The organism is Paenibacillus sp. 01T424 (assembly GCF_056398745.1).
Genome location: NZ_JBFTPZ010000002.1, coordinates 230,686 through 288,356, shown reverse-complemented (window position 1 = coordinate 288,356; position 57,671 = coordinate 230,686). Strand labels below are relative to the sequence as shown.

The window sequence follows — 57,671 nt, the reverse complement described above, 5'->3', positions numbered from 1 at the left end:
ATTTAAGCCTTTGCCTGCAATCGTCAAGCCTCTTTGCTCGCCGTGCACGTCAATGAACGTCTGCATATGCTGAGCATTGCTCGGATTTTGCCATTCCTTTGCAGGAACGTTTTGACGCTCAGCGACCTCGAAGATTGAATCTGCAAAATGTGTGGATGCAGCAACATCCGAAGGTAGAAGCACGCGCAGCCTGTGATCTTGCGATTGATTTTCAATGCGCGCATGGACTTGAACACCTTTGCCCTCACGTTCTAGGCTAACTAGTGTCACAATTTCTAGCGGTACAAGGGAAGTCGATCTGCCAGCCTTCCGCTGCCGGAATTCAACCATTGTGCGGATTTCTTCAGCCAGAAGATCATCTGCCCGCGCAGGGATAGCAAGGCGATGAGTGATTTCAATGGATGCCCGGTAAGGCGAGTCTTCAACTACTCGAATTTCGGCTTTGCTTCCCTTAGTCGTGATGGGCAAGTCGCCGACTGGCTGCTTGAAAATATATTCATTGCCGATATCGCCCACATTCTCGTAATGGCCAAGATCCGAAAACAGCTGCTGGCTTTTCTTATCATAAACCGTAAAACTTCCGTCTTCCCCTATCGTCAATGTAAGACGAGCATTTTCCAATGTTCGTTCACTAGTCACTAATGAATGGCGATTCTCGCTGGAAGTTTTAATCTCATTTTGACATGGTATCCAAGCAAAAGATTCATAACCCATCGAAGGCAATATGCCGGTCTCGAAGGTCAGACGCAGTGCGCGAGCCATATAGGGCTGCCGGAATTTATCATTTGGCAATTCATAGCCGAAGCGAACGCCTAAATCATGAGCAGTAAAGTCGATGCGTTCACCGCTGCCGTTCACCAAGTACCCTTCGGCGTGCGTCCGATCATGAACCTGCTTAGCAATGGCAACAGGATCTTCGCTTTGATCGAAGAAACGGTGCGACCATTCAATCTCGAATTGGTGGACTGACGAGCCTTCATAGCCGCTTGAGTTAAAGACGATGAAGGGAGTAGCTGACTGACTGATATTGGCAAAATGACTTGTATTGACCTTAGCGCTAATAAATTTAACGCTCTCGGTCGTTAATGCTTTGCCAACCTCCATGCTTTTGGCAAAACGAGTTTTCATTTCTTGGTACACCTCATCGACACTGCAGCCGCAAATGCTGTCGTGCGGATGATTTTGCATCAGTGTCTTCCAAGCATATTGGAAGAGACCATGCGGATAAGGCTTGCCGAGCTGATGGGCGATGGCAGAGATCGGCTCGGCCACTTTCTCCAGCAGCGTCTGATTTCGTTGATTAAGCTGTTTGATGTAAACACGAGCAGACGCTGTATTCACTAACGAATACCAGCCGTCCGTTTGCTGGCCGCGCAGCTCTCCGCGCGTTAGGCTCAAGTTCGGAGGCTGCTGCGTTTGAACCGCCTTTACATAATCGTCAAAGTTGGAGTGGATGAACTCGTACGCAGGAAACAGCTCTCTCGCTACGCGGAGCGCTTCGGAGAGATTGGTCTGAATGGGCTGATGATCGCATCCGTTCATAAGCAGCAGCTGCGAGGTTGAAGCATATTGTTCCGCTCGCGCAAGGCGATGCTCCCAGTAAGGCTTTGCTTTAAGGGGATCAACTGGAATCTCCATGCCGTTGTTATACCAATTGGCAAATAGGATGCCTAATACGCTTGAACCGTCGGGTGCCTGCCAGATGAGCTCGGAATAAGGGGATTCAAGGCCGGAGGAATCTTCCACCCGATTGTTGAAGCCAGTTGCTTTTACACCTCTTCCGAACACAGCGGTATCGATGCCTGCTTGTCTTAAAAGCTGAGCAGCTTGACCCATATTGCCAAACGAATCTGGGAAATAACCAAGCTTCGAAATCGGTCCGTATTTTTTGGCATCCCGATGTCCGATTTGCAAGTTTCTTACGTTTGCTTCGCTGCTGGTTAGAAACTCATCCTGCAAAATATACCAAGGACCCAAAGAGAGCTTGCCTTCATCACACAGCTTTTGGATTTGGCTCTGCTTCTCTGGGTACACCTGTAGATAATCATCTAAAATTATCGTTTGACCATCGAGGTAAAAGCTGCGAAAATCAGGATCGGCCTCGAACGTTTCCAGCAGCGTGTCCATTGTCTCAATCAGTTTGACATGATGGGCTTCGTAAGGCATATACCATTCTCGATCCCAATGGGTATGCGAAATGACATGTACCACCCGTTTCGATGCAGTCATCGTTGTTCCTCTTTTCGTTGAAAGGTTAGGTATTACGCCATTAGTCTAAAGAATATGCAAGCTGCTCACAATGAGGGATATGCAAACTTTAAGGGGAATTATTATCGCTTTGCCAGGAATGTGGAATTATGCCTATCGAAATGCTGTAACAAGCTTAAATTACTTATTGCAAAAGTAACTCAATGAAGTATATTATCGAGGACAAGTCTACTCCAGTAATGGGGTTAGCATAGTGGAAGGCAGGTGTATACTTGTGAACAAAGTGTCCTTTCGGCTCGCTTCATCCTTTCGCAATCGGATGATTCTCATATTTTTTATGATCATTATCGTTCCGTTTCTGCTTTTTGCATATTATGCGCATATTAAATCGATCGAGGGCATCTCCAATACGAATACGAAAATGTCCATGAGCTATCTTCTTCAAGCAAGAAAAAACTTCGAGATTTATCTGGGCAACTTAAATGATCAAGTTAACGATGTCATCGGAAATAAGGAACTTCAGGATTTATTGGAAACGGAACCATTAAACAAGGCAGAAGAGGAAGCGTTTACAGTCAATTTATTGACCGTGCTGTATCACGCTACGTCTACGATTGATGCTTTTAGAGTCAAGGTGTACCCAATCAAGCCAACAGATTATCCGTCCTATATGAGAACAATTGATGAATCGGTGCGTATCGGTGACCAGTATTGGTTTCAGCGCTCGAAAGCGACGGTTAGTCCGACGTGGTATCTGACCATGCCCATGCATGGGAAATACGCAAAACCGCTGCTCTCCTATGTGAAGCGATTCTCGGGCTTGTACGATCAAAAATTAAGAGGTATTATTGCGACCGACTTATCCGAGGACTATTTAAGAAGATATTTCTCGCCGTCCGATCAGCTAAAGGATCAGAAGCTGCTGCTCATTAATGAGAAAGGCATCGTGCATTATGATTCTACAGTTAATGAATGGACAGGCAAGGAATTTCCGTCAACAGCCTTAATCTCTTATATGAAGTCGGGTGATGAAGGCTCTACGTCCATTACGATTGAAGGGGAAACCTACCTCGCCACGTATTTGAAGATGGCTAACCATCCATGGACCATCGTGAGCCTGACCCCTCTTCATGAGCTGACGGGTACGATTGATGAAATTAACCGCATGCTCGTTATTTTTTTGATCGGTTATCTTATTTGCTGTATTAGTGTCGTCTTTTATATCACAGCTTACTATACACAGCCTATTGCGCATTTGGTTCGCTTAATGAGGAGGCTGGAGGCGGAAAATCTTCATTACTTGCTGCCTTCGTCGTCTCGCAAGGATGAAGTTGGCTGGCTGTATAGAGGAGTAAGCAATCTTGTTCAGCGCATAGATGGATTGATTAAAGAGGCAGCGCGCTCCGAAAGGAACAAAAAAGCGCTGGAGTTTCAAGTGCTGAGTCACCAGATTAATCCTCATTTTCTATACAACACCTTGGAATCAATTAGGTGGAAGGCGGAAAATCATGGACGCAGCGACATCAGCGAGATGGTATCGGCACTTGGAAATCTGCTGCGGCTCAGTCTAAACCAAGGGAAAGAGATTACGACGCTGCGCCGCGAGATTGAGCAGGTAAAGGCTTATGTATCGATTGAACAAGCAAGAATGGGCAAGGTCGTTCGTATTTTGTATTCCTGTGAGACAGAGACGCTGGATATGCCGTTTCTAAGGCTTTTGCTGCAGCCGCTTGTTGAAAATGCGATTCAGCATAGCGTGCGCGACGATTTTGATAAAGGGAAAATTATGATCGCAGCCAGAAAAATCGGAGAGGATATCGTAATCGATATTGTGGATAATGGTAAAGGCATTCCAGCGTCCGTGCTGGAACTGCTGGAGACGGAAGAAGAGCCTAGCGAAAAGTTCTCACATACGCGCAGAGGCGTAGGGCTTCGCAATGTGAATGATCGTTTGAAGCTTTATTTTGGAGATCGTTACAAGCTTGAAATCAAGACGGGGCCCGAAATGGGAACAACGATAACGTTAAGGCATCCCATTTTGAAGGAAGACCAGAATATCGATTCAATTGGCAATGAGTGAAGCGTGAGTATCAAAGGAGGCATAATCTTGATAAACAAACGTAAACAAACATTTGTTATAAGTATACTCCTGATGTTTATGCTAGTTCTAACCTCTTGCACGTTTAAAGGCTGGGATGGCGAGAATGCGGCAGAGGGATCAAATAGTGGTCAAGAAGGGCAATATTCAGGCAAAACACCAGTTACGCTTAAGCTTCTGACCTGGGGAGGAGAGACGTATAAGGAGCTGTACGATAAATTCAATGCCAAATATCCATGGATTACGATTGAGCCCGTTCAAATCGTGGGCGGCGATGACGAAATCATGAATCAAATTATTGCATTGGAGGCGGCAGGCACACCAGCTGATCTGACTTGGGTTGTTGGTGATTTGCTTCGTTATGAACAAAGCGGCCTGCTCGAAAATTTAAAGCCGTACATGGATGAAGATGCTTCCTTCCAAGGCAAGGTGCTGCCCGATGGATACTTTGATACGATGGCCTTTAACGGCCGCAGGCTTGCTGTGCCGTTCGTCGATGTTCCAATGTGGATTATTGTAAATAAAGATTTATTGGCCAAGCATGGCATAGATATGCCTTCAAATGATTGGAGCTTTGATGATTTGCGTGATATTGCAAAACGTGTCACGGACCCTGCAGCTGGGGAATACGGCCTCACTACGAACAGTGATTTTGTGATGCGCTTGCTGCCGATGAAAGCAGCAGCGGATGGACATGCGCCTAATTTGGCTTACTTAAATGATCGATTGACCCAAAGCTTGCTAAGCACGCCGGATGTGATGGCGGATGTGCGCTGGCTGACTGAATTTGTCACCAAGGATGGGTCTATGCTCTCTTGGGCAGAATCCAAATCACAAGGCGATGTGGTTAAGCAATTCATAAATGGAAAAACAGCGTTTGACATTGCCGGAGATTGGCTACTTCCGACACTGCATAAGGAGGCTGATTTTAACTGGGATATACTTCCCTTTCCGAGAGGGCAGGTCAACCAATACTCCTTCCATATTTATGGTCCGCTTGCGATGCTGAGCGGCTCTAAGCATAAAGAAGAGGCATATAAATGGATTAGTTTTCAATTCGAAATGGAGGCGCAGAAATGGAAAATCGAGAAGGGAGCGAATGCTTCCGTTATTGATCCARAACTGACAGCCTATATTGATGAGGTTCCCTTGTGGCAAGGGAAAAATATCGAAGCCGTGAAAATGACCAAGGATAACAGCCTCGTACTCCCCGGCGCCACAATACCCGGTTTTTCGGAGTACAACTGGATCAATGTTATTAATGATATCGTATTTCAAGGTGCCGACATTAACCGTATCATTCCAGAGACAGAGGCATGGAACAAAAAAACGCTGGAGCTGCGGGAGCATTGGAAGCGGAATCGTGATAAGTGAGAGCAGGCAGCGGAGGGGGTGTTTGATGAGGACGAGATGGAAGGTTATGTTTGTTGTTTTCTCGGTCGTCATAATGATCACGGGTGGCTGTAGTCATTCCATTACGGATACAGCTACAGAGAAGAGAATAGAGTTGATTCAAAACTCGGATTCCTCATTGACGAAGGTAAAAGTAGAAACGGATGGCATGCTGTCAGAGCTCGGTTATACGCATCCCCATCCATTTGCTTTAAACAATGAGGTGTTGGTTGATTTGAATTATTATAAGGAAAATCAAATATCTCGCGGCGATATTGCCTTATTCCAAATTAAAAAAGATAAACAAGCGACGGATATAGCAAGAGTTGTTGGGCTTCCTGGTGAGGCGGTTCAGGTTAAAAAAGGGCAGGTTTATATTAATGGGAATAAACTGGATGCCTTTTACGGGAGCGATCCTTCTTCCGATAAAAATGATTCTATGAATAAGCCATTGCAGCTAAAGGAGAATGAGTATTTTATATTGGCGGATGTACGTTGGCGAGGATTCCATGACAGCCAATCAGCGGGTGCTTTTGCCAAAGAGGAAATAGTAGGTAAAGTAGTCGGCTATGAGAACAAACGTTAAGTAGCAAAGGAGGTTAGGAAAGTAACCAAGAGTAATGGGAGCTATGACGTTCTTGATGAACAAAGCTACATATGGATACAAAGCTTAATTGGTAAAAACGAAGGAAGAAGTCTGTAACTTAGTTATGTGCATGTAGAGATCACCGGTTGTTTAGGTGGTCTTTTTTTGTTTGAACTCGATAAGCACAAATATATGCTTAAAGAGTAGTTGCGGCGTCTCGGCGAGGTGGAAATGGAGCTGTAAGCACGTATGTGTTCTTACAGCTCGAGAAAAGGGTTAGTTTGTTGTTTGTAAGCGCATATGTGCGCTTATTGAGGTAGATGAGGCGTTTGATCGAGGTGGAAGTGAAGTTGTAAGCACGTATGTGTTCTTATAGCGAGAGAATAGTCTTAGTTTGTTGTCTGTAAGCGCATATGTGCGCTTATTGAGTAGAAAAGCCGTCTGGTTGAGGTAGAAATGGAGCTGTAAGCACACATGTGTTCTTACAGCGAGAGAATAGCCTTAGTTTGTTGTCTGTAAGCRCATATGTGCGCTTATTGAGTAGAAAAGCCGTCTGGTTGAGGTGGAAATGAAGCTGTAAGCACGCATGTGTTCTTACAGCGCGAGACAAGCCTTGGTTTGTTGTCGGTAAGCGCAAATATGCGCTTATTGAGTAGAAAAGCCGACTGGTTGAGGCAGAAATGGAGCTGTAAGCACACATGTGTTCTTTCAGCGCGAGACAAGCCTCGGTTTGTTGTCGGTAAGCGCAAATATGCGCTTATTGAGGTAGATGAGGCGTTTGATCGAGGTTGAAATGAAGCTGTAAGAATATTAGCTCTTAAAGAGTAGAGAAGCCATATGGATGAGGTGGAAGTGAAGCTGTAAGAACGCATGTGTTCTTACAGCTTGAGAAAAGGGTTAGTTTGTTGTTTGTAAGCGCAAATATGCGCTTATTGAGTAGAGAAGCTGTGTGGTTGAGGCGGAAATGAAGCTGTAAGCACGTATGTGTTCTTACAACACGAGAATAGCCTTAGTTTGTTGTCTGTAAGCGCAAATATGCGCTTATTGAGGTAGATGAGGCGGTCTGATCGAGGTTGAAATGAAGCTGTAAGAATATATGCGCTTAAAGATTAGAGAAGCCATCTGGTTGAGGTGGAAGTGAAGCTGTAAGCACGCATGTGTTCTTACAGCTCGAGAAAAGCCTTGGTTTGTTGTTTATAAGCGCAAATATGCGCTTATTGAGGTAGATGAGGCGTCTGACCGAGGTGGAAGTGAAGCTGTAAGAACGTATGTGTTCTTAAAGCTTGAGAAAAGGGTTAGTTTGTTGTTTGTAAGCGCATATGTGCGCTTATAGAGTAGTGAAGCCATCTGGTTGAGGTGGAAGTGAAGCTGTAAGCACATATGTGTTCTTACAGCGAGAGAATAGCTTTAGTTTGTTGTCTGTAAGCGCAAATATGCGCTTAAAGAGTAGAGAAGCCATCTGGATGAGGTGGAAGTGAAGCTGTAAGAACGCATGTGTTCTTACAGCTTGAGAAAAGGGTTAGTTTGTTGTTTGTAAGCGCAAATATGCACTTATTGAGTAGAAAAGCTATGTGGTTGAGGCGGAAATGAAGCTGTAAGCACGTATGTGTTCTTACAACACGAGAATAGCCTTAGTTTGTTGTCGATAAGCGCAAATATGTGCTTATTGAGGTAGATGAGGCGTCTGATCGAGGTTGAAATGAAGCAGTAAGAATACATGCGCTTATTGAGTAGTGAAGCCATCTGGTTGGGGTAGAAATGGAGCTGTAAGCACACATGTGTTCTTACAGTTCGAGACAAGCCTTGGTTTGTTGTCTGTAAGCGCAAATATGCGCTTATTGAGTAGAAAAGCCGACTGGTTGAGGTAGAAATGGAGCTGTAAGCACACATGTGTTCTTTCAGCGCGAGACAAGCCTCGGTTTGTTGTCGGTAAGCGCAAATATGCGCTTATTGAGTAGAAAAGCCGTCAGGTTGAGGCGGAAATGAAGCTGTAAGCACACATGTGTTCTTACAGCTCGAGACAAGCCTTAGTTTGTTGTCTGTAAGCGCAAATATGTGCTTATTGAGGTAGATGAGGCGTCTGATCGAGGTTGAAATGAAGCTGTAAGCACGCATGTGTTCTTAAAGCTTGAGGAATGGGTTAGTTTGTTGTTTGTAAGCGCATATGTGCGCTTATTGAGTAGAAAAGGCGTCTGGTTGAGGTACAAATGGAGCTGTAAGCACACATGTGTTCTTACAGCGAGAGAATAGTCTTAGTTTGTTGTCTGTAAGCGCAAATATGCGCTTATTGAGTAGAAAAGCCGACTGGTTGAGGTGGAAATGGAGCTGTAAGCACACATGTGTTCTTACAGCGAGAGAATAGTCTTAGTTGGTTGTCTGTAAGCGCATATGTGCGCTTATTGAGTAGAAAAGCCGTCTGGTTGAGGTAGAAATGGAGCTGTAAGCACACATGTGTTCTTACAGCACGAGACAAGCCTTGGTTTGTTGTTTATAAGCGCAAATATGCGCTTATTGAGTAGAAAATCCGACTGGTTGAGGCGGAAATGAAGCTGTAAGCACGTATGTGTTCTTACAGCACGAGACAAGCCTTGGTTTGTTGTCTATAAGCACATATATGCGCGAATAGAGTAGAGTCGGCGTCTGGGAGATGGGGAAAAGGAGCTTTATGCATAGGAGGATAATCTTAAACCACAAAGTATAAGATTGGCTCATAGTAAGCCCAGGCGGGCTCCTTTAGAATAAAAGTATCACATCAATGGAAGGGAAATCGATTATGAAATCTAATGGAGTCATTCGGGAATTACTTAGAAATCGAACGCTGCTGCTCATGTTCCTGCCCGTCGCGACGCTCCTTTTTCTCTTTAACTACTTGCCGCTTGCAGGTCTAGTCATCGCCTTTAAAGACTTTGACTTTGCTAAAGGAATTTTCGGAAGCGATTGGATGCACCCGCTGCTGAATAACTTTGATTATTTGTTCTCTTCTCCGACCGCTTTTCGGGCGATGAGAAACACGATACTGTTAAACGCATTGTTTATTACAGTCGGGCTCATTTTTGAAGTAGGGTTTGCCTTGCTGCTCAATGAGATTAGAAACAAATATTTTAAGAGAGTTACGCAGTCGTTAACCTTTCTTCCGTTCTTTATTTCGTGGATCGTAGTCGGAGTGTTCGCTTACAACTTAATGAACTTTGAGAGTGGAGCGATTAATCGTGTGCTGGAGACGATAGGCTTGCAGCCGATTGATTTCTACAGCGAAGCCGGCTTATGGCCGCTCATTCTAACGATAGCGGTTCGCTGGAAGGTTACCGGATACGGCACAATCATTTATTTGGCGGCATTAACGTCCATCGACAATTCGTATTATGAAGCAGCGTCCATCGACGGTGCGACAAGATGGCAGCAAATCCGTTTTATCAGCATTCCGATGCTGCGGCCAACGATCATTATCTTAACCTTGCTGGCTGTTGGCAGAATCATGAACGCCGATTTTGGAATGTTTTACGCAATGGTCGGCGATGCTTCTCTCTTATTTCCTACAACTGACGTTATTGATACGTTTGTTTATCGCAGCTTGCGCAAATCAGGAGATATCGGCATGGCATCTGCGGCGGGCTTCCTCCAGTCGTTCATCGCATTCGTGCTTATTATCGGCAGCAATTACGCGGCACGCAAAATAGACAAAGACTCGGCTATTTTCTAAAAACGTCCATTCACATCAAGGGAGGATCATCTGCATGCATCTGAAGAGATTTTCAATTTCACAATTTATTATCATTATAGCGATCTCCTTGTTCAGTCTGTCCTGCTTGTTTCCATTCATTATGGTCATTTCAGGCTCGTTAAGTACGGAGAAGGACATTATGGATTATGGATACACGCTATGGCCAAAGAGCATTACTTTCGATTCTTATCGCATTTTATTTCTAGGCTCTAATCGCATTATTGATGCGTATGGCGTAAGTCTTCTCGTTACGGTGGCAGGAACAATTCTATCCTTGCTCGTAACGAGCATGGGCGCATACGTAATGGCGAGACGGTCATTCAAGTATAGAAACATTTTGTCTATCTACGTCATTATTACAATGCTGTTTAATGGCGGATTAGTACCTTGGTACATCATTTGCGTGAGATATTTGGATCTAAAAGATACACTTTGGGCGCTTATTTTACCGATGCTCGCTAATGCATTCAATATGTTCCTCATTCGCAACTTTATGTTATCCATACCCGAGGATATGAATGAATCGGCCAAAATGGACGGTGCGGGCGACTTTAAAATCTTTTATCGCCTCATTGCACCGCTTTCCTTGCCAGTACTTGCAACCGTCGGTTTATTCGTAGCATTGAGCTACTGGAACGATTGGTTTCTAGGTCTCATGTTTGTCGATAAGCAGGAGCTTCAACCGCTGCAGCTGCTGCTGCGAACGCTCATCTCCAACGTGGAATTTCTGAAGAGCTCGAGCAATGCATCCGCTATGCAGCGAATATCAGCGCAAATTCCTTCGGAATCGATCAAGATGGCGCTTACGGTCGTTACGATTGGCCCTATCATTTTCTTGTATCCGTTCGTTCAACGTTTTTTTGTCAAAGGTTTGATGGTGGGCGCAGTAAAAGGATGACTATCTCGGCTTCAGCCGTGTAGTATATAAAACATAAGCTAAGGGGAGAGGTTCAGATGCAGAAAAGCATAACAAAAATGCCGCTATTTATTGCTGTCATCATGCTGCTAAGCGTTATTCTAGCAGCATGCAGCTCAAGCAACAGCAATACGCCAAGCAATAATGGGAAGGCGACTAATGCGCCAACTGGCGGAACCGAAGAAGTGAAGCAAGAGGATGAAGTTACGCTGAAGTTTTATTTTGGCGGTGATAAAAAAGCGGCTACGGATGAGGTTTGGTCCAAGGTTAGCGAATATGTGAAAGCGAAAGGTCTTAACGTGAAGTTCGATATTAACTTCATTCCGTTTGGCGACTTCAAAGAAAAGATGCTCGTTATGGCCGCATCCGGCGACAACTGGGATATGAACTTTGACGGCGACTGGCTTTCGTACAAGCAGATGGCTGCAAAAGGATCATACATGGCATTAAACGATCTGCTGCCGGAATTTGCTCCTAACTTGCACAAGAAATATGAGGAGCAGGGTACACTTGCTGCTGCAACGGTAAACGGCAACATCGTAGGTCTTCCATGGACGATGAAAATGAATGAGCGTAAATTTACTGGCTGGCGCTCTGATCTTGTCGAGAAAGCGGGACTTGATATTCCAGCAGGCTCAATCAAAACAATTGAGGATGTCGACAGATTGCTGCGTGAATTGAAAAAAGCGTACCCGAACGAAAGAATTTCCCGGACGCCGCCGGTATCCCTCATTATGATTCGTGATGAGTGGGTAGATCTTAACTTCCACGGCCTTGGCTTCTATTTAAGCGATGACAAAATTACGATTAAAGCGGTTGAGCAGCAACCATTCTACCTAGAGGCTGCAAAGCTGGCTAAAGTTTGGTATGACGATAATTTGATTAACCGTGATGCGATGATCGATAAGTCAGACGAAGCAGCAGAGTGGAGAAATGGCAAAAAGCTGTTCACTGTAACATCGCATGAATGGGTAAGTGCTAATCCTGGTTTCTCTGATCCGTCGTTCAAGATGGAATCGGCAGAGCTTTATCCTGACAAAAGATTCGTTAACCGTACGGCTCTTGCCAATGTCGTTGCCATTAACCGCAACTCCAAAAATCCAGAACGAGTGCTTCGTTTCTTGGATATGATGGAAACCGACAAAACGTTGTATGACCTTGTGCAATACGGTATTGAAGGCAAAACCTATGTATTGAACGGGGAAACGGCTGAATATCCGGAAGGCATGGAAACAACGACGAGCAACTATATGGAGTGGGGCGGACAATGGGCATTCTGGAAGCCGCAATTCATGCGTCCGACGATGACATATGGAACGGATTTCTGGCTGAAGGAAGCTGAATTTGCAAGCAAGCCTAATAACGTCAACTCACCTATCGACGGCCTATTTATCGCTGAAGACAATATGAAAAACGAGATTGCAAAACGTGATACAGCAAACGATGAGCTGAACAGACCGATAGAGTTTGGCGTGGTGAAGGATGTCGAGAAGGCCGTTGCTGCTTATATCGAAACGCAAAAGAAAAATGGACTTGATGTCATCATCGCTGAAACTCAAAGACAAATTGATGAGTTTCTTGCGAAGAAAAAATAAAGTGTGACGAATGAGAAGCCGACCTTATGTAGAGGAAGGCTTCTCCTTTGACAACGTTTGAAAGCGGATACATTGGATAAGTATGAAAGAAGCCGCTGCGAAACGGCAGTTCTCTTGTATCGCATTTACAACCAGCAGCCTTAAAACGCGAGCCTGGTCCCCCGGGGGACCAGGCTTTTTTCGATACCCCAGAAGCGGCGAAGGAGGTGGTAGGATCGAATAAATAGGGATTGGAGCATCGCGGTATCATCCATTTTTTGAGGAGGGAATTTATGTTGGTTAAAGGAAGAAGACAGGTTTACGTCATCCTATTGCTTGTTCTGGTTCTTATCTCAACGCAGCTCTCGTTATCACCATCCAAGGTATCGGCAGCTGGCAATTTGGCGCTGAACAAAAGTGTAACGGAAAGCAACCATACTCAGAGCTATATAACTTCAAACGCAACAGATGGCAATCAAGCAAGCTATTGGGAGGGAGCTGCAAGCAGCTATCCGAACTGGATTAGGGTCGATTTGGGCAGCAGCCAAGCCATCAATCAAGTAGTTCTTAAGCTGCCGCTTGCTTGGGGTGACCGTACGCAAACTTTATCTGTGCAGACTAGCAGTGATGATACAAACTACAACACCATTGTTGCTTCTGCGGCCTATACTTATCAATCCGGTACAAATGCGGTCACCATCAACTTTACAAGCACCAATGCGCGTTATGTCAAAATAAATGTGACAGCTAATACTGGAGCAACTGGCGGACAAATATCGGAGCTTGAGGTGTATGGACCGACCGTTGTAGCAACGCCAACGCCTTCACCGAGAGCGACGGCAGTTCCAACAGCTACACCTGCTCCAACAGCTGCGCCAGGCTCGATATCGGCTTTTGTTCAAACGGCAGCTTCCGCCTTTAACAGTCAATTTGGCACGCAATTGGAAAACTCCAGTGAAGGCGGTCAAAATGTCGCCTATGTGGACAACGGGGATTACCTTGTATTTAACAATGTGAACTTCGGGAGCGGAGCCTCATCGGTTGCGCTGCGTGTGGCAAGCCAAACAACCGGCGGCAATGTTGAAATTAGACTGGACAGCTTGAATGGCACGCTGGCAGGTACTTGCGCGGTAACGACTACGGGCGGCTGGCAGTCATGGACAACCAAAAACTGCTCCATTAACACAATAAGCGGAGTCCATAATCTATATTTAAAATTTACTGGAGGAGCAGGTAATCTGTTTAATATCAACTGGTTCAAATTTGCTGCTGCCGCAATTGGCGGCGATGTAGTCGGAAAGGTGTTTGCGGGTTACCAGGGCTGGTTTACCGCTGGGGGTGACGGATCACCTCTAAACAACTGGACACATTGGTCCAAAAACAATAATAATCTGACAGCGAACTCCAACGTAAACTTCGAGATGTATCCAGATTTAAGAGAGTATACGAAGCTGTATCAAACGAACTTAGGCAATTTAGGCAACGGTCAGCCAGCCAAGCTGTTCTCCTCTTATGATCAAGAAACGGTGAACAAGCATTTTGAATGGATGCAGACATACAACATTAGCGGCGCAGCGCTGCAAAGATTTGGGGCGGATGCAAACTATGCGCCGAATAATTGGAATCAGAACCGCGACAGCGTAGCTGTGAAGGTGAAAAATGCTGCTGAAACCTATAACCGCAAATTTTATGTGATGTATGACATTACGGATCTCAATCCAAGCCAGTGGGTCAATGCGGTCAAAAATGATTTTACCAACAATGTTGTTGGCACGATGAATTTAACCTCATCGACTGCCTATGCCAAGCAGGACGGTAAGCTGGTCATCTGTATTTGGGGGATCGGGTTTACCGATCGGCCGGGAACAGCAGCGGAATCCGCAGACTTAATCGCTTGGTTCAAAAACCAAGGCTATTATGTGATCGGCGGCGTTCCTACCCATTGGCGCAATGGGGATAACGATTCGAAGCCTGGTTTCCTCGATGTGTACAAATCGCTTGATATGCTATCGCCTTGGTTTGTCGGTCGGTTTAGCCAGCTAGCGGGCGCTGATCATTACAAGACGAATCAATGGGCGCCGGATTTCGCATTTACTCAGCAGAATGGCATCGTATATCAGCCCGTGATTTGGCCGGGTTTTGCATGGAAAAACATGAAAAACGGTCCCGTCAACGAAATTCCTCGTCTGCATGGCGATTTCATGTGGCGACAGGCTTACAATTTAAAAAGTTTAGGCATCAATACAGGTTATATTGCGATGTTTGATGAATATGACGAGGCGACGGCGATTGCCAAAGCCGCCGAGAACAGCTCGATGATTCCGAACAATCAATATTTCCTTACGCTCGATGCGGATGGCGTAGCCGTATCCTCTGATTTCTATTTGCGGTTGACTGGCGATATTGCACGTCTCTTCAATAATGAAATCCAATTAACCGTAAATCATCCGACTAGTCATCAGTAAACAATCACAGCTTTAAATGAAAAGGCGCTCCCCTAGCGGGATCGCTTTTTTCATGATTATAATAGAGAGATAGTAGGAGAGGAGAGATTGTTTTGAACAACATTAAACATATTATTTTTGACTTTGATGGTACACTGGCTGATACTTGGCCGGTGATGTTTCAAGTGATTTCAGGTGTATTCCAGAGATATGATGGCAGGCAAGTGTTGATTGAGGATATGTACGCATTGGCAGGGCCGACGGAGCTTCAAATTATTGAACAGCATCTAAGCAATCGCGAGCAAGTGGAAGCAGCCATAACCGAATATGTAGCTGAATACGAGCAGCGCCATGAGGAGCTCGTAGAGCGAAATACGGAAATAGCTGATTTGCTAGTCTCATTGCGGCAATCAGACATCGGAATTGCCATGTTCACAGGCAAATCGCGGCGTACGCTCGATATTTCGCTGGACAAGCTGGGCTGGGAGGTTAGCTTCGACAAGATTGTAACGGGCGATGATGTGGAGAAGCGCAAGCCATCAGCGGAAGGGATCCATCTTATATTAAACGAGCTTGGCTGGGCAAAGGAAGAAACTATTTTTGTCGGAGACAGCAACGATGATATGATGGCAGGTCAAGAAGCCGGAATACGTACCTTTGCTGCTCAGTGGATGGCTGTCGTGCAGGATAAAGATTACCGCGTCCTGCCGGAGCGAATTTTTAACGAGGTGGAAGCGTTCAAGCGGTTTGTACTTGAGCAATTAGAGAAAGTCTAATTTTAAACAGGTAAAAAGAGAGTATCCCATATATGGGATGCTCTCTTTTTTTATATTGTAAATACTAAGGCAATAAGCATCATAGGATTAGGAAAGAGGCTAACAATAGGACAGAAAGTTTAAAAATGCCTCATGTGGAATGCCGTGTGTTTGACTTAAACTAAACGAGACACGGAAAGGAAAGGTGAGGGCATGGCGAAAATAACGGGAATCAAATGTATTCGAACGCGTAAGAACGGAACTTGGACGATCGTAAAGGTGATGACCGATCAAGACGGGCTTTATGGACTCGGCTCGGCTTCGGATGTCTACAATCCGGAAGCCGTTGYACAAGTTATTGAGCAGTTGCTGGCGCCGCTTCTGATCGGCAAAGATGCCGCTAACATAGAAGATTTGTGGCAGACAATGTATATGTGCGGCTATTGGAGAAACGGAGCTATTTTGCATACGGCAATCGGCGGTATTGATATGGCATTATGGGATATAAAAGGGAAGGAAGCGGGATTGCCGGTCTATCAATTGCTCGGCGGGGCAAGCCGCGCGGCTGTGCCTTGTTATGGACATGCAGGGGGATCGGATATTTCCGAGCTCAAAGAGGATGTGCAGCGTTTTATGGAGGAGGGCTATACCGTCATCCGCGTGCAGATGGGCGGGTATGGGGGAGGCGGCTTCATTAACGCTGACAAAGCGAACCTGCCCGAGCGAGCTTGGACAAAAGGTCCTGTGTTTGACGAGCAGGCTTATTTGAATGCTATTCCGAACATGTTCGAGCAATTGCGGTCAGCGTTTGGCATGGGTATCCAGTTTACGCATGATGTACATGAGCATTTGTCTCCTATCAATGCGATTCAGCTGGCGAAGCGGGTTGAGCCCTATGGTCTGTTCTTTCTTGAAGATGCGCTCGCACCGGAGCAAATTGGCTGGTATCGCCATCTTCGTCAGCAGAGCGCAACGCCGCAGGCGGTTGGCGAGCTGTTCGTGAATCCGCAGGAGTGGACGGAGCTAGTCAAGGAGAGGCTGATCGATTTCATTCGCGTTCGCGTCTCGAAAGCTGGGGGCATAACGCCATGCCGCAAAATAGCAGCGCTGTGCGAAGCGTTTGGCGTGCGTACCGCGTGGCAGGAAGGCGGAGAGAATGATCCCGTTAACCAAGCGGCAGCGGTACATCTTGATATGGCGATATGGAATTTCGGCATTCAGGAAGTGAACCATTTTAGAGCGGAAGAGCTTGATGCCTTTGACGGGCATATCGTTAGAAAGGGCGGTTATCTTTACCCTTCGAACAAGCCGGGTCTTGGCATTGAGCTGGATGAGTTAAAGGCGCAGCTGCTCGTTGGGGACAACTGGAATCGCTCCGCATATCACAATCCTTATCACCTGGATCGAAAGGCTGACGGTACGCTTGTGCGGCCATAATACAAAGTTGAAAATTGGAGGTGCTTCTTCTATGAAAACAATCGCAGTAACTGGCGGGAGCGGCAAGCTCGGAACACAGCTCATTGGGGCGCTTCAGCAGGATGGCTATCAGGTTGTTTCCTTGGACAACGAGCGGTCAAATCAGCTGCATTGCAAGCAAATTAAAGTAGATTTAAATGATTTCGGGCAGGTCGTTTCAGCGCTTCACGGTGCGGATGCCATCATACATATGGCTGCTATTCCTGCACCGCTTGGCCATTCGTACCCGTATATATTCGCGAACAATACGGTTGCAGCGTATCATATTTTGGAAGCCGCCTCGATTCTTGGTATTCGGAAGGTTGTTATGGGCTCAAGCGAGTCTTCTTACGGCTTTGCATGGGCACCGACGCCATTTGCACCGGATTATTTGCCTCTGGACGAGGACCATCCGCAGCAGCCGCAAGAGTGCTACGGTCTATCGAAGGTAGTGAATGAAGTGACAGCTGCGATGTTCGATCGAAGGAATGGCATGCAGGTCATTTCACTCCGTTTCTCCATGATTACTAAACCTGAGGATTACAAGCATCTTGCGGTTGATAAGCCGGAGTCCTTTAAACATATTTTATGGAGCTATATTGATATACGAGATGCAGTCAGTGCATGTATCGCGTCGCTTCATGTGGAGGACCGCGAAGCGATTTGTCTCAATATTACGAGCAACGATACGCTTAGCGAATGGTCAACCGAGCGTTTGCTGCAGCAATTTTATCCGGGAGTCATCGATCTGCGCGCGCCTTTAACRGGGCGGACAGCCGTAGTCAGCAATCAAATGGCGAAGGATACGCTGGATTGGAGCCCTAAGTATTCTTGGGCAGACCATCGGTAAACAGCTGAATAAGTACAAATGGAAGAGGCCGACTCAACAGGTGCAAACCTAGCGAGGCGGCTTCTTTTTTTTATTGGCAGCAGAAGAGGCTGATTGTGGATTTGTTTCCATTATAGAAAGCGCTTTCTAGTATTGGAGGGAAAATAGTGATTTTCAGCTGATAGAGGCTAATTTTTGACAACAAAAGAAAATATCACCTCATATTTGCCGGCGAATGTATGCGTTAACATTAACAGTAGCAAGAGGAAGACAATACGTCATGAGAGGTGAGCAAGGGTGGGAAGCATTACGTTTAGCCATGTATATAAGCACTATAAAGGGGAGTCGCGTCCGGCGGTCAACGATTTCCACCTTTCCATTGAGGAGGGGGAATTCCTGGTGCTCGTCGGTCCTTCCGGCTGCGGCAAATCAACAACGCTCCGGATGCTGGCTGGCCTAGAGGAAATCACCGAAGGAGATCTGTACATCGATGAGAAGTTCGTAAATTATGTCTCGCCCAAGGACAGAGATATTGCGATGGTATTTCAGAACTACGCCCTATACCCGAATCTAACCGTTTACGAAAATATCGCGCTAGGACTCAAGCTTCGCAAGACAGCAAAGCACGATATCGAGCTAAGGGTCAACCGTGTGGCGAAAATTTTGGAAATATCGCATCTGCTGGAGCGCAAGCCAAGCCAGCTGTCAGGCGGTCAGAAGCAGCGTGTCGCACTTGGCCGAGCGATAGCAAGGGAGCCGCAAGTGTTCCTCATGGATGAACCGCTGTCGAATCTTGATGCGAAGCTGCGTGCTCAAACAAGGGCGGAAATCATTAAGCTTCAGAGCGACCTCAAGCGGACAATGGTCTATGTGACGCATGATCAAGTCGAAGCGATGACGATGGGAACACGGATTGTCGTTATGAAGGATGGCGTTATTCAGCAGGTTGCCCCGCCTCGCCAGCTTTATGATGAACCGACGAATTTGTTTGTCGCCGGATTTATCGGCTCGCCCCAAATGAATTTTATGGAGGGGAGCCTAGTCTTGGAGGATGGTCTTTATTATTTCGTTAATAAGCGAATAAAGCTGCTCGTTCCAGAACGTCATTATGCGCATTTTGCGGTAAAAAGCGGATCGCTTCGCAACTGTGTGATGGGCATTCGCCCAGAGCATGTGTGGCTGAAGCGGGAAGAAACAAATGCGGAGGAGAATGACTTCTTTCGATGCGTAGTAGAGATGACGGAAGTAACGGGAGCCGATTCGTACGTGTATGTGAAGGTAGGAGAGAAAACGCTCATTGGCAGAACGGAGCCGGAGATCGTTTATCACAAAGAGGAGAAGCTTGTCGTTGGTTTCAACATGAGCAAGGTTCATTTCTTTGATGAGGAAACCGGCGTATCTTTGGCAGCTGGAGGAGAAGACAGATGAGGAGAATGAGGATGCTGGGCATCGCTCTTCGTCTCATTCTGGTTCTGGCGCTGGTGTTCGGAGTCATCCGCTGGATTACGGCCAGCGAACCCGTTCTTCATGCAACCTCGGTGAGCACGGAGCAGCTGCTGTCCTATAAAAGCAAAACAGAGGAGCTGCCATACGCGAAGCTGATGTACCAATATCCGGAGGCGGCCAAAACCGACGAGAGTCTTCCGTCCATTCTGATTTCACCAACCGCATATCAAGCTGCTGCTGAAGAATCGGCGGTCAGGATTGATAAGGAGCAAGGTGAAGCTGCGCTTTATTGGGAAAACGAAAAGGGCTGGGTGGAATGGACGTTCGACGTGCCGAAGGGCGGCTGGTATGAGCTTCATTTTGATTACAAGCCTTTAGAAGGCGGGAACGCCTCCGTCGTACGCGGCGTTCAAATTGATGGTCGATATCCGTTTACGGAGTCGGAACGCATTGAACTGGAGCGACTTTGGAAGGATTCCAAATTTCCATATGATCGCAACGAGATCGGACAGCAAATTCGTCCTCCGCAAACCGAGCTAGCCGGTTGGAGCGCAAAAGCGGCAACGATATTCTCTGCTTCATCTGAGCCAGTACTCTACCGGTTGGAACAAGGCCAGCATAAGCTGCGGTTGGTTGGGGTGAGAGAGTCCGTCGCGCTCCGAGAAATTGCATTCAAGCCAAAGGAAGAAATTCCAGCTTACGAGTATTACAAAAACATGCATCCGCCGGAAGAGGAGAAGCAGAGCTGGTTCAGCATGATCGAAGCGGAGCAGTTTCAGCGGAAATCAAGTCTCGCGATTCAGACCGATTTTTGGTCAGAGCCTTATATTTCACCTGACCCGAAAGGGCGAATTACTTATAACGTCTTAGGCGGTCAGCGCTGGCGATTGCCGGGCGAGTGGGTGGAATGGGAGCTTTCTGTGCCAGAGTCCGGCTGGTATGAAATCGACCTGAAAACATTTCAAAACTATCGAAATGGCTTTGAGGCATATCGCACCATCTCGATTGATGGAAAAACACCATTTCAGGAGCTGCTTCATTACGGTATTCCGACGAAGAAGGAATTCGACATTGGCACGCTTGCTGATGCAGAAGGGAAACCTTTCCTCTTTTATTTGGAGAAGGGCGCACATGTCCTGCGCATGACCGCTGACTCCTCACTCGTTCAGCCCGTTTATCTGGCTTTGAAGGAGACGCTGGATCAGCTCGCAATATTCGACCGACATATACGATTGCTTACAGGAAACTATAGCAAATCGGCTTTTGACGCCAACATCGATTCAACGCGAACGTGGAATATGAAGAAGCTTGATCCTGATGTCGAGCAGAAGATGACGGAATTTGTCGCCCAGTTAACGAATATTCGGAACTATATCAATGGTCTCAATAAAAAGGATTCTGATTTATCTGAAGCGATCAAAGGTTCCGTAGCGATACTCGAGAAGATGCTGGTGGATGTGAACGTGATACCGAATAAAATCAATGATTTCTCGACGATTCAGAACAATATTGGAACGTGGATGGCAACGCTGACTCAGCAGCCTCTACTTATGGATTATATCGTCGTACGGACGCCAAATACGGTTACGGATCTGAAAGTGCCGACGACGCTTTCAAGAGTGCCTTACTCGATTGCTGATTTTGGCCGCTCCTTCTATTTGGACTACGACACGCGCAAGCATAACAAGAAGGAAGCACTGACCATTTGGGTGCAGCGCGGTCGGGATTACGTCGAGCTGCTGCGTGAGATGGTGGATAATGATTTCACGCCACGGACGGGAATTGAAGTCAATATCAATCTGATGACTAACCCGAACATGCTCATACTTGGAAATGCAGCAGGAGACGTGCCTGATATTGCGCTTGGCGTTGGGGAGTCTACGCCAGCTGACYTCGCAATGCGGGATGCGGCTGCGGAGCTGTCTGACTTTCCAGGCATCAAGGATGTGCTTGACCGATTTATTCCCGGAGTCAGCCGTTCGCTTAGCTACGACGGAAAAATGTATGGACTGCCAGAGGTGCAGAACTTCCAGATGATGTTCTATAGAACCGACATTCTAGAAGGCTTGAACCTGAAGGTTCCGGATACATGGGATGAAGTGTTCGACATTTTACCAACGCTTCAGGAAAACGGAATGACGATGAATTATCCGAAAAGCGATTTCACTACACTTTTCTTCCAAAATGGTGCAGAGGTGTATTCGCAAGACGGTTTGAAGGGTGCGCTCTCGAGCGATGCCGGCCAGCAGGCATTCAAGCGCTGGACAGAGCTCTACAAGAAATACAATCTGCCGATTGACATACCAGCATTTTTCCAGCATTTCCGCGATGGAGATATTCCTATAGGTGTGGCCGATTTTAACACTTATGTGCAGCTGCTCGTTGCTGCTCCGGAAATAACCGGACACTGGAAAATCGCACCGCTGCCGGGCATCGAGCAAGAGAACGGCGAGGTAGCAAGATGGTCGCCGCAGGCTATATCTGCCGCGATGATCATGAAGAAAAGTGAACGGAAAGACGATGCTTGGAAGTTTCTAGAGTGGTGGACCTCGGAGGACGTGCAATCGCAATACGCCAAAGACGTCGAGTCCTTTTATGGCATTGAGTTCAGATGGAATACGGCGAATGTCAATGCGATGAAATCACTTACTTGGCCGAGCGATGACCTGAAGGCGCTTCAAGAGCAGGCGCGCTGGGCGAAAAACATGCCTTATGTACCGGGTTATTATTTCTTGAACAGAGAGATGGAATTTGCGTGGAATCGGACGGTTCTTGAAGGCATACCTGCGCAGGAATCGCTTGAGGCTGCTCAGCTTTCCTTGCAGCGGGAAATGAATCGCAGACAAAATGACTTTGGCATATCGGCTAATGAGGATTTGAAAATTCCGCAAATTAAACAACCTTACGAATGGGAGGAACCGCAGAAATGAATACGCAGCTTTCTCCCAGCATAGCTAAGCCGAAGCAGAAATCTGCTTTGCGTGTGAAATGGAATCGCTTTTGGCGGGAAATGAGACGTGATGCTTTTTGTTATCTGTTTCTTGCGCCGTTTCTCATTTGCTTCCTAATGTTTATCGTCATTCCGGTTGTTATGGCAGCGACACTTGGATTTACGTCCTATGACGGCTTTGGATCGCTTCATTTTATCGGGGTACGAAATTACATCAGCTTGTTCACACAGGACATCATTTTTCTAACTAAAGCGATTCCGAATACGTTTTTGTTCGCGTTAATCGTAGGGCCGGGAGGTTATATTTTAGCTTTCCTGTTCGCTTGGCTCATTCATCAGCTGCCCATTCGCATTCGCGATTACTACACGCTTGCGTTTTATGCACCGTCTATGGCTGGCGGCGTCGCTTTATCCGTCGTTTGGATTGCGACGTTCAGCGGTGACCGCGTCGGTTATTTTAACAATTTTTTGCTTAAGATGGGCTGGATCGACAGTCCGACGATTTGGCTGCAGGACCCTAAATATTTGCTCAATATTATGATCATCGTATCGCTCTGGGTTAGCTTTAGCGTTGGTTTTCTCGCTATGCTGGCTGGTCTTCAGACGGTAAATCGGGAGCTGTACGAGGCTGGCCGCATAGACGGGATTTCCAGCCGCCTGCAGGAGGTTTTCTACATTACAATTCCTTCGATGAAGCCGCAAATGCTGTTCAGCGCGGTCATGTCGATCGTAGGTACGCTGAAGGCAGGAGGCATATCCACCCAGTTGACGGGGATGGCGATTACTCCTTCCTATTCAGGGCATTTGATTATTAATCATATTGACGATTACGCTTTTATCCGTTTCGAGCTCGGTTATGCATCCTCGGTCTCAGTCATGCTGCTGATCATCAGTTATTTTGCAATGAGATTTGCTTATCGGCTGTTCGGATCAAAGGAGGAGCTGTAAAACCATGATTCGAAAACTTCGCAGAGTGACGCCGTTTCAGATCATCCTTGTCACTGTTTTTACCGCGCTGGCCGCATTCATGTCGCTGCCGATCGTGTTTATTTTGAACCATGCCTTCAAGCCGCAAAATGAGCTGTTTCTTTTCCCGCCGCGATTTTTGGTGCAAAATCCAACGCTGCGCAATTTTGAATCGCTTATATTACATGCATCAAACGCGACGGTTCCGTTTACCCGTTATTTGTTCAACAGTTTAATTGTAGCGGGACTTACGTTGTTTACGGTCATCATCGTCAGCACTATGGCAGGTTATGTGCTTGCGAAATACCAGTTTCATTTCAAGCAGCTGATCTTGTCTCTTATTACTTTATCGTTGATGTTCGCACCCGAGACCGTTGGGATTCCGAGGTACTTGATCATCAGCGGAATCGGCATCAACAACACGTATTTCGGACATATTTTGCCGGCATTAGCTTCTCCGATCGCCGTATTCATGCTGGTTGGCTTTATTTCGCAAATTCCGGGAGAACTGTTGGAAGCAGCCAAGATCGACGGGGCCAGCCACTTCGGTATTTTTACCAAAATGGTGCTTCCGCTCTCCGTTCCCGCCATTGCGACCATATCCATCTTCACATTCCAAGGCGTGTGGGGCGATGTGGAGACGTCAACCTTATTCATGCAAGAGGAAACGATGAGAACGTTAGCCTTCTATGTCAATAGTCTGCTTAGCGGACTGCAAAACAGCGTATCGGGACAAAACATGGCCGCCGCTGCCGGCTTGCTCATGTTCGTACCGAACCTAATTATCTTCTTGCTCTTCCAGCGAAGAGTGCTTGAGAYGATGGTCCATTCCGGAATTAAGTAATTCAAACCAGCAAAGGAAGTCGTGACGATGAAGAGATTTCTAATATTCCTGCTTCTTGCGGCGACCTCCATGCTTGTCGCACCAGAAGCGATACACGCGGAGCTTCCCTATCGAACGGCCTACTATGACAGCAATCAATCGACTTGGCTGCGTATACAGCCGGTTTATACTCCAGCTGAAACGAAGGGAATTCGCTTTGTAGAGCCGATCGATCTGCAGGTGGGCGCAGACGATAAGGTTTATGTGGCTGACAAAGGAGCAAACCGAGTTATTGTGCTTGATAATGACGGAGCGCTGCTGCAGACGATTGGCGAAGAAGAGGGAGCCGGCATGCTCAGTGCGCCTGAAGGCTTATTCGTTACGCCGGAAGGGGTCGTTTATGTAGCCGATTCGGGCAATCAGCGCATTGCTGTCTTTCGTGCCGACGGTACGTTCGACCGTGAGTACAAGAAGCCCGCATCAACTTTTCTGGAGCAGGAGCATTTTGTTCCCGTAAAGCTTGTCGTTGATCGGCGCGGCGTTATGTATGTCAGCTTGAATTCCTCCTATCAGGGCTTGCTGCGCATGAATGACAAAGGGGAATTCATGGGTTTCTTTGGTGCCAATAAAGCGCAGCAAACGGTACTCAACTGGCTGAAGAAGCTCGTTCTCAACAAGGAGCAGCTGGATAAGGAGACGGCGAGCCTTCCCCGTCCAATCTCCAATGTTGCCATTGATAAAGATGGATTTATCTTTACAGCTACGGCAGCGGGATTTGGGCAGGGCGCTATTCGCAAGCTAAATGCGGGCGGTGTCGATGCTTTTAAGAATAAGACGCTCGTGAACGGCCATGGCATCGTTGATGTAGCAAGCGACTCAAAGGGCTTCTTATACAACATTGATATGGAATCGGCAAACATTAATATTTATGACCAAAATGGTGAAGCATTGTTTGCTTTCGGATTCATTGATAACGCAACACAGCAATATGGTGTTCTTGGATTTCCGACGAGCATTGGCGTAGATTCCAAATTCGGCGTCTGGATTTCTGACAGCCGAACAGGTACGATTCACAAATTTGTTCGCACGGAATTCGGAAGCGACGTTATGAATGCGTTAGGGCTCTATTTGGAAGGCAAATATGAGGAGAGCAAGCCTTATTGGGATCGCGTTTATGCCCGCAATGATATGTACAATGGAACTTTTCAAGGGCTCGGCAAGGTATATCTGCATGAGAATAACAACGAGGATGCGCTGACCTTCTTGAAAACAGCGTTTGATACGAAGGGCTATTCCAAAGCGTTCTGGCAAATCCGACTAGAGTTTTTGCAGCAGCATTTCATATGGATCGTTTTAGGTTTGGCAGCTTTGTTTCTCTTGCTTAGGTATAGCCGAATGCTACTAAAAAAGCAGCTTCAGCGCCGCCCTTTGCCTGAATCATGGCAGCGCCCGCTTGGCGATTTGCGCAACCTTTGGTACGTCATGCTCCATCCTTATCATGGATTTTACAAGCTGAAGGAAGCTAGAGTTGCACCTTGGATTATTATTTTTATTTTAGTTTCGGTTGTAGCGGTGAAGATCGTAACGATTTATTACACCGGGTTTTTGTTCCATCCCGTGGAGCTCTCGCAGGTCAATCTATTTGGAAGTTTGGGATTATTCGTAGTTCCTTGGGTAACGTGGATCATCGCGAATTATCTCGTATGCAGCGTGAAGGACGGGGAAGGGAAATTCAGAGAGGTCATTCAAGGCAGCACCTATGCGCTTGCACCGTATCTGTTCTTTTCCATTCCAACATTACTGTTGTCCAATATCGTGACGCTTGATGAGCGAGTGATCGTGGACTCATTAAACACGGTTATGTTCCTGTGGATGGGTGTCATGCTGATCGTTATGACGCAGGTCATTCACAATTTCGATTTTGTGGAGACGCTCAAAAATATCGCCATCACGATATTTACCATTGGCACGATTTGGCTGTTTGCCTTTCTCGTCTTCGGATTGTCCTACAATTTATACGATTTCTTCTATCAGCTTTACAAGGAGGTGACCTTCTATGGTTGAGTTCATCAAGCGTACTTCCCTTCGAGTAAAGCTTGCAGCAATCGCATTTTGCGCGTTACTTATTATCATTTTGGTTGTTATCATGCAAGGAGATGAGCTCTCGCCGGCACAGGCTCTTGCCTACACAGGGATTAAGGAGAGAGTAGTGAGCAAGGCTCCTCTCTATGAAGGCGAGGCTTGGAAACCGCAAGCGGGAGCTGATGGTTTCTCAGAAGCACTAGCAAGCGAGAACTTCGCGCTTTATATTCAGCCCGCAAGCACACAGATTGCTTTGGTTGATAAACGTACTGGCTATAGGTGGAGCAGCAATCCTTCAGAAGCTCAGCTAAGCAGCGAAACGGTTAAAGGTGTGCTGCTTGCCAATTTGAAATCGCCTTTTGTTCTCACTTATGTCAGGACACAAGGGAAGGATCAGACGATCAGGGAAGTGCTGAACGCGAATGATCCGAAAGTGCAAACAACGCTGATCAAAACGACAGAGGGGCTTCAGGTTTCCTATGTTTTCCCGGAAAAACAGCTGGGCTTTACGATCCAATACGAGCTTACGTCAAAGGGGCTTAAGGTACGGATTCCAACGGAGGGAATTAAGGAGGACGGAGAATATGCCGTCTTTACGGTAGACTTGCTTCCCTACTTTGGGGCGGCTTCCTCAGAAGAGGATGGATATATTTTTGTTCCAGATGGACCAGGCGGCTTGATCCGATTTGACAGCGAGCGGGCTGGCGTGTCTAGAGGTTATATCCATCAGGTATACGGCCTTGAACTAACCAATACCGGAAATTGGACGCGTTCAGGTGAGAGACGTGAGAATATTGCTTACCCGGTGTTCGGCATGAAACGAGGCAGCAATGCCTTTATGGCGGTGCTTACGGAGGGCGGTGATTCGGCGAATATTGCTGCGATGCCGCCAGGTCTTAAATCCAATTTGTATAACGTATTTTCCAATCAGATTTACCGTGAGGAATATTTGTACAGAATGAGCCGGCTTGCCGCACCGCTTAAAGCAGTACAGAAACAGCGATTGGATACGGATAGAGAGGTTGAATATCGCTTTCTTAATGGAGATGACGCTGGTTATGTCGGAATGGCGAGGGCTTATCGAGATTATATGAAGGAAACCGGTAAGCTGAACGAGCCGTTAAAGCCTGTTGAGCACACCCCTCTGTATTTGAAAATTATGGGGGGCAACTATACGGAAGCCTTCAGCAAAATCAAATATATTACGGCAACGACCTTTCCGCAGGCAACGAATATCGTAAATGGGCTGCTAGAGAAGGGTGTCGCTAATCTGAAGGTCATTTATTACGGCTGGCAAAATCAAGGCGACTATGACCTTTATGACCGTTTTCCAATTGAGGAGTCGCTAGGCGGCGAGACGGCTGCCAAGGCTTTTGTTTCCAATATGACAAAGCATGGCATTGACGTCATGTTCGAGGATGATTTTGTCTGGATCGATTCGGACAATTCCGATTTATCTGGCAAAACGAACGGTATTCGCGGCATTGATGAAACGGTATTTGTTGATGAGGGATGGTTTATCAGCAAGCCGTCACGCACCGTTGCCATGGCCTATCAAACGATTGAGAAGCTGAAGGAGATTGGCATATCCGGCATTTTGTACAACTGGATGGGTGAAATGGTGTTCCATGACTATGATCCGTCAGGCATAGAAACTCGTTCGGACACGATTGCTGTATACGATGGCTTACTCGAATACACGCAGAAGACGCTTGGCACGGCTGGCGTATATCGCGGGAATGACTACGCAGTTGGCCAAAGCGATTTTATCGCTAATTTGCCGCATGAATCCAGCTATGATTTCATGGTCGACGAGACGGTTCCTTTTTATCCCATCGCGCTTCATGGTTATGTATCGTATTCGTTTGGAGATGGCAATCTTCGTAATGATGTAGAAACTGAGTTTTTAAAAGCCATTGAATACGGAGCTGTTCCTTCTTTCTTCCTCACACATGAGGATTCACGGAAGCTCAAGTACACGGCTGCGAGTTTCTTATTCAGCAGTCAATATGAGAAGTGGACAGACCGCATTTTAAAGGAATACGAGGCTTTTGATTCCCTAGCAGGTTTGTATTCCCAAACGATTGAAAACCACGAAAAGCTGTCTGAAAATCGGTTTGCTACCGTTTATGAGGACGGCACACGGGTAATCGTCGATTATAACAGCAAGACGTTCGTCGTAGAGAAGGGAGTGGGCGCCTAATGCAAGCAAAAGCTAGAGTCCGTGCAGCGCGCCTTCATCTCTGGAAGCGCTACGGAATGGGACTGCTGTTCATGCTGCCATGGATTATTGGGTTTGCGATGTTCGTCATTATCCCGATTAGCTGGTCGTTATTTATGTCCTTTAACAAGGTGCAAGTAGCGGTCGGAGGATTTAAATATGAATGGGTTGGATTGCGCAATTTTCGGGATGCTTTTTTGAAAGATAACATTTTCCCAATTGAACTTATCACTTATTTCCAAGAAATGCTGCTGATGGTTCCGATCATCGTTATTTTTGCCCTGCTGATCTCATTAATGCTGAATCAGAAATTTCCTGGACGATTTATTTTCCGCGCGTTGTTTTTTCTTCCAGTTATTTTTGCAACAGGGCAAGTGCTCTCAGAGCTGTTCTTGCAAGGAGCGGGAGATATTCCATTCCTGGAGCAGTACAATTTGCTTCCGATAGTTGAGGAATATGTTGGAAAGCAATTTGCAGAGACCGTAATGGCAGTTTTGGGCAAAGCGATTCTAATTTTATGGTATTCCGGTGTGCAGATTCTTATCTTTATTGCGGGTTTCCAGACGATTTCACCGACGATTTATGAGGCTGTGCGGATCGATGGCGCCTCCCCTTGGGACAGCTTCTGGAAAATAACGCTGCCAGCCTGTGTGCCATTCATCAGCTTGAATGTGCTCTACACGATTATCGACCTGTTCACATTCCCGCTTAATCCTGTGCTGAAGCATATCAAAGACAACATGTTTAAGGTCGATACCGGTTACGGCTACGCCAGTGCGCTCGCTTGGATTTATTTTGGACTCATCTTCGCGCTGATCGCCCTCGTATTATGGCTGTTTAACCGGAGCCTCAAGACAAGGAGGGTACATTCATGATTACTGCGATGAAGTCTGAGTTCGAGAAGGTTAGCCGCAGCGTAAGGGGAGTTCTATGGGGCCGCAAAGCCCAGAAAACAAAAATGCTTGTGCTCGGACGAAGCTTGTCTGACGGTTTGCTGGCGAAGCTCATCATTTATTTGCTGCTCTCGATTGTCGCTTACCTTTATTTACAGCCGATTCTTTATATGGTCAGCACGATGTTTAAGAACATGAGTGATCTCCTTGATCCGACGGTAAAGTGGATTCCGCGCGAGATTACTTGGGAAAATGTGACGAAAGCGCTGAAAGGTCTGCAATACCCGGAAGCACTCAGAAACACTGCCCTTATATCGGTGACATGCTCGCTCGTACAGGTCATTATTTGTGCGATGACCGGCTATGCGCTTGCTAGGCTGGAGCTGCCATTCAAGGGACTTTTTACGGCGCTAATCATATTGACCTTCTTGATTCCGCCGCAGGTTATCATCATTCCGCTTTACGTTATATTCAGCAAGCTCGGCTTGTTGAATTCGATTTTTGTGTTTCTCATACCGGCTATATTCGGGCAAGGCCTTAAGGGAGCATTATTTATTCTCATTTTCCGGCAGTTTTTCAAAGCGCAGCCGCCAAGCTTGGAGGAGGCAGCGAAGCTGGATGGAGCTTCTACAGCGAGGCTGTTTTTCGGAATTATGCTGCCTCTTGCAAGGTCAGCGTGCTTAGTCGTGTTTCTCTTCTCATTTATTTGGTACTGGAACATGTATTATGAGCCATCGATGTTTCTTACCAAAGGTTTCACGCCGCTGTCGATCCGCCTAGATATGCTGGAGGATGTGCTGAATCCGTCCTTGCTCGGTAATACTCGAACCATCGTTAATCCGATTACGGAGAGCACCAAAATGGCCGCAGCCTTCCTTATCATTTTACCGCCAATCATCGTGTTTATGTTCCTTCAGCGCTGGTTCGTTAGCGGTATTGAAAGAACGGGAATTGTTGAATAGTTCGCTTTCTGCGCTAAGGCGCAGCAGCTCTTTGGGGGGGTGGTGTTTCGGCAAACAGCTGCTGGAACGGTTTCAACGTTATAAAGAATGCTAAACCGCAAAAAACGAGGGGAAGGCTTACGAAACTAAGCTTATGCTTACGAAGCTAGTTTTGCTCTACAAAACTTAAAGCTTAAGCTTACGAAGCCAGTTTTGCTTCACAAAACTTAAAGCTTATGCTTACGAAGCCAGTTTTGCTTCACAAAACTAAGCTTATGCTTACGAAGCCAGTTTTGCTCTACAAAACTTAAAGCTTATGCTTACGAAGCTAGTTTTGCTTCACAAAACTTTTAGGAGGCCAAAAAATGAAAAACAAAAGCGCTTTGACATGGATGTTGTGTATGGTCTTGTTATTTTCAGTCGTTCTCTCGGCTTGCTCCGGCAATGGAGAAAAGAATAAAACGACTAACACTCCTTCTAATAATACAGCGACAGATGCACCTACCGATGATGCAGCCAAACCGGCTACAGAAGAGAAGCATGAGCCTGTTACGATTAAACTCATTTCATGGTCCGATTCCTACACGGAATTATACAAAATGTTTAACGAAAAATATCCATGGATTACAATTGAACAGGTTCCTGTAAACGGCAAACCAATTATGGAGATCATCGCTACTTTGGAAGCGGCAGGAACACCAGCCGATTTAACTTGGATCGACAGTGATTTGATCTCGTTTGACCAAGCTGGCTTGGTTGAGGATTTGACTCCTTATATCGAGAAGGATATGACATTCCAAGATGTTCAGCTGCCTCAAGGATTTTTTGATACGATGACGTATAAAGACAAAAAATTGGCTGTGCCATTCGTTGACGTACCGATGTGGATTCTCGTCAATAAAGATTTGCTTGCTAAGCATGGTGTTGAAATGCCAGCAAATGATTGGACTTACGATGATTTCCGCGATGTAGCCAAAAAAATTACCGATCCAGAAGCAGGGGAATATGGCTTAACGACACAGCCAGAATTTCAAATGCGCGTTCTTAGCACAAAAGCAATTGCTGACGGACATGCTGCAAACATTCATTACTTAAATGAAGATTTGACACAAAGCTTGCTCAATACGCCAGATGTAATGAACGATGTTAGATGGCTTTCAGATTTTGTGTGGAAAGACGGCTCCATGCAGAGCAATGCGAAAGCTAAGGAACAAGGCGATGTATCGAGAGAATTTATTAACGGTAAAACGGGCTTTGCGATCGGCGGAGACTGGGTGCTTCCAGGCCTCAAAAAGGATGCAAAATTTGAATGGGATGTTTTGCCTTTCCCAAGAGGAAAAGTAAGCCAACCAGGTTATAGTATTTATGGTCCGCTTTCACTGCTCAGCGGTTCCAAGCATAAAGAAGAAGCTTTCCTATGGATTAGCTTCCAATTCTCCAAAGAAGCGCAAAAATGGAAGATTGACCAAGGAGCAAATGCTTCGGTCATCGATCCTGAATTGACCGCTTATTATGATGAAACGCCAATGTGGGAAGGCAAAAACAAGGAAGCTGTTAAAATTGCAAAGGAAAATGCAAAAATACAGCCGGGCGTAACCGTTCCTGCTTGGTCTGAATACAACTGGAACAATATTTTGAATGAAATTATTTTTGATGGAGCAGATATTAATAAACTGATTCCAGAAACGGAAAAATGGAATAAGCGGACGCTAGAGGTTCGTGAATCATTGAAATAATCGGAGTCTACCTTTAGTAGGCTAATCTCGAAATCACCCTATGTCGCTTAGTTTGCGGCAATAGGGTGATTTTTTTGTATTAATAAGGTATGTGGATAGCCTAAGCTTAGTAATTCATAAACTTAGTCATATAAAATAATTAATAATTTCAATATAAATATGTATTATTTAAGAAGTTTCAATCTAATTGGTTTAATTTACATAACATTTTAGTTAAACTGGTTTAATATAGATAAATTAACAGTGGGGGTTATCAAAAATGAAGATGGGATTACGCTCGTTGACGAATAAATTTATGCTAGTCATGGCCGCCGCATTAGTCATAATCGTTAGTGTGATTCTCATGTATGAATGGAAATCCACTCGTATAGCTGTCGAGCAGCAGCTTCTGGACAAGGGTCGCACGATGGTTTTATCGCTAGCTCGCACACTTGAGAATATTACGGAGCAGGATTTTAAAACAGGTGTTGTGCTGGAGGATGGAACGAAATGGGACGGAAATAAGCTAAAGGAGGATTTTTTCAACGATACATTGACTGTAAATCCCGAAAGTGAGAAAGTGGCTGAAAAAAGGCTAAAGGACTCATCCTATGCGGGGAAAGAATCGATTTTGTACAATGGAGAGTCCATTCCGCTATCTCAATATGAACTGAAATATGATAGTGCCTATGACCGTTATACGGATTACCGCTGGCAAGGCATAATGGATAGTTTTCTGACGGAGGAAAATGTTATTTTTGCTATTGCAGGCGCTTATTCAGAAAATCCGAATTTTGCGGGCTATATCCCAACACATAATAGCATTTACAGCCCTATGGGAGAAGAATCAAAAGATGCTTGGGGCGACGAGGGACTTCTTAGTCAAAACTACCGGGCCAATCGGATTTTTAACGATAAAACAGGCTACAATGCCGCTACGAATACGAAGACGGATGATGTCCTCCTGCAAAAATATAATAGACTAATAGACGGGAAAACGGTAGAAACGTGGGATATTTCCTACCCATTAATTATCGATGGCAAACATTGGGGGGGCGTACGTGTTGCATTGTCTAAAGAAAAGGCAGATGCGCTCATCGCTTCAGAAAGAACGATGGTTGTCATGCAATTTGGTGGCCTGATGGCTGTTGTATTGGTCGTTTTGTTTCTTCTATCACAATTTATGGTAGGACGTAAGCTTCGTAATATTGTTCATGCTGCAATTAATCTTAATTCTAGCGAAGCGGATCTTACCTATCGTATAGAAAATAAAGGAAATGATGAAATTGCTCGCCTAGGCGAAGAAATCAATCATTTCATTGCCCATATGCAAGGCTTAATGCGGACGATTCGGAACAATGCCGCATCCGTATCGGATTTTGCAGGCCGATTGGGTGTAGGCTCGCAGCAAAGCCGAGAGCTCTCCTCGCAGCTTGCTTCCTCTGTGAATGAGATGGCAATTGGCGCGGAAAATCAAGCGGACGGAGCAGTTGAGGCAGCAAGGTCTATGGAGGAAATGGCGACGAGCGTAGGAAGGATTGCTCACTCCTCGAGCCAAATGTCTGAAGCGTCGAACGATATGCTGCAAGCAGCGGAGCTGGGCCATGAAAAATCGGATCATGCGGTTGGTCAAATGGAGCGGCTTGGCGCGGCAACGGCTTCGATATCACGAGTGATTGGAGAGCTTAATGAGCGCTCATCCGAAATCCAAGAGATGGCAGGCACGATTGCTGCCATTGCAAATCAGACGAATTTACTCGCTCTAAACGCTGCTATAGAAGCGGCACATGCAGGGGAGTATGGCCGTGGATTTGCAGTAGTATCAAGTGAAGTGAGAAAGCTGGCGGAACAGGCTTCGGCACATGCGGGCCATATCGAAGAAACGATTAATGAGGTGCTAGCCTTGACTGCCGATGCTGTTGGCGCGGTCACTGCAGGAGAGCAAGAAATGGAACAAGGATTACTCATCGTTCAGGAGCTGAAGGTATCTTTTGACACGATATGGAAGGAATCCCGCCTTGTTGCCTCACAAATTGAAGACGTATCTGCTTCAACGGAGGAGATGGCAGCAGGCAGCGAGGAAGTGAGCGCTTCCGTTGAATCGATGGCGCAGGTCGCCAAGGATACTTCAACTCATGCTGCGCAATCGGCAGCAGACACTGAGCGGCAAAATCAGCTCGCAGCTGAAACGCAGCAGCTTGCTTCATCTGTAAATGAGCTTTCGGAGGAGCTTCAGCGCTCGATTACGAGATTTAAAATTGAGTAATTTGTAGCTGAAGTAGATTTATGATGAAATACGAGTCATAGTCACAATAAATTGAATAGAGAATTGTACAAGTTGAAAAAAAACGGTCAGAACCTTTGTCTAATCCTTTCAAATTTGATACAATTCACAAAACAAGCACTTACAATTTCATAGAATAGCTAATATGGTGCTGCCGTGAATCTATCATTCACAAGCAGCTTAATAGGGAAGTTCGGTCAAAATCCGACGCGGTCCCGCCACTGTATCGCGGAGCAGACGATCATGTTGTCCACTGTCATATCACGACGGGAAGGAGATCGTCTAAGCAATGAAGCGAAGCCAGGAGACCTGCCATAGGAGCGCTCTATATTTCTCACGAGGATGGGAGGGAGATGTTTATTCGTGCTTTTGCAATAGGTGGATTCCTATGCTTCCATGCGCACGTGTTTATCCAAACATCTTTCCACAAACGGAAAGATGTTTTTTTGTTGCCAAAAATGATTAAAGGGAGAGAAAACATTGCTTAATTTAAAAAGATTTATGAAAAAGAGTTTGCCTGCAATTTTAAGTTTTGTATTGGTGTTTACTTTATTTGCACCACAAGTAGGTAAAGCGGCAGATCATTCTGCGAATACGTCATTGAATGAGATGATTGATAAGACGGTTGAGTATTATAAAAATAGAAATACAACATTGAATTCTTGGTGGGAAATTGTTGCCCTTTGGGGTGCTGGAGAAAACCTGCAGGATGGCAGTTGGAAGCTGCCTAGTTGGAAGACCGTGGATCCGGGGTTGAAGCCTAATGATAGTGATACAACTCATATCCGCTATATTTATTCATTACTCGCGATGGGTGAAGATCCTGCGCATGCGTGGGAAACGGATCGAAATCTGTATGCGGAGTTAGCTGCACAACTAAATAAGGATACAGGGTCATTCGCCGGTTCAACAAACAGGCATATGTGGGCGATGCATGCACTTGACACGGGTGCAAAGCTTGGGAGTGACGTTGGTAGCTGGGATGATACCTCAAAGAATAAGGCATTAAAATATCTATTAAGTAAACAGTTGAATGACGGTGGATTTGCATTTTTTGGAAAAGATTCTGATCCTGATATGACTGGTATGGGGCTGCTTGCACTCGGCAATTATCAGAATGATAGTGCTGTTCAAGCTGCGATTGTAAGAGTGAAAAATTATTTGCAAACTATAAAGTTAAACCAAGAAAATGTCATGTATGGAAAAAACTCGAGCAGCACTTCTGCCGTAGTAAGCGGATTAACAGCCGTTGGCGAGGATATGTTGTCTGATGTCTGGATGGCTAATGACAAATCAGTACTTGATACTTATTCATTGTTCCAGCTCCAGAATGGAGCATTTAAGAACGATTTAGATAAAGGTTCTAATTCAATCGCTACAGAGCAAGCACTTGTTGCACTTGCTGATATTAAAAATCAGAAAACGGTATGGCAACGTTTAGGTGAAATAAAACTTCCTGTCTTTGTTAACACAAAGGTTAAAGTTGATGGTATTTCTCAAAGTATTTATGATCAGAAAACGGTTAGTTTAAAACAGAATGAAAAGCCAGTTACAGCACTCGATGCTCTAAAAAAGGCACTTAATACAGCAAATCCACCTATCACTTTCAATATTGTAAATAGTAGTATTGGTTCATATGTTCAAGGAATTGCTGGACAAGAAGCTGGTTCATTTGGCGGCTGGGATGGATGGATGTACGAGGTCAATGGCATTGCGCCAGATGTAGGTGCAGATGCATACCAGCTTAAAGAAAATGATGAGGTCCGATTCTATTACAGTCGTTACCCTGCGCTCTCTACAACAACARAGCTGAACACCGGCTCAGTTGATCCTATTGTCGACGTTAAGCTTGTGGGTGATCATTTCAGCAGCGAAGCGACTATTGCAAGCAACTGGGCTATTGATTCGGATGCGTCAGGACTGACGATTAAATCAATCGAGAAGACGAACGATCAGCACATTAAGATTAGTCTTTTGGGCAAAGCAAAAGACAAGCCATTTACACTACAAGCATTAGCAGCAGCTTCAGAGAGTAAGAAGGAGAGCGAACCGTTTCCGGTTTTAGTTTCTGATTCTGTGACTGTAAATTTTCAGGTTGATGGCATTTCATCACCAATTTATACGAAGCAAACGGTGACACTTAAGAATACAGAAAACCCAGTAATGGTTTTAGATGTATTTAAAAATGCCCTTGATCGAGCAGAGCCAAAGATTGGTTATAAAATAACGGAAAGCAACTTCGGCCCTTATGTATCAGAAATAGCTGGGGAAGCAGCCGGCAGTCTTGGCGGCTGGGACGGCTGGATGTATGAAGTAAATGGGATTGCTCCAGAAGTTGGCGCAGACGCATATGAGCTTAAGGAAAAAGATGTCGTTCGCTTCTATTACAGCAGATATGCTGAACTTTCTACACAATCAACGATTACAAGTGGTGCTGATAATCCGTCGATTGACGTAAAGCTTGCTGGTGACGAGTTCACTAGCGTTGCGGCCAATATCGAAAATTGGACTATTGATACTGGAAATACAGATCTAAAAGTAAAATCACTTGTTCAAGATGGCAAGAACATAAATATTTCTTTTGAAGGTACAGCAAAAGGCGGAACAATAACGGTTAAAGCATTAGCTGCTGCGTTAGTTGGCAAAAAAGAATCCGATCCAATTGTAATCGCTATACCTCGTGAAGTGAGTGAAACAACGGATCAAAATTTTGCAATTCATGAGAATGAGAAGGTTGTCACTCTTGGTACAGCAAGCAATTCGCATGTAACTAACAATATCAGTCTTACATTTACATCGGCTGCATTGCCACAGGTAACAGCTATTCGTGGTACGACAACGTTGGAGATTCCAGCTAATACAAAGGTTACATCAACATGGGATCAAAAGCTGCTGCTTCCTAAAAATTTGAGCATAGATGATAGCGGTCTAACGACTAAGTTGAATAGTGTTTTGTCTGCTGACAATAAAAAAGTCGATGGAATTTCAATTCGCATACAAGCGGGCGGAAATGAAAAAATACAATTTAATCAACATGTTACCCTTACTATTAAAGGTCAAGGCGATAAAGAAGTTGGATTTGTAGATCAAGCAGGTGTGTTCACGCAAATTAAGAAATATGCTGATTCATCAGCTCGTACGGATGAGGTCTATGCTTATAATCAGAACGGCGATCTTATTATTAAAACAAAGCATTTTACAGAGTTCTTAGCTTATACAACAACGACAGCTTCGACAGGTGGAGATGGTGGTACTCTTCCGGTAGCGGAGACCATTACTCTATCAGTTGAAAAGAAAACTGTCAGCACCGGTGATTTGGTTGCTCCATTCACTGTAACTCTTAAACAAGGTGATACTGCCTTTACTGCACTTAAACGAGTACTTGAAGAGAAGGGTGTTTCTTTAAAATATATAGGTTCGGATTCAAGTATTTATGTACAAGCTATTGGTGGTCTTGCCGAATTTGATCATGGTGAGAAAAGCGGTTGGATGTACTCTGTTAACGGAACCTTCCCGCAAATAAGTGCAGGTTCGTATGTGCTAAAAAAAGGAGATAATGTTCGCTGGCAATATACGAAGGATCTAGGTGCGGATATTGGAGCAATTATTCCGGGCGACACTGGCGGACAGGTTCCTGGAACAGACCCAGAAGTGAAACCAGATCCATCTGCAACGAAATACTCAGATGAATCAAAAATTGCAAGCTGGGCTTTGGAAGCAGTAAACAAAGCAACGGCACTAGGCTTCATGCAAGGCACAAGCACGAGCAATGCAACATTCGAGCCTAAACGTAATTTGACACGTGCTGAATTTGCAGCGCTAATGGTTAAGTACTCCGGAGCAGACCCTATTATGGAGGATTCCGGCTTTAAGGATGTTAACAGTGGGGCATGGTATTATGGTTATGTTAAAGCAGCCAAAGAAAAAGGATTGATGTCAGGTGTAACTGAAACTTCTTTTGCACCGAACCAACCGATTACAAGACAAGAAATGGCTGCCGTTTTAGTTAGACTTAAAGGTCTAGCTGATGAGAATGCACCACAAGCAGCAATTAAGGATCGTGACGCTGTTGCAGCGTGGGCTGTTCCTTATGTAAATGTAGCTTACCAAAAAGGTCTGATGACAGGAGATAACGGCAAGTTTAATCCACAAGCTCTTGTTACACGTGAGATGGCAGCTGTTACGATCATCCGACTTCATGAATTGAAATCATAATATACTAAGCTGTCTCGTAGGCTATTGCAATAGCTGCGGGACAGCTATTTTCTTGAAAGGAGAGTGTGGATTCAGGATGAACAAAAAATATGTATCGCATAAACCATTATTATTGCTGGTTATATACGCATTAATGCTTTCTTGCGTCAGTTCGGCTCTGCTGCCTATGCAGCGCGCAGCAGCGGCAGAAACGATGGCGGTAGAGAATGAAATGACATCAGCCGCGAAACAAATCTTAAGCAGCGGCACGATTAGCGATTGGGAAGCGATTGCCTTATATCGGTCTGGTCATGCGGTGCCAGCAAGCTATTTGAGCGGGCTGACTTCTTATTTAAAAGAGAACAAAGGTGAATTCCGCAAAGTAACCGACCTTGAACGAATGGCTATTGCGATTAGAGCGGCAGGTGAAGATGCAACCTCCTTCGCAGGCTACAATCTCATTCAAAGCATCTACAATCATTCGAGAATGACGAATCAAGGCACAAATGGCGTGATTTTTGCATTGATTGCTTTGGATAGCGGTATCTACGAGGTGCCTACAAACGCTTTATGGACACGTGCGAAGTTAATAGACTGGCTGCTCAGCCAGCAAAATACGAGTGGAGCATTCCCGCTGTCGGAAAAATCCGAGGATAATTTAGATATAACCGCCATGGCGATAAGCGCACTCGCTCCTTACCAAGAACAAGCAAAAGTGAAAAGTGCAATCGACAAAGCTGTAAAATGGCTGTCTTCTGAACAGCAAGTAAATGGCGGCTTTAACGCGTTTGGTGACGACAACAGTGAGAGCGTAGCTCAAGCTATTATTGCTTTGTCAGCTGTGGGAGTTAGTCCAATGGAATCCAGCTTTATGAAAAAGAACGGGAATCTCCTAACGAGCTTATTAAGATTCCAGCTTGCGGATGGCAGTTTTGCACATGCACTTGGTCAGCCATCAAATGAGATGGCAACGGAGCAAGCGTTGATGGCGTTAGCCGCGTACGACCGCTATAGCAAGCAAAAGCCGGCGCTGTTCAACATTTCGGCGGATACAGAATTGACGGGCAGCAAGTCGCAATTTGTAGACAATAACCTCATTTCCGTATGGGCCTATGATGCTGTTTATAGCGTGTTCGAAGCCAAAGTTATGGTTGGGGTAAGCAGTTCGGAGCTTCGCTTTGATCCGAAGAAGCAGATGACAAGAGCCGAATTTGCAACCTTGCTCATCAATCTATTGGAGGAAGCCCCTGCTAATGAGGCAGCAAAAGTGTTCAAGGATGTTCAGCCTGGCGCATGGCATTACGGAGCCATTATGCGTGCCAAGGAACTGGGCATCATTCAAGGGATTACAATAGATTCGTTCAAACCGAACCAAGCGGTAACAAGACAAGAAATGGCGATCATGATTGCCAAGGCTTTCAAGCTTAAGGGCAGCACAGATTCGCTTCCTTTCAAAGACGAGAGCAGCATTCATGAAAGTGCAAAAGCATACGTCAATGCCGTATATGTAAACGGCTTGATGCAGGGCTCGAACGGAAGCTTTAATCCGAAAGCGGTCGTTACGAGAGAAATGGCAGCCGTGGTGGCAGATAAACTGCTGGAATTGCCGGCAGCCTAAATTCAGAAGAAGCGAAATGAAAGAGCAAGCTGCTCTTTTGTTTCGCTTCTTTTTTTGCATCTTAATACATAGGAAGGAAGCCCCTTTTTTCACTAAACGAACCAAATTCAGGATTTTGTTCTTTATAAAGAATATTGGTAGTGGTATATTTAAGAGGTTGAAAGGAGGAGCACTTATTTCTTGCAATCAGATGATTTGAACCGCAAATAGGAGGCTTAAAGTGAATATATTAAAGCTAGTCATGTCACTAATGCTTGGATTACAGTTATTGCTAATACCTAATCAGGCTTCGGCAGAAGCGTCTGATTCCAAAGACTATTATCTAATTGAGCTTTCTAAATTTGGCATTTATAACGATGGCACACATCCTGTTGAGACAACAAAGGGCATTAACAATGCACTGCAATGGGCAGTTAAAAATGGGAAAACAACGACGTCACTGCCGCCGGGTACCTATTTAATCGATAAAGCTAACCGGATTAATATGGTCAGCAATATGGTGTTTGATCTCCCGATGGATGCGGTGCTCAAGAAGGAAACAAATGATAAAGAGTCGTATCAACTCATGTATTTGGGTTATGGCGTTCATAACGTCACGCTGAGAGGCGGGACCTATGCAGGTGACAGGGAAACACATAACTATTCTAAAAAAGACAATAAGCACAGCTCAGGCACACATGAAGCTGGTTATGGCATTTTTACGCAAGGAGCTTATGATATTACCATTGACGGTGTGAAATCGATTAATTTTACAGGCGATGGTCTCATACTAGGCGGTTACGGCACGATGGCAAAGGATTTGTATGAAGATCATTTTGTATTAGGCGCATTCGATGATAAAGGAAAAAATGTCGCGAATGCCAAAAAGCTTCGAACGAAGCAGCCGCTTAATTTTACGAACACGATTTTTAAAACAGAAAAACAATTTGAATTGTCGAATGCGATTAAACTGCCATATAAATTTGATATCTTCTTCTATAAAGCAAACGGAGCTTTTATTAAGAAGCTGGCAAATGTGAAGGTGCGCGAGCTCATCGACATACCTGAAGGAGCGACGCAGTTCCATCTTGTATTCGAGCAAGCGACCAAAAAAGGCGCCTATGTGGAATTTTGGAACAAGAGTGTAACGAAAAACGTGGTTGTGAAAAATTCTGAATTTGCTTATAACCGTAGGCAAGGAATTACGGTCGGCGGTGCTGATCAAGTACTTATTGAGAACAACGTTCTTCATCATATCAAGGGGACGATGCCGCAGTCGGGAATAGATGTGGAGGGCGGTTTCGGCGAGAACGGACACCGCAACAGCAATATAACGATCAAAAGCAATAAATTTCACGATAATGCTTCGTACGATGTCATTCTTTATGATGGAAAAGACGCAATCGTAGAAGACAATCATTTGGCATCAAAAGGTGCGATTGGGCTAGCCATCTCCGATCCATTTAAAGGGGCCATGATTAAAGGCAATCACTTTGACGGCTCGCGTATTGCCGCGGCTCACGATGCCACATTTATCGATAACAAGATGAATGATTCCTATACGTCGTTTACGGGTCCTAATATCAAAATAGATGGAATGACCTTTACGGACTCTATGTTTTTAATTAGTGCGAAGGATGCTTTTGGAGTGAGTGCATCGAACATCGTTATGAATAACAACAAAAAGAGTGATTCTGGTCTATCGCTTTGGGGAAAACCGATTCGATTGAAAAACATAACGATTAACGGCGAGGGCAAGCTTAGGGTTGTAACGGGCGGTATAACCGAGGGCTCGATCATCGATAACTTAAAGGTAACCGGCTTTAATACCGATTCCGGGTTAACGCTGCCTCCTGCCACATACAACAACTGCGAATTTATCGGAGCCGCGGGAACGGGTAAATTCGGATCGATTGCGGTTGCACAAGCCGGCAAATATGTGTTCGATGGCTGTTCCTTTCAATCACCGCCAGCGCTTAGCACATTAATGATCGCTGAACATCCAAAGCTTGATTTGACGATCAAAAATTCGACATTTGAGCTATTAGGCAACTCCCAAGCCATTAGCGTTCAAGCGGCGAAAAACCTGCTGCTGGAGAATAATACGATTACAGCGGAAAAACTAACCTCCGATAAAACAGAGATTGTGCGCATCAACGATTATTGGAAAAGGAATAATCCGCATGACGTTCTGAAGGCCGTAATTAGAGGAAATACGATTACAACCAATTTAGCTGCGATCGGCATCACCACATTATATGCGGGAACAGGAGCACCAGCCTATCTCATTGAGAACAACACCTTATACACAGCTAAGCTGGTTCAAAAGAAAAATGATATTTTGAAAAACAATTCGATTAAGAAACAATAGGCTGGCAGACGTTAGCTTTTATAAAAATGAGCATCCGTTTTCTTCAATTGAAGAGAACGGATTTTTTATTGTATTTTTCCGATTCGACGCGGGGGTAGGTAAATAGCTATAATAAGGAAATGAAGTTGCTTAGCAATTCCATTTCTTGCTTTATTGATTACCATACAATGAATAGGATGAATGTTCATGCTCAAGCGGCTTGGTAGAAGTATCCGTGACTTTCGTGAAACGTACAAGCAACATTTGTTGTTTGAATATTTATTTATGCTCCTAACGAGCTTTGTCATTATTCCGATTATTTCTTTTATATTTAACCGTATGCTTCGTGTACTTGGATCGGGCTCTGTATTGAATGGCGATGTTTACAAAATTGGTCTGAGCTACACGGGCGTTGCTGGATTAATCGCGATTTGTTTAGTAGCTGTACTTGTGCTTTTTATCGAGTTTGGCGTGGTCATTACGATTTCTCAGCAGCATTATTTTGGCAAACAGGTATTGATCTCTGATGCCGTGCTGACGACGCTGAGACAGACGCCTAAACTATTTGGATTTGGCTTGATTCAGCTGTTGTTTTTCCTATTGTTTCTCGTGCCATTTATTGAATCGCCGCTGTCAACTTCCCTTTTTGCACAATTTAACGTCCCGATATTTTTTAACAGCCGCGTCTTGAGCTCGTCTATGATGATGCTTTCTTTATACGGCTTGTTGCTTTTGGCGGGCGTGTACACCATCTTGAGATGGATTTTTGTTTTGCATTTCATTATGATCGAAGACAAATCCATTCGAGTAGCAATTAGAAGCAGTCTCTTATTGACGAAGGGAAAGCGGTTATCGATCTTTGTTAATCTGTTTTTGCTAAATGTGTTCGTATTCGCGCTTGGTTTTGTCGTCATCTCGTCTGTTGCATATTTGCCAGCGTGGCTGGACATCAATGTGCTTAAAGCGGTGTCCAATCATTATTCATTAACGCTAACAACGGTGCTAACCTACATGTTCACTTTGCTGCTCGTACCGATTAATATCATCTTTTTGACAAGGCTCTTCTATCACTTTAAACGTACACGAGGCGTGATGCCGCGAGATCAGCTCCGTTTATTCAAAAATGGCTGGGTTGGCCCGCTTGAGCAGCGTCTTATGACTTTTCTAAAAGGCAGAACGAGGAAACGAGTGCTCTACAGCTCTATATTGGCTGCTTATTTAGCGCTTGCGCTGTTTGTCAGCTATGCTGCTAATGATCAATTGGTTTATGTAAAATGGAGCGTGCTCTTGTCTGCTCATCGCGGCGATACGCTCGTTGCGCCGGAAAACTCGCTGGAGGCGATTCGCAGCTCAGTGGCGCAAAGCATTGATGCCGTTGAAATTGATGTACAGATGACAAAGGATGGCGTAGTTGTCCTGAACCATGACTATAATTTACAGCGTATGGCAGGTGTGCCGAAGCGGGTGAGCGAGCTGGATTATGAGGAAATTGCGAGGCTGAACATTGCCAAGGCTGGCGGTGAACCCGATGAGATTGTGCGAATCCCCATGTTATCCGAGGTGCTTGGAGAAGTGCTGGGGAAGTCGAAGCTGATCATTGATCTTAAGCCATACGGTTCAGGCGAACAAATGGCTGAGCATGTTGTTGCATTAATTGAACAATTCGATATGGTGCAGGACTGTTATATTCAATCATTCGATCGGTCTACGCTTCAACATATTCGGTCGCTTAACCCCGATATTAAAATTGGGCAAATTTTATATTTTGCACTCGGTGATCTTTCGCTTCTTGATGTTGATTTCTATACCATTGAACAGATTATGTTGACAGAGCAGCTCGTGGAGCGTGCGCATAAAAAAGGCCGTGAGGTATGGGTGTGGACAGTTAACAGCGAGCGAAATTTAAAAGAGGTGCTTAAATTCGAAATCGACGGGATCATTACCGACTATCCTGCACGCGCGCACAATATGGTTGAGCTGAAGTAAGAACATACAGATTGAGCGGAGGGGCGGTTAACGGTGACACAAATTGAAAAATATAAACCTTTTATTGAGTCGCTCCCGCCCGGCAGCTTGTCCAAGGAGCAGCTGTTCGTGAAACAATTGCTTCTTCACGAAGAGCAGGACATGTCGATTTATTACGTGCCTTACGAATATGTGAATACCTCTGCTAAAGTGATGATTATCGGCATTACGCCAGGCTTTACCCAAATGGAGGTAGCCATACGCAGCGCGCGGGAGGATCTTGTAAATGGGGTGTCTTATGACCTCATTGATCAACGCGCGAAGAAGCTTGCCAGCTTTGCAGGCTCTATGAGAAAAAATTTGATCGACATGCTCGATCAAATTGGATTGCCAGCAGCACTTGGCATAAAGAACAGCGAGTTATTATTTTATGAGCTTAGAGATTTACTGCATACAACTTCAGCAATAAGGTATCCCGTGTTCATAAAGGGCAAAAATTACACCGGGCACAGCCCTGTTATTTTGAAATCAGAGACGCTTTATCACTATGCAGAGAGTATCTTTCTTCCAGAATTGCTGGCGGTAAAAGATGCGCTTGTCATCCCGCTTGGCAAGTCGGTATCCGATGTAGTCAAGCATTTTGCTGACAAGGGATGGATAGATAAAGAAAGATGCTTGTTCGAAATGCCGCATCCCTCAGGAGCAAATGGTCACAGAAAAAGCCAGTTTGAGCAGAATAAAGCACAGATGCAGCAGCAAGTGATTACATGGTTCAGCTAATCATATAACAGCTACAGAAATAGAAAGGCGTGACGGGGATGCATAGTAAAAAAGTTCGTATGATTACCTCTTTTGCGTTTCTAGCGAGTCTCTTATGGATATTTGCCTTAGGCTGGTCGATAAAAGATTATTTATTCGGAACAGCGAGCCAATCATCTGTATCACAAGATACGGAACAACCAGCAGAATCATCAAGCGGATTAAAGATTATTGCACTAGGGGATTCGTTAACGAGAGGAACAGGCGACATCGAAGGAAAAGGGTATGTAGGTTATGTCAGCGATCAACTGAAGCAGTCCGGTAAAGATGTTTCCTTAATTAACTTAGGTATTAAGGGGCTTACCTCTTCAGAGCTAGTGGAGCAGATGAAACAAAAGGAAATCGAGCGGCAAATTGGACAAGCAGACATTATTCTGATGACCATTGGCGGCAACGACTTATTTCTCGGTGGTCAATCGCTTACGGATCTGTCTGAGGCAAGCATTTCGGGATTAGAAGAAGCGTTTTTGAATCATCTAAAAACGATTTTGACGACCATTCGTGCCGTTAATACAGAAGCAACCGTTTATTTGCTTGGATTGTATAATCCGTTCAGCGAGTTCCAAAATGGTGAGTTGATGTCGACTGTGGTTAGGAACTGGAATAGTAAAACTGCGGAGACTCTGGCGCAGCATTCGAAAGCCGTTCTGGTTCCTACCTATGATTTGTTTCAGCTGAATGCAGAGAAACTGTTATTTACGGATCATTTCCACCCGAATGAGATAGGGTATCGCTTAATGGCTGAGCGGGTAGCCGCGTTAATTGCTGATGCAGGAGGACAATCATGAGCGACATTACATTAGCAGTGCAGGGTTTACGGAAGGTGATAGGCAAGCGGACGATCATCAAGGATTTAAGCTTTGAGCTGAAGCGCGGCGAAGTATTTGGTTTTCTAGGCCCTAACGGAGCAGGGAAAACGACGACGATTCGCATGCTGGTCGGCTTAATTAAGCCAACCTCCGGTACCATCCATATATGCGGCTTGGATATTGCGAAACATTTTACAAAAGCGATGCGGCATTTAGGATGTATTGTAGAAAACCCAGAGCTGTACCCGTTCCTCAGCGGAATGGACAATCTTCGCCACTTTGCCGTTATGATTAAGGGAATAACGCAGAAGCGGATCAATGAGGTTGTCGCGCTTGTTGGCATGCAGGATCGAGTGAATGATAAGGTAAGCACCTACTCACTTGGGATGAGGCAGCGGCTTGGGATCGCTCAAGCACTGCTTGGCAAGCCTGATGTCCTCATATTGGATGAGCCAACGAATGGGCTTGATCCATCGGGCATTAGAGAAATGCGGGCTTTTATTAGGTTTCTAGCAGAGGAAGAAGGATTGACCGTGCTCGTATCGAGCCATTTGCTGCATGAAATTCAATTGATGTGTGACCGGGTTGCGATTATTTCCAAAGGCGAGATCATTCGAGTGGATTCGGTTAAGCAGCTGCTGTCCAGCGAAGAACGTCTAGTATGGCGGCTGCAGCCGCAAGCGCTGGGACGATCGATACTTGGCGATGTTACGGCTGTCTTGGGTGAGTCGACGGATACGGTTACGACAGCTTACGTTGAACATGCAGTTGGAGAGTGGAACCGCAAGCTTGTTGAGGCTGGGGTAAGTGTGCTGGAGATGAATCGGAAGCTTCCCGCGCTTGAAGATCTATTTCTTGAGCTGACAGGAGGCGAATCGATTGATTAATCTCGTTCAAAATGAAATGACGAAGCTGGTTGGCAAACGACGTTTTATCGTCATCTCGATCATTATTATCGTTCTTCTCTCGATGTTTACTTATGCGCAGGCGAAACAGGCAGAATCCATAAAGGAGCGGCTGGGTGACGTGGATTGGCGCACCGAATTGCAGCAGCAAATTGTGGATATGCAAAATCGGTTGAGCAGCGCAGGACAGTGGCGAGAGCAAATTCAAATTCAAATCAAACAATCCGAATATTACTTGAACAATAATGTGAATCCCTCCGAGCCGGGAGCGCCAACCTTTATCAGAGGTTTTGTTCAAAACTCGGCGGAGCTGTTTCTCCCTTTGCTCATTATGATAATTGCGGTTGATATCGTCTCCTCAGAGCGAAGCATGGGAACGATTAAGTTGCTGCTCACCCGCCCGGTGAGCAGGTTTAAAATATTGCTCAGCAAATATATCGCGCTGATATTGTCCGTTTCCTTAGTTATTTTCATATTCGGCTTGTTGTCTTACCTTATCTCAGCCGTTATGTTTGGCAATCAAGGCTGGTCGGCTCCCGTATTGACTGGCTTCTCAACACAAGGAGGCGAGCTCGACATATCAGGCGTCCGCCTGGTGTCACAATGGCAGTTTATCATTCAGCAATTTGGACTAGCATGGTTTATCTCGCTTGTAGTGGGAACGTTATCGTTCATGCTGTCCATTCTAATGAGAAGCAGCGCAGCCGGTATGGGAACGATGCTCGCATGCTTAATTGCAGGCGCTATTCTAAGCAACATGGTATCCTCATGGGATTCGGCCAAATATTTGTTCATGGTCAATCTTGGTTTGATGGACTATGTCAGTGGATCTGCTCCACCTATCGAGGGCATGACGCTTGGATTCTCGCTTGCCGTGCTTGCCGCTTGGATGGTCGGTTCGCTGCTCGTTTCGTTTACGGTGTTTATGAGAAAAGACATTTATTGATCGTGCTGTAGGTTGTCTAACTCATCCTAAAATGCTTCTTCTATGCATAAGCATGTAATAGAGAGGAGCGTGATAAGGTTGGACAAAACGGTACGCAGATATTACCAGCAAAAACAAAAGCAAAAAGAAATAGAGCAGGAGCTGACAGAACTCAGGCAGACCATTATGAGCTACTTGGCTGAGCAGGAAGCAAATGAGCTGGAGATTGGGAGCCATAAAGTAAAAGTGGTTGTGCAGGAGCGTAAGGAATACGACGACAACAAGCTTTATGAGGCGCTGCCAGATCCGGAGCTATGGCGAATGTTATCGAAGCCGGATGGCTCAAAAATTGCAAGCTTGGTCAAGCTGAACGTCATTAATGAGGAAAAGCTGAAGGATACTTTTTCCACAAAGACGGTTAAGTTGCTTCAGGTGGATAAGAAGTAAATTTATGAAAGGACGATTCGGTCAAACGAATCGTTCTTTTTTTTGTGCGTGGCATTTGAAGCTCGCTGGGGAAACGGTTTGTTAACATTGACGAGGGTCATCCCGCCGAAGCAGCTTTGCGGCGCGAGTTATGCGGAAATAGATCTAGAAATTAGCTCTATTTCACTCATACTGACCAAAACCGCTCAAATAGATCTAGAAATTAGTCTTATTAATGCGTGCATAAAGCAACTCAATCGCCATCCTGCTAGGTCAAGAAGGAGGTAATGCAACAACAAGCATCTAAAGTTTTCACTAATCGACGTTTCTCAGTGAATCAGAGAGCTGATACTTCAAATAGACTCTCAAAAAAGTCGTACCAATTCTTAAATGGTCTGAACTCTCTGAATCAAATTATAGACAACATGTAACTGTCATCCTAAACGCAACTTTTTCAGCACTCTAGTCGTCATACTTACCAAATAAAGCCAAACTACGGGCGCATTAGATTTTTAGTGTGCAATGGAGGCCTTGTATTTATGATTATCAAAAAATATCAAACGACAGCAATCGTTGTACTGCTCGCCTTGCTTGTTGGATGTGAGGGCAATGCCATTAACGACATGCCATCAAATCAAGTATCCGCTAAGGAAACACCCGCGAATGCTGTGCAGCTCGTCGAAAAAGAAGAAGCCGCAACTCTTATACCGATTACGATCGATACGATTAAGAGTGGAATAAAAGATGATCTGACCCAAGATCAGGTTCATACGCTTTTTGGAATACCAGCATCATCTGAAGAGAGTTACATCATGATGAACGGTAAAATGAGTGTCATTGATCAATACATATATGAAGAGGGCCAATCAAAACTTGTCATTCAATGGTCCAAGGAAGGGCAGCTGCTATACGTTGTGTTCTACGATACGGATGCTTCAGGGAAACGCAGGAGCTTCCTGCCTTCTATTAAGGGGCTGTCGTCATCCTCATCAGAAAATAATCTTGTAGCTAGAGAGCATGCGATAGAGCTGGATAAGCCAGTTACATTATATATGAACACGAATGCCTATGAGTGGTGRGGAGGAACACGTGCTGTTAAGTTCATCTCTGTAGATGCACGGGCAAAATATAAAGTCGTTACATTGTCGGATGATTTTGCCGAAATTCAGGACGAATCGGGATACGGTGGGTTTGTACCCGTGTGGTATTTAACAAAAGAAGCCGCTCAAACGAAAGATATAGCACCTCTATCGTTAAAAGCAAAAGAAAGTGCTAAAGCGAAGTGGTATCCGAATTCACAAGGTGATGCCACAACTATGAAAGAGGGAGATACCCTCTATGCTTACAAGCAATATGAGGATTGGTATGGAGCTGCCGTACCGGATAGTGCCGAAGGTGATAAATCCTATGGCCTTCTATGGATTCGTAAGGATCAAGTAACGTCAGCTGGTGGTGCTGCGCCTTTGTTTGAGATTGAAAATAGCAAACAAGCGGTAGCTGCTGCTGTGCGGAGTGTACTTGTGCCTGGTCTTGAGAAAGCTCGCGCGAAGGCGATCTTTGGTGAACCTTCGTTCGAAGAGTCTTCCGAAAATGTAGCACCATTAGAAGAAAAAGCTCGCACCCTTCCATTATGGCGTTATGAGGGAGAGCAAAATGAGCTTATCGTTGCTTGGTCAGAAGCGGGGACACTTCGGTATTCGATATACCGAGACTCCCCCGAACTAATTGCGCCACAATATGGTGTTAGTGCTCAGGGGCCTCTTGCACCTTCGCTGCATATGCAGTGGGATTGGCGCTTCAAGTCCGATCTCGGATTCAATTTTCTACTTGAGAAGGTTGGTAATGTTCTGATCATCGCAGGCGAGGATGGCGGTTTCAGCGGTATGCACAATAATTCGAATATATATGCGCTTGACTCAGCTACGGGTCGCAAGAAATGGCAGTTTGATTTTGGCTTTGGAAGACATGACTACGGTTTATCGCAGGATAAAGAACGAATAGCGTTTCTTAAGAGCTCTATGCAAGAAGACCGTCCAGTTCATACGCTTCTGGCATTAAAGACAGCTACCGGACAAAAAATGTGGCAAAAGAAGCTGGACAATGGTAAGGATGTAACCTCATTTGCTGTATCCAAAAACGTGATTTCAGCCGTACAATCAAAGCGAATCAGCACAACGGAAGAAAAGTTTACTTATGATCTCATCGGGTGGAGTATGGGAACAGGCAAGCAGCTTTGGAATATTGAGCTAGCTCAAGAATCAGAATTGGTTCGTGATGTCGGCAATCAAGACGTACTGCTTGTACAGGTTGGTGAGGACATGAGCCCTGTCATTTTGAATGAGCTGCAAGCATACGATCCGTTGACTGGAAAGGTGCTCTGGAAGAAGCCGGAGCGTAAAGCGGCCTCAGATCAAGAAGTGACGGATAGTGTTCGTTATGCGGAGCGTTCGAAAGCTTTTTGGACGAGGACGGTGGATGAATTAGTGTTAGTAGATGCCAAGACAGGCAAGGATGGGCTTCGCCTGCCTCTTGCCGGTTATAGCCGTTACGATATTATTGATGAAAATTATATCTTTCTACAGCAGTCATCTGATAATAACTTGTATAGTGAAAACGTGAAAAGCTCCTTAATCGAAGTTAAGTCAGGCAGGCCGTTATTTACACTAGAAGGAAGAGCTGAATTCGGGAAAATAGAAGGAAGCTTGTTATATTATCGCCTGAATGGTAAAGCGATGTCTTTTGATTTGAAAAAGGAAGAGCAGCGCTGGACAACATCGGGTGTTCCTGGCAAGCAAACGGATGGGGCTTCAGTTGTTCATTATGGCGGCAAGCTGATCGGCGTCTTTCCGGGTCTCGGTAATATGTATGTGTTAGACGAATCGACTGGAGAAGCAGTGAATAGACTCTCAGACGTTCGAGTTGGGTATTACGATTTTACGCCAAATCAACTGCTGAGTGGTTATTTATCGGTTATTGATGAGCAGCTTTATGTAGGCTCCTCGAATGGGTATTTTAGCAAGATAAAATAGAAGGAAGTGTGTTATGCCAATCGATGCCGTATTATTTGATTTTGATGGGACTTTAGCAGATACTTTGCCATTATCGTTTAAAGCTTTTAACACCGTGTTCAAAACATATGACAATCGAGATGTTACGAATGAAGAGCTCATAGCGATGTTTGGTCCAACAGAAGAGGAGATCATTGCAAATAATTTCAGGAATGAAGAATTCATTTTACAAGCGATTATGGACTATTATGCGATTTACAAGCAGGGGCATTTTGATACCATCGAAAAGGATCAGGCTATTATTGATTTGCTAGAACATTTGAAGGGAAAGGGGATCAAAATCGGAGTCATCACAGGAAAAAGTAGGCGAGCGTTCCAGATTTCATCTGAAGCGCTGAATTTAATAAGTTACTTTGATGTGGTGATTACTGGTGATGATGTTGTAAAGCCCAAACCTGAACCCGAAGGTATATATAAGGCGTTAGAAATCCTTGGCGTTAATAAATCCAAAACCGTATTTATTGGCGACAGCAATGCAGATATTGTGGCAGGTAAATCTGCTGGTTTACGGACCTATGGCGTGCAATGGCTGTCAACGTTCCAAAGCAGCGTGTTTGATATACCGCCTGATGCTATTTTCAGAAGCGTATCTGAATTTCTTGACATCATGAAGGAAGAGKGATAGACAGATGGAATTGAAGTGGTTGGAGTGGGCGAAACAGATGCAGGCGATTGCTCAAACGGGACTTACGTACACGAAGGATGTTTATGATATAGAACGTTATGAACAGTTGCGGCAGATGAGTATAGAAATTATGATGAACTATACTTTGGTCAGTGAGGAGAAAATTGCTCTAACTTTCGCAAGTGATTCTGGTTATGCGACGCCAAAAGTTGATATTCGTGGTGTGATTTTTAATGGAAATAAAATATTGCTTGTTCGCGAGAAGCTAGATGGCGCATGGGCATTGCCGGGAGGCTGGGCGGATATCGGTTATTCGCCTTCGGAGATTGCAGTGAAAGAGGTCAAAGAAGAATCAGGGTTTGATGTTGCGCCCGTTCGTTTACTCGCTGTATTGGATAAAAAATTCCATGATCATCCGCCTGAGCCTTACCATGTATATAAGTTTTTTATACTTTGTAAAATCGTTGGTGGAGAGGCCGCTGGCGGAGTAGAAACAAGCGCGGTTGATTTTTTTGAGATAGATCAATTGCCAGAGCTGTCTGCGGAGAGAAACACCAAAAAACAGATTCAAACGTTGTTTGAGTTTCTGGAAAATCCAAATAAAGAGATTATTCTGGATTGACCTGTTGCAATAATCGGGATCGTAATATTTTATATACCTTGAGATGAAGCAGGGTTATTTTCAATTGTCGAAACACCGTACATGCACTTCTAGGCGGCTACCCACATATAATGGAGAACAGACTTCAGTGTTCATCTGTAATACATCGTGGGGGTGACTGAGCATGCCAGGATTGTTTTCGGCAATAGCACTATTTATTAAACAGCTTTCGCTACTTGTCTCTTATGTCAAAAATAATGCTTTTCCCCAGCCTCTTCAAGAGGAGGAGGAAACTAAACATCTGCAACTGATGGCGGAAGGTAATCAACGTTCACGAAATCTTTTGATCGAACATAACCTTCGACTTGTCGCTCACATAGTGAAAAAATTCGACAATACTGGGGAGGATCTCGAGGACTTAATTAGCATTGGGACAATCGGCTTGATTAAGGCGATCGAGAGCTTTCAAACTGGTAAAGGCACGAAGCTGGCGACGTTCGCGGCTCGCTGTATCGAAAATGAAATACTTATGCATTTGCGGTCTTTGAAGAAGACTAGGAAAGACGTATCACTTCATGATCCAATTGGAACGGATAAGGAAGGCAATGAAATTACGCTGATCGATATCCTCGGTACTGAAGCGGATGATATCGTCGATAAGGTGCAGTTGAAAATTGAAAAGTCGAAGATATATAAGAATTTGGATATACTTGATGACCGCGAGAAGGAAGTAGTCATCGGGCGCTTCGGGCTGGAGCATGGCGGGGATGAGCGGACGCAGCGGGAGATTGCGAAGGAACTTGGGATTAGTCGGAGCTATGTATCGCGGATAGAGAAAAGGGCGCTTATGAAGCTTTATCATGAGTTTTATAAGGCGAAGCGGTAAGAATGGCCTGAGCTCTTATAGTACATCTGACATTATCGTATGTAGCGATAAAGTTAGGGTTTGATTACATGAAGTTATATCAATAAATGAAACCAAATGGCTGAGATGCCGTTTGGTTTTTTCTGTCTGTATACACACTCCACACATGTGGAGTGTACAGTGTTGCTAAAATGGCGGGGGCAGGATTGAATCCTATGCCCCCATCTTGGTACTTGGATTTAAGAAATTGAAGTGTATCTTAATGTTATTACCATCGAACACTTCAATTTTGTGGATGAGCTTATGGATGACTTGCTTTAATATCTTCTCATCCTTAATGTTAAGCTGTACTAATTTAGATATTTGCTTTTCGAAGGCATGGATTTGGCTCTCCATGTCTTTTTCTTTTTCGACGTTTGAGTGAAGCTGTTGTTTTCGAGTGTGCAGAAGCGTTACTTCATTCCGTATACCTTCATTTTGCGTTCTCCACTCGTCTTTAGTTATGTCGCCTTCATTCAATAAGTCTAAGAGGGTACTCTGCTTCTTAGTTAGCTGTTGAATCCGTTTTTCGATACCCTTCATTTCTTTATCAAAGCTAACTACGTGTTGCCCTGCTTCTTTTTTTGCGACATCGATAAGTTTTGACTTATTGATACCTTCCTCGGTTAGTTCCTTAAGAACCATAAGGACAATAGATAGCAGTTTATCAGCTTTTATGAAGTGATGGCTGCAAAATTCCCTTCCATACTTACCGTATTTACCACATTGATAGGACTTCCTATCATCTTTGTAATGCATTCCTGTTCCACAGTCAGCGCATACGGCAATATGAGCAAACAGACTTTCCTGACCGTTGCTTCTTTGTTTGCCTTTTAGCACCAGTTTTACTTGTACCTCTTCGAACTCTTCCTGTGTTACGAGGGCGGGGTGAGTATTGAGGACAATTGTTTGTTGTTCTCGGGATACTGTTTTCCGATTTTTTGTTCGGATACTCGTTACTTCACTGCGATTCTGAATCATATTCCCGATATACGCAGGATTAGTAAGAATGATCTTCACACTGCTTTGTTGCCATAAAGAGCCCGCATTCTTAGCTTTTGAGACTGATCTTGGTGTAGGTACACCGTGCTTCGTAAGGTGTTTAGCAATCTTCTGTAGCCCCCAATCGTTATGAAGGTACAGGTGAAATATTTCTTTGACCAAGGGGGCATATAGTGGGTCAAGTTCAAGGCGATCCCCATTTTTTTTATATCCGAAGGGCGGGAGGGAACCATTATACCTGCCTTTCGCAGCTTTTTCACGCTTTCCAAACTTCACTTTCTTTGATGTCTGTTCGCTTTCTTGTTGAGCAACAGAAAGATGAATTGAGAACATCAATTCTCCATCTGATGTTTTTGTATCAATGTTCTGCTCAATAAAAATCATCCCAATGCCAAGGGAATCCAATTCTCGTTTCATGTTTATGCCATCTTGGATATCGCGGGCGAAGCGGGAGATGGATTTGAACAGAACATAATCGAACTTCCTTCCCCTCGCATCTCTCATAAGACGTTGAATTTCAGCGCGTCCCTTGATATTGGTTCCACTAACTCCCTCGTCTTTATAAATATCATAGATAGTCCACTCTTTTTCCTCAACAAATCGGTTAAAGAATGAAATCTGATGACTGACACTGTCTTTTTGACTATCCAGTTCGGTGCTAACACGAGCGTATATTGCACAGCGCATAGCTGATTACCTCCTAAGTAGGGTATCTAAATTCGCTATACGATGTGCCCTCACCAAAGTTTAGAGCTAAACTCTCCTTCTTCTCTGTCGTATAGGTTTACTGAAGGAGAATGAAACCAAATGAACACACAATCAGAGTATGTCGGCAATCAATCTTTGCAAGAAGCTTTTGAAGCTGTTTTAACGGCTCTACTTCGCTCTGAAGTAATTCAAGTAGACATTGATAAATGCAACGCTTCACCTCCCAACTTGGAGGATAGTGTCACAAAGAATGATTGACTGGTCAAGTTTTTATTTGGTCATTCATTTTAATTATTTTCCGTTCCTTTATCCCCCCCTATAGCTAGGAGTTTCCTTTATTTCTAGCTATGGAATGCGGGGATAGTGATTTCTTTACGACATTCCCCTGAATCGATGTTGCGGGGATAAAGTCTGTAACACTAAAGAAAACTTATTCAATATTGAAAAGATAGGATAGGATACTATGATCGACACTGTAAAGATGACAGGTGACTATCAAATAGTATATGAGCTATTAGATAGAGCACCTTGGACAAATAACTATGTCTATGAGAATAGAACTGATAATGGCATGATTGGAGAGATATATGAATACAAGAAGAAGGGTGAAACGGTCAGACTTAAGTACAATCAAAATACGGAGAAAATGACCGTAGAAGTATCTATTCCTAAGTTTCTATTTGGTCATAATGTACGCATGGTCAGTGACATGGATATTAGTCGCTTCTTCCAACGCTTGAATGATTACCTTAGGAATAAATTCTACGCTTACCCTAAGCACGAGTCGTATTATTGGAAGATTCAACGAATGGACGTGTGCTGGAACTTTCAAGTAGGCGAGGCGGTTAGGGATTACATACAGGCGTTCTCTCATATCCATATTCCCAGATATTCTACTTGCGTATATGGCGACGGGGAAACGGTCGTATGGCAGAACAGAAGTAAACGTATGAGTTTCTATGATAAGCAACAAGAAATTAAAGCTCATAAAGGGTCACCTGAAGTCATTGAGCAGTCGCTTGGAATACTTCGGTTCGAAGCAAATATTACTGATAAGAACTTAGTGAGGTATTCGCAGAACCGATGGGCGGGGGAACTCATTAAGGAGTCTGTCGCTAAAGATATGATATTCAAGCACTTGCATCGATTGGGAATAGATAATCACTTAACTGTATCCAATCGTAGAGAAGTTGCGACTCGACTAATTAGTGAATATGGAGAGAGTAAAGCGTGGCAGCTTCTGGGGTTTATAGAATACAAAATGTTATTCGGTGATCAAAGTATAAATCAACCGTCTAAAACTACCTATGATAGGCGTATTAATAAATTGGTAAGACTAGGTATAGCTTCTATATATTCAGATAAGGAATTGCCCCCATTAAATCTCAATGAAATAATATGAGCCGCTTGCCATTCAATAATGGAAGTGGCTTCTTTTATTGTTGAGTGTCCCAGAAAGCTGAATTTCCTTAGTCTTGCTTTCTCTCTATGGGATCAGAATTGGTGCATGGTGCGCACACAAAATAGAAAAACGAGTGTGCACCATGATGCAACAAAACACGGATTTTCAGGGCTTTCTTAAATGTAAGGAAACATTTGGTAGCAGCAACAAGGTGTTTTAACTTACAATATAAGTATGGTGAATCTGTAGGGGTGATAGAGTGAAGCTTTTTAATTTTTCGGAGCCGATTGAATTCGAGGATTTAATTCCTGGTACACATAATAGATGGGGGAATGATGCCCTTCTATTTAGGATAAATAAAGGGACAGGGAAATTGTCCACTAAGTACGGGACGGATAAAAGTGGCGAGACATACGGATTTTTGTTACTAGATAATAAACCATTGATAAACAGCTACGGAGAAGAACTGTACTGTCCGACATGCGCTAAGATTTTAAGTATTGGGCTAGGTAGAGAGAAAGTTGATCCGAGCATTGTTGATACAATTAAATACTCACAAGAACTAAAAAATGATTTAGCTTATACTTTTGAAAATGTTAAACCTATGCTTTCCATTTTAGAAGATGGATATTACTTGCTTACACGTATAGAGATGATTCCAACTGATGGTGATGGTAATTTTTTTTGGAATTTACCCGAATCTAAGAAACTTTATAAAGCAACTGCGGACGTATATTATAAATTTCATGTTAGCTCGGGCACTCCAAAGTTCATACTTCCTTCTCAGAGTGTTAATTGTTTGAATGAGGAAAGGGTTAATTATTACTTAGATCAGATAAAGTACGGTAAAACCATGACAGGACTTGCTTATTATTATGAGGGGTTCATGAGCACATTATTAGATGGACACCATAGAGCAACCGCAGCTTATATAGAAAATAAAAGTATCGATTGTTTAACAATAATAAAAGTTACAGGATTCGGATTCAATCAAGACAAAAAGCCAGATAAAATTTATGCTGGCGGTGAAATATATGATCTTAATTTATTTAGTAAACCCGAGAGAATTCAT

The 57,671-nt window shown here is 44.7% G+C and carries 38 protein-coding genes and 1 riboswitch (2 of these 39 only partly in view); of the genes, 36 read left to right on the top strand and 2 right to left on the bottom strand.

Annotated features, from left to right (window positions below; genetic code table 11):
• Positions 1–2,229, bottom strand: partial view of an alpha-mannosidase gene (locus AC1DPK_RS03185; protein ID WP_477509283.1) — the 5' portion only. The gene continues 507 nt to the left of window position 1, outside the view; 2,229 of the gene's 2,736 nt are visible here — the first part of the coding sequence; the start codon lies at positions 2,227–2,229; its stop codon lies off the left edge, out of view.
• 253 nt (positions 2,230–2,482) lie between these two features.
• Between AC1DPK_RS03185 and AC1DPK_RS03180 the strand changes: the two genes are divergently transcribed.
• The 33 genes from AC1DPK_RS03180 to sigK all read left to right on the top strand — a co-directional run bounded on the left by AC1DPK_RS03180 (position 2,483) and on the right by sigK (position 53,469).
• Positions 2,483–4,288: a cache domain-containing sensor histidine kinase gene (locus tag AC1DPK_RS03180; RefSeq protein ID WP_441876105.1), complete on the top strand. Its 1,806-nt coding sequence runs from the start codon at positions 2,483–2,485 to the stop codon at positions 4,286–4,288.
• Positions 4,289–4,315: 27 nt separating this feature from the next.
• On the top strand, positions 4,316–5,680 hold the full coding sequence (locus tag AC1DPK_RS03175; RefSeq protein ID WP_477509282.1) for an ABC transporter substrate-binding protein: 1,365 nt from the start codon (positions 4,316–4,318) through the stop codon (positions 5,678–5,680).
• Between the two features lie 25 nt (positions 5,681–5,705).
• On the top strand, positions 5,706–6,284 hold the full coding sequence (lepB, locus tag AC1DPK_RS03170; RefSeq protein WP_477509281.1) for a signal peptidase I: 579 nt from the start codon (positions 5,706–5,708) through the stop codon (positions 6,282–6,284).
• A gap of 2,773 nt (positions 6,285–9,057) precedes the next feature.
• Complete coding sequence (locus AC1DPK_RS03165; protein WP_076269604.1) at positions 9,058–9,984, top strand: ABC transporter permease; 927 nt, start codon at positions 9,058–9,060, stop codon at positions 9,982–9,984.
• Positions 9,985–10,018: 34 nt separating this feature from the next.
• A complete protein-coding gene (locus tag AC1DPK_RS03160; protein ID WP_076269437.1) occupies positions 10,019–10,903 on the top strand; it encodes a carbohydrate ABC transporter permease in 885 nt (294 codons plus the stop codon).
• A 56-nt stretch (positions 10,904–10,959) separates the two neighbouring features.
• Positions 10,960–12,516, top strand: a complete 1,557-nt coding sequence (locus AC1DPK_RS03155; protein WP_076269438.1) for an extracellular solute-binding protein — start codon at positions 10,960–10,962, stop codon at positions 12,514–12,516.
• Positions 12,517–12,788: 272 nt separating this feature from the next.
• Positions 12,789–14,960: a carbohydrate-binding protein gene (locus AC1DPK_RS03150; protein WP_477509280.1), complete on the top strand. Its 2,172-nt coding sequence runs from the start codon at positions 12,789–12,791 to the stop codon at positions 14,958–14,960.
• 92 nt (positions 14,961–15,052) lie between these two features.
• Complete coding sequence (locus tag AC1DPK_RS03145) at positions 15,053–15,715, top strand: HAD family hydrolase (protein WP_477509279.1); 663 nt, start codon at positions 15,053–15,055, stop codon at positions 15,713–15,715.
• Between the two features lie 192 nt (positions 15,716–15,907).
• A complete protein-coding gene (locus tag AC1DPK_RS03140) occupies positions 15,908–17,131 on the top strand; it encodes an enolase C-terminal domain-like protein (RefSeq protein ID WP_477509278.1) in 1,224 nt (407 codons plus the stop codon).
• 31 nt (positions 17,132–17,162) lie between these two features.
• Positions 17,163–17,999: an NAD-dependent epimerase/dehydratase family protein gene (locus AC1DPK_RS03135; RefSeq protein ID WP_477509277.1), complete on the top strand. Its 837-nt coding sequence runs from the start codon at positions 17,163–17,165 to the stop codon at positions 17,997–17,999.
• A gap of 276 nt (positions 18,000–18,275) precedes the next feature.
• Positions 18,276–19,406 (top strand): ABC transporter ATP-binding protein, encoded by a 1,131-nt coding sequence (locus tag AC1DPK_RS03130; protein WP_477509276.1) that lies wholly within the window; start codon positions 18,276–18,278, stop codon positions 19,404–19,406.
• Complete coding sequence (locus AC1DPK_RS03125; protein ID WP_477509275.1) at positions 19,403–22,354, top strand: extracellular solute-binding protein; 2,952 nt, start codon at positions 19,403–19,405, stop codon at positions 22,352–22,354. Before AC1DPK_RS03130 ends, AC1DPK_RS03125 begins: the two co-directional genes overlap by 4 nt.
• Positions 22,351–23,322 carry a carbohydrate ABC transporter permease gene (locus AC1DPK_RS03120; protein WP_076269448.1) on the top strand — a complete coding sequence of 324 codons (972 nt, stop codon included), beginning with the start codon at positions 22,351–22,353 and terminating at the stop codon, positions 23,320–23,322. The genes AC1DPK_RS03125 and AC1DPK_RS03120 overlap by 4 nt, the downstream gene beginning before the upstream one ends.
• A gap of 4 nt (positions 23,323–23,326) precedes the next feature.
• Positions 23,327–24,184: a carbohydrate ABC transporter permease gene (locus tag AC1DPK_RS03115; protein WP_477509274.1), complete on the top strand. Its 858-nt coding sequence runs from the start codon at positions 23,327–23,329 to the stop codon at positions 24,182–24,184.
• A 27-nt stretch (positions 24,185–24,211) separates the two neighbouring features.
• Complete coding sequence (locus AC1DPK_RS03110) at positions 24,212–26,227, top strand: YIP1 family protein (RefSeq protein ID WP_477509273.1); 2,016 nt, start codon at positions 24,212–24,214, stop codon at positions 26,225–26,227.
• Positions 26,220–28,448, top strand: coding sequence for a DUF5696 domain-containing protein (locus tag AC1DPK_RS03105; RefSeq protein ID WP_477509272.1), 2,229 nt, complete (start codon positions 26,220–26,222; stop codon positions 28,446–28,448). Before AC1DPK_RS03110 ends, AC1DPK_RS03105 begins: the two co-directional genes overlap by 8 nt.
• A complete protein-coding gene (locus tag AC1DPK_RS03100) occupies positions 28,448–29,341 on the top strand; it encodes a carbohydrate ABC transporter permease (RefSeq protein ID WP_076269451.1) in 894 nt (297 codons plus the stop codon). The genes AC1DPK_RS03105 and AC1DPK_RS03100 overlap by 1 nt, the downstream gene beginning before the upstream one ends.
• Positions 29,338–30,321 (top strand): carbohydrate ABC transporter permease, encoded by a 984-nt coding sequence (locus AC1DPK_RS03095; protein WP_076269452.1) that lies wholly within the window; start codon positions 29,338–29,340, stop codon positions 30,319–30,321. The genes AC1DPK_RS03100 and AC1DPK_RS03095 overlap by 4 nt, the downstream gene beginning before the upstream one ends.
• A gap of 344 nt (positions 30,322–30,665) precedes the next feature.
• Positions 30,666–32,036, top strand: coding sequence for an ABC transporter substrate-binding protein (locus AC1DPK_RS03090; RefSeq protein WP_477509271.1), 1,371 nt, complete (start codon positions 30,666–30,668; stop codon positions 32,034–32,036).
• Between the two features lie 259 nt (positions 32,037–32,295).
• Complete coding sequence (locus tag AC1DPK_RS03085) at positions 32,296–34,281, top strand: methyl-accepting chemotaxis protein (RefSeq protein WP_477509270.1); 1,986 nt, start codon at positions 32,296–32,298, stop codon at positions 34,279–34,281.
• Between the two features lie 147 nt (positions 34,282–34,428).
• Positions 34,429–34,630: riboswitch (cobalamin riboswitch) on the top strand.
• Between the two features lie 149 nt (positions 34,631–34,779).
• Positions 34,780–38,514, top strand: a complete 3,735-nt coding sequence (locus AC1DPK_RS03080) for a DUF4430 domain-containing protein (protein WP_477509269.1) — start codon at positions 34,780–34,782, stop codon at positions 38,512–38,514.
• A 76-nt stretch (positions 38,515–38,590) separates the two neighbouring features.
• Entirely contained in the window at positions 38,591–40,111 is a 1,521-nt protein-coding gene (locus AC1DPK_RS03075) for an S-layer homology domain-containing protein (RefSeq protein WP_477509268.1), read from the top strand.
• Between the two features lie 220 nt (positions 40,112–40,331).
• On the top strand, positions 40,332–42,461 hold the full coding sequence (locus AC1DPK_RS03070; protein WP_477509267.1) for a right-handed parallel beta-helix repeat-containing protein: 2,130 nt from the start codon (positions 40,332–40,334) through the stop codon (positions 42,459–42,461).
• A 186-nt stretch (positions 42,462–42,647) separates the two neighbouring features.
• The gene (locus AC1DPK_RS03065; RefSeq protein WP_477509266.1) at positions 42,648–44,426 is read left to right on the top strand and encodes a glycerophosphoryl diester phosphodiesterase membrane domain-containing protein; all 1,779 of its coding nucleotides are present in this window, start codon (positions 42,648–42,650) and stop codon (positions 44,424–44,426) included.
• Between the two features lie 33 nt (positions 44,427–44,459).
• Positions 44,460–45,185 (top strand): uracil-DNA glycosylase family protein, encoded by a 726-nt coding sequence (locus tag AC1DPK_RS03060; RefSeq protein WP_477509265.1) that lies wholly within the window; start codon positions 44,460–44,462, stop codon positions 45,183–45,185.
• Between the two features lie 38 nt (positions 45,186–45,223).
• A complete protein-coding gene (locus tag AC1DPK_RS03055; protein WP_477509264.1) occupies positions 45,224–46,012 on the top strand; it encodes an SGNH/GDSL hydrolase family protein in 789 nt (262 codons plus the stop codon).
• Positions 46,009–46,920, top strand: coding sequence for an ABC transporter ATP-binding protein (locus AC1DPK_RS03050; RefSeq protein WP_477509263.1), 912 nt, complete (start codon positions 46,009–46,011; stop codon positions 46,918–46,920). Before AC1DPK_RS03055 ends, AC1DPK_RS03050 begins: the two co-directional genes overlap by 4 nt.
• Complete coding sequence (locus tag AC1DPK_RS03045) at positions 46,913–47,884, top strand: ABC transporter permease (RefSeq protein WP_339208052.1); 972 nt, start codon at positions 46,913–46,915, stop codon at positions 47,882–47,884. Before AC1DPK_RS03050 ends, AC1DPK_RS03045 begins: the two co-directional genes overlap by 8 nt.
• Before the next feature lie 42 nt (positions 47,885–47,926).
• Positions 47,927–48,310, top strand: a complete 384-nt coding sequence (locus tag AC1DPK_RS03040; protein ID WP_430063071.1) for a hypothetical protein — start codon at positions 47,927–47,929, stop codon at positions 48,308–48,310.
• Positions 48,311–48,828: 518 nt separating this feature from the next.
• Complete coding sequence (locus AC1DPK_RS03035) at positions 48,829–51,318, top strand: outer membrane protein assembly factor BamB family protein (RefSeq protein ID WP_477509262.1); 2,490 nt, start codon at positions 48,829–48,831, stop codon at positions 51,316–51,318.
• Between the two features lie 13 nt (positions 51,319–51,331).
• Complete coding sequence (locus tag AC1DPK_RS03030) at positions 51,332–51,982, top strand: HAD family hydrolase (RefSeq protein WP_477509261.1); 651 nt, start codon at positions 51,332–51,334, stop codon at positions 51,980–51,982.
• Between the two features lie 4 nt (positions 51,983–51,986).
• Complete coding sequence (locus AC1DPK_RS03025; protein WP_477509260.1) at positions 51,987–52,604, top strand: NUDIX hydrolase; 618 nt, start codon at positions 51,987–51,989, stop codon at positions 52,602–52,604.
• A gap of 163 nt (positions 52,605–52,767) precedes the next feature.
• On the top strand, positions 52,768–53,469 hold the full coding sequence (gene sigK / locus AC1DPK_RS03020) for an RNA polymerase sporulation sigma factor SigK (protein WP_053374990.1): 702 nt from the start codon (positions 52,768–52,770) through the stop codon (positions 53,467–53,469).
• 192 nt (positions 53,470–53,661) lie between these two features.
• Here sigK and AC1DPK_RS03015 read toward each other — a convergent pair whose 3' ends face one another.
• Positions 53,662–55,176 (bottom strand): recombinase family protein, encoded by a 1,515-nt coding sequence (locus tag AC1DPK_RS03015; RefSeq protein ID WP_477509259.1) that lies wholly within the window; start codon positions 55,174–55,176, stop codon positions 53,662–53,664.
• A 120-nt stretch (positions 55,177–55,296) separates the two neighbouring features.
• On the opposite strand from AC1DPK_RS03015, the gene AC1DPK_RS03010 reads away from it, so the two are divergent.
• The 3 genes from AC1DPK_RS03010 to AC1DPK_RS03000 form a co-directional block, all read left to right on the top strand.
• A complete protein-coding gene (locus AC1DPK_RS03010; RefSeq protein ID WP_477509258.1) occupies positions 55,297–55,455 on the top strand; it encodes a hypothetical protein in 159 nt (52 codons plus the stop codon).
• A 205-nt stretch (positions 55,456–55,660) separates the two neighbouring features.
• Entirely contained in the window at positions 55,661–56,599 is a 939-nt protein-coding gene (locus AC1DPK_RS03005; protein ID WP_477509257.1) for a phage/plasmid replication domain-containing protein, read from the top strand.
• A gap of 259 nt (positions 56,600–56,858) precedes the next feature.
• Positions 56,859–57,671, top strand: the 5' portion of a protein-coding gene (locus tag AC1DPK_RS03000) for a hypothetical protein (protein ID WP_477509256.1). 477 nt of this gene lie beyond the right edge of the window; the window shows 813 of its 1,290 coding nt (coding positions 1–813); it begins with the start codon at positions 56,859–56,861; its stop codon lies beyond the right edge, outside the window.

What these genes read in the sequence shown, in the direction of transcription:
- lepB (WP_477509281.1), top strand. Translation starts at nt 5,706, where the DNA reads ATGAGGACGAGATGGAAGGTTATGTTTGTTGTTTTCTCGGTCGTCATA.
- AC1DPK_RS03165 (WP_076269604.1), top strand. Translation starts at nt 9,058, where the DNA reads ATGAAATCTAATGGAGTCATTCGGGAATTACTTAGAAATCGAACGCTG.
- AC1DPK_RS03160 (WP_076269437.1), top strand. Translation starts at nt 10,019, where the DNA reads ATGCATCTGAAGAGATTTTCAATTTCACAATTTATTATCATTATAGCG.
- AC1DPK_RS03155 (WP_076269438.1), top strand. Translation starts at nt 10,960, where the DNA reads ATGCAGAAAAGCATAACAAAAATGCCGCTATTTATTGCTGTCATCATG.
- AC1DPK_RS03150 (WP_477509280.1), top strand. Translation starts at nt 12,789, where the DNA reads ATGTTGGTTAAAGGAAGAAGACAGGTTTACGTCATCCTATTGCTTGTT.
- AC1DPK_RS03120 (WP_076269448.1), top strand. Translation starts at nt 22,351, where the DNA reads ATGAATACGCAGCTTTCTCCCAGCATAGCTAAGCCGAAGCAGAAATCT.
- AC1DPK_RS03110 (WP_477509273.1), top strand. Translation starts at nt 24,212, where the DNA reads ATGAAGAGATTTCTAATATTCCTGCTTCTTGCGGCGACCTCCATGCTT.
- AC1DPK_RS03105 (WP_477509272.1), top strand. Translation starts at nt 26,220, where the DNA reads ATGGTTGAGTTCATCAAGCGTACTTCCCTTCGAGTAAAGCTTGCAGCA.
- AC1DPK_RS03100 (WP_076269451.1), top strand. Translation starts at nt 28,448, where the DNA reads ATGCAAGCAAAAGCTAGAGTCCGTGCAGCGCGCCTTCATCTCTGGAAG.
- AC1DPK_RS03095 (WP_076269452.1), top strand. Translation starts at nt 29,338, where the DNA reads ATGATTACTGCGATGAAGTCTGAGTTCGAGAAGGTTAGCCGCAGCGTA.
- AC1DPK_RS03090 (WP_477509271.1), top strand. Translation starts at nt 30,666, where the DNA reads ATGAAAAACAAAAGCGCTTTGACATGGATGTTGTGTATGGTCTTGTTA.
- AC1DPK_RS03085 (WP_477509270.1), top strand. Translation starts at nt 32,296, where the DNA reads ATGAAGATGGGATTACGCTCGTTGACGAATAAATTTATGCTAGTCATG.
- AC1DPK_RS03075 (WP_477509268.1), top strand. Translation starts at nt 38,591, where the DNA reads ATGAACAAAAAATATGTATCGCATAAACCATTATTATTGCTGGTTATA.
- AC1DPK_RS03065 (WP_477509266.1), top strand. Translation starts at nt 42,648, where the DNA reads ATGCTCAAGCGGCTTGGTAGAAGTATCCGTGACTTTCGTGAAACGTAC.
- AC1DPK_RS03055 (WP_477509264.1), top strand. Translation starts at nt 45,224, where the DNA reads ATGCATAGTAAAAAAGTTCGTATGATTACCTCTTTTGCGTTTCTAGCG.
- AC1DPK_RS03050 (WP_477509263.1), top strand. Translation starts at nt 46,009, where the DNA reads ATGAGCGACATTACATTAGCAGTGCAGGGTTTACGGAAGGTGATAGGC.
- AC1DPK_RS03040 (WP_430063071.1), top strand. Translation starts at nt 47,927, where the DNA reads ATGCATAAGCATGTAATAGAGAGGAGCGTGATAAGGTTGGACAAAACG.
- AC1DPK_RS03025 (WP_477509260.1), top strand. Translation starts at nt 51,987, where the DNA reads ATGGAATTGAAGTGGTTGGAGTGGGCGAAACAGATGCAGGCGATTGCT.
- sigK (WP_053374990.1), top strand. Translation starts at nt 52,768, where the DNA reads ATGCCAGGATTGTTTTCGGCAATAGCACTATTTATTAAACAGCTTTCG.
- AC1DPK_RS03015 (WP_477509259.1), bottom strand. Translation starts at nt 55,176, where the DNA reads ATGCGCTGTGCAATATACGCTCGTGTTAGCACCGAACTGGATAGTCAA.
- AC1DPK_RS03010 (WP_477509258.1), top strand. Translation starts at nt 55,297, where the DNA reads ATGAACACACAATCAGAGTATGTCGGCAATCAATCTTTGCAAGAAGCT.
- AC1DPK_RS03005 (WP_477509257.1), top strand. Translation starts at nt 55,661, where the DNA reads ATGATCGACACTGTAAAGATGACAGGTGACTATCAAATAGTATATGAG.